Here is a 57671-nt window from a genome sequence, read left to right on the forward strand (position 1 = left end):
CTCCTTGCCAAGACCTTTCCAACTCACATGTTCAATCTTGCCAACCGGTTCGTCATCCTCTTTTAAAAAATCGTTTTCCTCACAATCTTTGGCAGAAGAAGTGAGGAAATTTTTGTGGGCTTCCGTCTAAACAGACATACGAACAACCAGGAGGCGCCGCATGCGATCAGACAATCAATCGATAGTTGAACCTTATCTGCGACAACACGCGAATCGGTTACATCCGAAGACATGGCTTGGGAGAGTGCTTGTCGTGATCCTGCTCATAGTCATGCATATGTCACCCGCCTTGGTTCAAGCAGTCCTCGCCGAGACAGGGCCAACGCAGATAGTCAATTTCGACATTCCCTCTCAACCGGTCGGGTCGGCGTTGAATGCCTTTGCCGATGCGACCGGTTGGCAGATTAGTTTGCCGACGGAACTCGCCGCCGGGCTGACGTCGCCGGGAGTCATTGGCAGTTACACCCCGGAAGTGGCGTTGCAAACGTTGCTCTCAGGAACAGGATTGACCTATCAACTTGCAGATACCAACGCTGTCATCCTGGTTCAGCAATCATCAACGGGAGCTGTCCCCTCAGCCCTCCCATCGCAACGTCCGGTGGTCTCGAGGGAATCCCCACCTTCAAGCAGTAAGGCCACACCCAAAACGGTGAAGGTGCCTGAGATCGTGGTGAAAGAGGTGCGAGAGCGGGACGACGCAAAAACCTATGTGGCCGAAGAGTCCCATACGGCCACCCGAACGGATACGCCGATTCGTGATGTGCCGCAGTCGATCCAGGTCATCACCAGGAAGGTGATTGAAGAACAGCGAACCTACCGCCTGCAAAACACGCTGGAAAATATTTCAGGCATCAATGCGACGGAGTCCACAGCCTCCCTCTACGATTCACTCATCATTCGAGGATTCGCTGCCACCGACCGGTCCTATTATCGCAATGGCTTGCTCGACCCCTTCGCTCAGTTTATGGCGTCGGACACATATAATATCCGGCGAATCGAAGTACTGAAAGGGCCGGCATCGGTGCTGTACGGACAGGGAGATCCAGGCGGCATCATTAATCTCGTAACCAACAAAGCTTTACCGAATGCGGAGTATTCCGCCAGCACCACGTTGGGGAATTATAACTTTTATCGATCTGATCTCAACGCCACGGGTCCGCTCAATAAGAATAAGACACTGCTCTATCGTCTGAATGTGGCGGGCCAAAAAGCGAATAGCTTCATTGATTATGCCAACCGCGATCTTGTGGCAGTCGCTCCAAGCCTGACCTGGCTTATAGGTTCACGGACCTCCTTCACGGTCGATTTCGATTACATGCGGCGTTGGACCAACGACCCCTACGGACTTCCGGCCCAGGGCACCTACCTCCCGAATCCTAACGGCCCCATATCTCGAAAGACCTCGACGACTCTCGGCAGCTTCAGCACGTTTAACCGTAGCTCCTACCGGGTTGGTTACGATCTCTCCCATCAGTTCAATGACAAATGGTCCGTTCGCAATGCGTACAGATATTCGATCGTGGAAGATGACAAAGACAACTTGTACGCCGGTTTTGATTCTTTGGACCCTGACCAACGAACCATCCAAAGATTTCAGGTGCTGCAGCCGGTGGTGGCCCGCCGGCATGCCCACTCGATGGTGACGAATGTGGTGGGACATCTGCAGTTCCTGAATATGGAGCATACCCTATTGACCGGCGTCGAACTCAGGCAGGAAAAAACCGATCAGTTCACCTTTGCCTTCGGGGAGGCGCCACCGTTGGATCTCTATAACCCCGACTATTCCCTGCGCCCGAACCCGTTTGACGGACCCAGGATCAGCAATGTGGGTGACACAAAAAGCGTCGGGGTCTATATGCAAGACCAGGTGACCATTCTCCCGAATTTAAAATTCCTGGGTGGCGTGCGATACGACTATGTCGACCAGTACCAAAAGTTTACCTTTGCAGGAGACTCCACAAAGGATTCCTTGGATAACGATGCCTGGAGTCCTCGGTTAGGGTTAGTGTATCAACCGATCGAACCAGTGTCCCTCTATACCTCCTGGACGAAAGGTTTTCAGCCAAGCTCAGCCTCGTCGGTTAATCCTGATGGTGAATCTTTCAAGCCGGAACGGTCCACCCAATATGAAGTGGGGATCAAAGCCTTCCTGTTGGATAATCGTATTTCCGCCACGCTCGCCTGGTTCCACCTGACTCGAAAGAATCTGCTGACCCCTGATTCTAATCCTGCGCAGGCAGCCCAAGGGTTCATGGTACAAACGGGCGAGCAACGCAGTCAGGGAGTTGAATTTGATGTCACTGCCCAACTGACGGCTGGCTGGAACGTGATCGCCGGCTATGCCTATACCGATGCCGAGGTGACAAAAGACAACGATCCGACATTAGAACATAAGCGTCTGGCCAATGTGCCGTACAATAAATTTACTCTTTGGTCCACGTACCATTTTCAGGAAGGGGTCCTCAAAGGATTCGGAGTTGGCGGCGGCATTTTCGCATACACCGATCGCAATGCCACAATTTTTGAAAATATGCCCACCATGCCCGGCTATGTCAGGGCCGACGCCGCCTTGTACTACAATCGTGAACTGCCACCGGGAAACTGGTTGGGAGCGAAGGGAGTGAATGCAGCGCTTAACTTCCGCAACCTGCTCGATCAGCGATACGTCGCCACGTCATATAACGGTTCATCAAGTTTCTTCTTCGGCGAGCCGCTTACAGTGCTGGGAACCTTGGGAATACGATTCTAGGAGTGCCAGACAAGGAGAGAACGAAAACACCCAGTCAGTTGGAGAAGTTGCCAACCGGATCACGGCTTTCCTCAAGAGAAAGTCCATTACGAAGGAGTCACATATGAAAATCGCATTCCTCATGGTGGTGCTTGCGCTCACTGCCTGCGCCGAAGGCCGGTGGGTGCATCCGACCAAGACCTCGGTGGAAGAAACCCGGGAAGATTGGGATACTTGCAAGGCCGAAGTGCTGTCGGGAAAGGAGCATGGGAAAAGTTCGTTAGCGGGCGGCATCAACCTGAGTGGATGCATGCAATCAAAAGGGTATCGCTACGAAGTTCCACCGCCGCCTAATTCCAGCGTGGATATTCCCACGAACCACTGACGCTCTCCTTTTCACTCCGACTGGAATAAAATGTTGGAATTTGTACTATTTTGAGAGGAGCTTCAATTTTTGGTCTTTGATTCTCCCTCCAAGTACCCTCCTCATGTTTAACTTGATCATCGGATTTTTGAGTGAACCTTAGGGCTAGGCCCTTTCCCCTCTTGTGCGTTTTCCCTCCATTTGATAGACAAGACTCCTGTTTGTGTGGCCCTAAAAAATTCCCATCTGATCGATTTGAACCCGCCAAGATGACGGAACTATAAAATCACAAAAAACGACCGACACCATGAAGGCCATAACCTGGTTCATTAAAAACCCTGTCGCAGCTAACGTTCTTATGGGGCTTATTGTCCTTTCCGGGCTCGTCGGCCTTTTCACGGTAGAGAAAGAAGTGTTCCCCCGTTTCAGTCAGCAGACGATCGATATCCACGCATTCTATCCGGGAGGCAGTCCTGAAGAGATCGAACAACGGATTTGCATCCCTATAGAGGAGGCCATCCATAATTTACCGGGGATCACCCGCCTGAAAACCACAGCCGGACAAACTGACCGAAAGGAAGCCGTCTGTGCGATTCACGTACAAGCCGCTGAAAACCGGGACCTCCAAACACTCATTGGAGCCATCCAGACCCGGATCCGGAATATTCCACACCTCCCGAATGGGATGGATCGCATTGAGGTGAAAGAAGGGCGTGCTGACGATGACGACGGAGTGATCTGGGTGGCTCTCTACGGCCAAACCGATATGATTTCGTTAGTCCGTCTCGGAGAGGAAATCAAGGCAGCGCTCTCACGTATCCCAGGAGTGGAGGAAGCTGAAAATTACGGATACATTCCTTACGAGTTAGCCATCGAAATTCCTTCGGAACAGCTCCGTCGATCCAAATTGACGCTCAGCGAGATTGCCGATGCCGTGCGGCAAAGCTCCCTCAATCTTCCAGGAGGCCTTCTCAAGTCCCAAGCTGGCGATGTCATATTGCAAACCCAGGGCCAAGCCATCGATGAGGCCACATTTGGTAGTCGAGTTCTGCTCCCCAGCTCAAATGGCAACATGGTTCACCTTCAGGATATCGCCACCATCCGGGACGGATTGGCTGAGCAAAACTTTTCATGGCACCACAACGGTTTTCCCTCGCAGGGTTGGGCTATCTATGCGAAGCAGGACGAAGTCGCGGTCGCTCGACGCGTTAAAGCCTATGTGGCAGAGATGGCCCCACGCCTCCCGGAAGGCCTGAAGCTCATTTACTGGTACGACGATTCTCAAGCGTTCGACGAGCGAGTCATGACGTTGCTGGAAAACGGGATTCTCGGTTTTATCCTCATCTTCCTCCTCTTGACCCTTTTCCTGAATCGACATCTCGCGATTTGGGTGGCCGCCGGGCTGGCCACGGCGTTGCTGGGAGCCTTAGCGGGCATGTGGGTGCTGGGCGTTTCCCTCAACATGCTCAGCCTATTCGGATTTGTGCTCGCATTGGGTATTTTGGTGGACGATACCATCATTGTGAGTGAGAGCATCAACCGTCATCAGAATGCCGCGACACAGCAGCTCACTGGGACCGAATCCTCAAGACTTCTGATAAAAATTATGCGATCCGCGACCATTGACGGGGTCAGGGAAGTGGCCGGACCGGTCACCCTGGCCGTGGTGACGACGGGGATCGCCTTCCTCCCAGGCCTGTTCCTTTCTGGATGGGCTGAAGCGCTGCTAGGCCCTATTTGCATGGTCATGGTGTTGGCATTAGGATTTTCCCTTGTCGAGGCCCTGTGCATTCTGCCTGCTCATCTGACCACACCCGTTCCCGTATCAACCCGATGGATGACCACCCTTCGACAACGAGTGACTCGCGGGCTGGAGGCTTTCGTCCATTGTGCCTATTTGCCGTTGTTGGATCGGTCATGTCGCCAACCCTATTTGATTATGGCGTTCTGCGCTTCAGCAATCATGATCACCGCCGCTCTGGTTTCAGGAGGCCATGTCCGTCTTGCCATTCAAGCCGATGTGCCAAAAGATACCATTACCCTCTATCTCAGCGTTCCTCCTGATGCGCCATTTGCGACCGTACAGAAATTGTCCGCCCAGATTGAAGATGCCTACAAGCAATTACGCCATTCACTTGAAACCCGCCAACCACCTGAAGAGCCCAGCCCCGTCTCCGGGATTGAGAGCATGATCTTTGACAATTGGTCTGGATTCTGGGTCGAGTTGGCTCCAGGCGCTCGACAGCGATTTTCAGTCGAAACCATCGCGCGGGAGTGGCGAACCCATATTGGCGATATCGGCAAGGCCAAACTCGACTTTCTGTACAGACAGGGAGACAATTATTACGACCTGGAGTGGGCAGTCCGCGCGACCGACTCCGAAACCATGACTGCTGCGCTGGGCACACTCACCGAACACCTTTCCAGCCTTCCTGGGGTGTTTGATGTAACGCATTCACAAATCAAGGGTAAACCACAGCTGAGCCTGCAACTCCGACCGGAGGCCGAGCGACTCGGGCTGCGTCTTGAGGACGTGGCCACGCAAGTGCGTCAGGCCTATCTGGGGGAGGAAGTGCAACGGTTCCAGCGTCTACGTGAACAAGTTAAAGTCGTGGTACGTTTGCCCCTGAATGAACGACGTGAATTCGATGATTTTCGGCAGTTACCGATCCTGTTGCCCACGGGTGACCAGGCCCCCCTGGAAGTCCTGGCGACATGGCATTGGCTTCCTCAAGCGGAAAGCATTACACGACAGGATCGACAACAGTTGGTCTGGGTCAGAGCTCGGCTCAATCCGGACCTTGCCGATGCCAATGCCATCTATTCGACGATGCAAACAGGGTTTTTCGAAAACCTCAGGCAGCGTTTTCCGGGATTGAGTATCACTGTCGGACATACCCGACAAGAACAGATCGCAGCCTTCGAAACACTCGGACGCAATGCTCTATTTGCGGTAGGAATCATCTATGCACTCTTAGCCGTCGCATTTCGTTCGTATCGCTACCCTCTCCTCATTCTTCTTGCCATTCCCATGGCCTGGGTAGGAGGTGTGCTCGCTCATCTCGTCCTGGGATTTCCCCTTTCCATGGAATCGTTAGTAGGAATGATTGGCGCCAGTGGGGTAGTCATCAATGATAGTTTGGTCTTGCTCAATTACGTACAACGACGCAAGCGGGAAGAGGCAACCCTTAATCAGCAAAGTCTTATTCGCCAGGCCTGCGAAGTTCGCTTTCGCCCGATTGTACTGACGTTTCTGACGACGTTGGTAGGCCTCGTGCCCATGTTGTTTGAGACGAGTGCTCAAGCTCAGTTCCTTGTTCCCATGGCCGTCGCATTAGCCGCAGGACTTTTTGGAGGGTTGGTCGCCACGTTATTGCTCATTCCGGCCACGACTCTGATTTTGGAGCATTCCCAATCTCGAACCCACCCAACCACCCTGTCACGTCATGGTGGCGCACCCGAATATTCTTGAATTTGCGCAAACGATGCCATCCCGTGGGGGATTGGGCCCACTCAAACGTCTCCTAGGTAGGAAGACACAGAGGAAGGGATCGAAATCCCCACGCGGTCATTCTTACTCGCCATTAGGTAAAAAGACTCACTTGATCGAACATAAACAGTACGACTGGCTCATCGCACACAATGGTGAACAGAATGCCGTCAGTTTTCCCGAAGTATGCGTTTACAAATTCTGATTCGGAACCCCACAACAACGCATTCCAAGCTCTTGTGGGGTCTATAGCGCATAAGATGCGCCAAGGACATTGATTCGCCGATATAGCCTCATGTCTGAAACAGGCAAACCTCTCATCATATCGGTCGGAGTCTGTCTCATCCTTCTGTCGGGATGTCTATCCACCCCGGAACGTGATGGCGAAGTCATCATGAGCCAGGTACCCGAGCAATGGTCCAAGATTACGGACAGAACCGTCGAACGTGTCACGGATAGTTGGGTGGACACGTTTCACCTCCCGATACTGACGGCTATGGTCCGCGAGGCGTTGGAATTTAATCATGACCTCAAGGCCGCAGCGGCTCGTGTAGAGATTGCACGAGCCAATGTGCGAATCGCTGGCGCTCCCCGTCTTCCTCAGGTCAATTTTTCCCCGGACTTTCGCCACGGCCGTTTCGGGACATTCGATAGCGATGTCGCCAACGAGAATTACAGTTTCCTGGAAGTAGTCTTTAACCTTTCCTGGGAACTGGATATTTGGGGACGAATTCGTGCCTCGCAGGAGGCGGCTGCATTGGACGCCATGGCCGTGGAAACGGACTTGCAGGGAGCCGCATTATCGCTCGCGGCACGAACAGCACAATCCTGGTTTGAATTGCTGGAAGCAGGCCTTCAGGAAAAGGTCGCCTCACAATCAGTCGCCGATCGACGTATGCTTGTGGAGTTGGTCCGAGGGCGGTTTACCCGCGGGCTCACACCAGGATTGGATCTGGGGTTGGCGCTGACAGACCTCGCCAACGCTGAGGCTCAACTGGCCGACACACAGAACCAGGTCCAGCTGACCGCCCGCCGGTTGGAAGTGTTGCTTGGTCGTTATCCCGCCGGCGAATTGAATGCCCAATTGCCATTACCGGCATTACCTTCAACACTTTCAGCGGGGGTTCCGTCTGAATTGCTCAATCGCCGACCCGACATTGCCGCAGCCATGGAACGCCTGCGTGCAGAAGACCAGCGGTTCATCAGCGCCAACCTCGCGCTATTGCCGCGCATCACCTTAACGGGGACCGGCGGCACCAGGAGTAATTCACTGAAAGAACTGACGCAGCCCGGGTCCCTTGCCTGGAATGTCGGAGCCGGCTTGCTCCAACCCATTTTTGCCGGAGACCAACTCTACGGTGAGATCGCACGTAACCGCGCGGCCGTCACCGAAGCCATGGAGAATTTTCAACAAACCGCTCTGGAGGCATTCCGTGAAGTAGAACAGGCACTGGCAGCCGAAGAACAATTATCGGCACAGGAACAAGCTTTGTCAGAGGCGGTGAAGCATGCCCAAGCCAATCAACAGATGGCGGTCTATGCCTACCGTCATGGATTTACGACCATTCTCACGTTACTCGACAGCTTCCGGGGAACCTTAATGGCTCAAAGTGCTCATTTGACCGTCAAACGGCGCCTGCTGAACAACCGCATTGATATATATCTGGCACTTGGAGGCGCCATATGACGAGAATACTGCTGCCCATCGGCGTGCTATCGATGGGATTACTCACTGCTTTCCTCCTTCTGACCAATCGCTCCCAGCCGGAGGCGGAAAGTCTCCAGCCGGAGCCGCCACGTGTTGAGGTCATTGAGGTCCAACCTCAAAGCGTGCGTGTGACCGTGACCTCGCAAGGAGTGGCGATGCCACGCACAGAGATTGATCTGGTCACAGAGGTCGCCGGCAAGGTGATTCACGTCCATCCCGCCTTCGCCGCCGGCGGATCTTTTTATCGCGGAGACGTCCTCGTAGCGGTGGATCCCCGGGATTATCAATTCGCGCGGATTGAAGCCCAAAGCCGACTCGCGGAAGCCCAACGGCTTTTGGCCCAGGAGGAGGCGCAAGTCGAACAAGCACTCAAAGAATGGCAGGTGCTTGGTAAGGGTGAAGCAACCGCGTTGGCGTTGCGCACACCACAACTACGGGAAATACGTGCAAAAGTGGCTGCAGCCAAAGCGGATGGGGCAAAGGCCAAACTTCAGCAGATCCGCTGCGTGCTACGCGCACCGTTCGATGGACGAATTCGGGCTAAGCATGTAGACATGGGCCAATACATCGTTCCAGGAGAAAAAGTCGCCCGCCTTTATGCCACTGACAGCCTGGAAGTGCGTCTCCCCGTATCCATGGAACAATTAGCATTTATAGACATCCCATGGATTTCGGAAAAGAACGGATCAACCCATACGGCACCTTCCGTAACCCTGCACACCACCATAGGCGGAATCATGGGTCGTTGGGTTGGATACATCATCCGAACCGAAGGCGCATTAGAACCAAGCTCCGGGCAGCTTTCCCTTGTCGCACGCGTCTCGCAACCGAAGTCCGATCAACACCATGGGCGACCGTTATTACCGGGAACATTCCTACAGGCGGAGATCGAAGGCCGGGAATATCACCAGGTCTTTGTCCTACCACCCGCCGTCCTCAACACCAGGACAGAGCAAGTCCTGATCGTGGATGACACTAACCGGCTCAAGCTTCAACAGTTGGATGTATTGAAATCTGAAACCGATCGTCTTGTCGTCCGCGGAGGGTTGCAGGCCGGGGACCAGGTCGTCGTGTCCGGTATAGACGTTCCGATAGAAGGCATGCAGGTCACAATCGCCACCCCTTCGCCAAGTGTTGCACCCATCCCCTGAACATCCCAGATACAGAGGACGGCTTTCCTCCATATTACTTCAGGCATGAAGTCGTGTGGCATTACGTTCAAGATAGTGAACGTTTATCGAAGAAAAAAATTCAAGCAATCAAAACCTAACCCGTATAAAACTTGCTATCTGGCAGGGAAAGGCCTGAAATTATTCCATGTTGACACAAATCCCATCAATTGAGGATTCACATTGCAAACCGATCTAAAAAATATGCTCATGGCATCTGTTAACGATCAAGGTGTACTTTCGAAAGAGTCATCGCAGGACCTCGTTCCATGGTGGAGCTTTACAAAAACCTTGATAGCTGCCTGTGCCCTTCGCCTTGTTGAGCAAGGCCACGTCAATTTAGACAACTCGCTGGAGGGGAAACCCTATACACTTCGGCAACTGTTACAACATCGAGCCGGTATCGCAAATTATGGAGGCCTCAGGGTTTACCATGAGGCTGTCTCCAGGGGAGAAGAGCCATGGACCACCGAGGAGCTGCTAGCGCGCATGAATGTGGAGAACCTACTTTTCAATCCCGGTCAAAGATTTATGTACTCGAATATTGGGTACTTCTATGTTTGCCGGCTCATGGAAAGGATTACCGGCGAACCACTTTCCCGATGTCTCCATCGGTTGGTTTTTGGTCCTCTAAACTTAGGCTCTGCACGAGTCGTTGAAACCCGTGAGGACATGGAACTTTCGGCCTTTGAGACAGACCATGGCTACCATCCCGGATGGGTGTACCATGGTCTAATTATGGGTTCTGTTGCCGAAGCCGCACTTGGCTTATATGGATTATTGAATGGAAAATTACTTCGGACCCACTCACTCAACGAGATGCTTCAATGTTATCCGGTCGGAGCTGAAATCCCCGGGCGCCCATGGAAAACGACGGGCTATGGTCTTGGTGTCGCGATTGGTCAGATAGAGATGGAAGGCATGGCACTATCTACACGGGCAATCGGGCATTCCGCTGCCGGTTCAGGCAGTGTCGGTGCCGTCTATCATTTTCCCGATACTTCTTCGAAAAGGACGGTAGCGGTTTTTGGCCCTTTCAAAGATGAAGGGATCACTGAGGCAGCCGCATTACAAATTGCAATGGGAATTTAGCAATCCGTCAGCAAGATGGACCGAAGAGCCTGTTTACATTTCGAGTCCTAAAAAAAATATGTGGCTGTCTAGATTACAAGAAGTATTTCAGGATGGCTTAATGCGAAGGAGTCGGTAAAGTCCTCGGAAACAGACCGGGATGATCGAAGTCATCGATAACAAACTGTCTGGAGACAGATAAGAGATTGGAAATTGAAAGGACTTCTATGAAAGGTGGCATCTCCGACCTCATAAAAAACTGCTCCTGGCGTCCCCTTAGCTTGCTTTGCTTGGGGTTCTTTGGATGAGCTTGGCGCATTCTACGTATTAAAACTTAGCAATGCGTAAGGTTTTGACAAATTCGTTCGTCCTCCTATTCGTAGGTGTTTTTCCATTTTGCTTTCACGTCAGGAGCCCAAAAGGCCATATCTTTGCTTTCCAAAGCTCGTCGAACGAAATCATCTAACACCTGGATCACAACTTCTTCCCGGGTTGCCGCTGCAGTGTTTGGGGGATATGCGCTGGCGTATGCCTGCACGGCGTGGTTGTCCATGGTCCTACCTTTGGCCAAATCCGAAGCTGTGCTGACTGCCAGCATGATGTCCTTCCTGATCTATACGGGAGCCATTCTCTGCGCGTTTGCGACCGCCACTCCGATGCGGGCATGGGTCGTCCTCTTGATTCCCACCCTGCTCTTGGGGGGCATGACGTTGCTGATGACGTAAGGCGGGCTGTCAAGTCGAGACAACCTATCGGAGAAGTCACTTATCCATGAAAGAAAGCTTTACACAGTGCATGGATTGGCTCCATACGTGGGCAGGCCTGCTCTTCGGCTGGCTGTTGTTTGCAATCTTTTTCACCGGCACGCTGACGGTGTTCGATCAAGAAATCACCTATTGGATGCAACCGGAACTGCATCATGTCATCCCTTCCCCGCTTAATGTGGATGCCGCCGTGCGAACCCTGGAACAGTTTGCCCCGCAGGCCGAACGCTGGTCAATTGAGCTGCCCAGCGAACGCACACCGGTCTCCACCATTCGATGGAGTCAGGACGGTACGTCCGTGTCCAGGATGATCAATGCCAAGACAGGACAGCCCATCACTGTTCGTAACACTCATGGAGGAGAATTTTTCTATCGATTTCACTATCAACTCTTATTGGACCAGGCCGGCACTTGGATCGTGGGCGCCGCGGCCATGGCCATGTTGGCCGCCTTGGTGACCGGCATCATAATTCATCATCGCATTTTTAAGGACTTTTTTACCTTCCGCCCAGGCGCCTCGCCTCATCGGTCCTGGCTGGATGCGCACAATATCACAAGCGTCCTGGCCCTTCCGTTTCATATCATGATTACCTTTAGCGGCCTGGTAATCTTTTGGTCGATCTACATGCCGGCAGGATTACAGGTTCATTATGATGGCGAGATGGATGGCTTCTGGGCAGAGGCTGAATCCTTCATTGAACCGGAGAGAGCGAATCAGTCGGCTCCGCTGGTTTCATTGAGAGACCTGGAACGCGAGGCCCGGCCCTATTGGCAGGGAGGTCAAACCAGGTCGATCGTGGTAAGTCATCCTGGCGATCGTCACGCCCTGGTACATGTTAATCGTCAGTCGAACGATCGCTTGAGCTTATATAGCGACCGCGTGAGTTTCGATGGGGCAAGCGGTGCACTTCGGACCGTCTGGATCAATTCCAAACCTGCGTATATGACTCAGTCGGTCCTCTCCGGATTGCACTTTGTGCAATTCGGCGGTGCCACGATTCGGTGGCTGTACTTCGGCATGGGATTGGCGGCAAGCGCCATGATTGCCACAGGGTTGGTCCTGTGGGTCGTGAAGCGGCAGGGGCGTCACGCTACAACCGACGCAGTGGGATATCGGCTCGTGGAAGGAGTGAACGTGGCGGCGATAGCGGGATTATTGGTGGCCACGGCGACGTTCTTTTGGGCCAATCGTCTGTTGCCTGCCGACCTTCCTGCACGTGAACTCCGGGAGTTGCAGATATTTTTCATTGCCTGGAGTCTCTGCCTGGGGCATGCCTTAATCAAAAAACTTTTCCAACTCAGGCCATCTTTGCGAATATGGAAAACACAACTGTCCGTCGCGGCCATATTTTTCATACTGCTTCCGGTCGTGAATGTTATCACCACGGAACACCATCTGTTCATGACAGTGCCCCAAGGACAGTGGGAGGTGGCCGCGGTGGACCTCACGGCCTTGATAGGCGGATTAGGATTGGGCTGGACCGCTAGGGGTCTTGACCAATCTGCACGCACATCATCCCGTCCCAAGCCCTCCCACCCAGTCGCTTCGGGTGGATGAACGCAAACGAGCCGATCCTGACATGGATATCCTCGTATTCCTACTCTCTTATGCCGGGTTATTCACCTTGTGCCTGGCCATGCCGAAGCATTTTCAGGTCATGCTGGGCAAGCCATTTCTTCCTTCAAGCCCGTCCATGTTAATACTAAAAATCGTAGGATGGCTCATCCTGGGACTATCCTTTGCTATGGCTGTCGACACTGCGGGATGGTCATTCGGCCCGGTCCGATGGGTAGGTTATCTTGCCATCGGTGGACTCACGCTGATCTTTGGGCTTCCATTTGCTCCCCGGCTCGTCCTGCTATTGGGTATTTTGACCTGCTGCGGCGGACCCCTCGCGGTCTTGGTTTTTTTGTTAGATTAACGGAAAGGTCTTCCCAGTCACTCCGAAATAATCAGCATAGCCAATGCCTTGAAGGGAACCCTCCGACCGGAGGATAAACTTGGAAAATATCTGATAAAAATCCCGGCTATATCCATTTACCAGGCATGTTGAGAATGACCACAGCCACAAGGGAATCACGCGCCCTCGATCAGGGTTAGTTGTTTGCTTTCTGACCCTGAACCTCCGCCCGTAAATTGCGCACAGAGACCTCGTTCGTCGTCGAATCGCGAATGAGGATCCGTGCGCGCCTCGCGGCAGTCTTCATGGCCAGATTTCCTTCCCTCGCGTCCTTGGCCAAACGCAGAATTTGATTATAGAGTTTTCCGGATTGTCCATGAGATTCCACGCTGAAGGCCTCCAATTCCTGTTGAATCTTGCTCCATTCATCCCTGACCTCCGCCCAAAACTCCCTGGTTTCGTTCCAATAGTCTTCGGCAACCTGAATTTTAAACGCATCCGACGACGTATAGGTGTTCACACCCATCTCTCTAGCCAGAATTTTCGGGTCGGTCCGTAGGATGATTTTCGAACTGTCTTGTTCATGTACCCACCCGTTCGGAGTTAACGCCTGACGATTCACGGAAATCAGAACATCATAATCGTCCCGCTTGGTCCGTTCACGCCGTGGAAGGGGGCGCCAGGTCGGAGGGGACGTCCATGCGGACTCCCCGTGGCGGTGTGTCCATGCCGCAACTGCGGCATACCTGGGGCTATCATCAACCTGGTACACGAGCTGGGCCCAGTTCCCTCGGCGTTCGGCCTCATCCAGCTGGCGGATTTGCCAGATATTACGGCCGACATACTCAAACTGTTGTGTCGGTTCATAGATCCAATCCTGCCGCCAATGCTTGATGGGCATTTGGTCTTCCCAAATCCCATCAACGACGAGAATGTGTTGAAGGCTAATGAATTCACCGTTGTCGCGGATCACGCGAACGATTTCATAGCCATCGACCTCATACGGCTTTTTGAGCTGATATCCCTCGACAAACGAAACCGTCTCTCTGAAATCGAACGTCACACGGTAATTACCCGCCATCGCAAGGATGGCTTCGCGATCGCGCCGAAATTTGTCATCTTTCTCCGTCGCTCCCGGGCCCGGAGTATCTGCCAGAGCAATAGCGCCCCAACAACACAACACGAGGAAGACGGTCATCAGAAACGTTCCGGACACCTGTCCCGATCTGGCTGTGAACAGGATAAATCTTGCATTCATTGGCCCTTCCTCCACTACTTTATTCCAGAAGGTTCTTCCAAAGAGGACCTCGTCCGGCATGAACGATCCGAAGGTAGATTTCTTCCGTTGAGAAGGAAAAGAACAAGGCATACACTCCCACCATCTTTCCTGCAAATTACAACCGGGTCGACAATTCCCAAGTTCAGAAAATGAGCATCAGGCGAGATTGTTACGACCCAAATTGTCGGGCCACTACAACACCGAACGGACAGCACCTTGTGATCCATTTTCCATTAAATTGGGAAAGATCTACTGCGACCATATTCCCGCCGGTCAAGGGGCAGAGACCATCTAATGCGGTAGGAACACTAACGCATCAATGCACCGATTCCCAAACTTTCAGACAATTCCAGGACAATGAGGTTCAGGCACTTTCATCGTCGCAACTTCTCCACGCAATTCGAATTCCTTTTCATCCTCTCAAGGCCACAAGGATTGTTTGGCATCAATGCAGGTCGAATCCATGAACCCGTCCTCACAGAAGCGTCGGAGTGTGGTTATGTAGGTCCTTGCACCCAATCTGTCATGCAGATCCTTTCGACGTAGGTCGAAATCTAATAATCAGTTTTAGGCCTTTCCGTAAATTAGCCCACGGAGTCTGGCAATTCCAGTACTTATTCACACGAAAGGATCGGACACCCTTTGTACGAAATCGTAAAACCCTGCTCAAACATCAGGTGCCAAATCAGGTCGGCCCTCCTCCATGCAGACCACTGCGTAAGTTATGTCATACCGCCGTCCATTTCTCAGGATCCCACGTTTTCTGAAATTTGAGCGTCGAAAAATCTTATCTAATTTCCAAATTCTCAGAAAAACTCAAATTTGAGAGAGCCAATCACGGTTAAAGGCGCACCCGTGTAGACGATTTCCCTAAAATTCTGACTGCCGGTCATGTACCGTTGATCCAGAAGATTCGTAAAGTTCACCGCAGCCAGCAAATTAGTTCCTTGGGAAAAATTCGGCTTACGGTAATACAATGCCGCATCCATTCTGACAAAGCCCTTCATCTTGAACGGCGCCTGGCAATTGGCCGGATCCTCACATTCGAAGACACCATTCCGTTCGCCTTGCGCATACATACCGATTCCGGCCCCGAAGCCCTTCACCACGCCTTCTTGGAAAAAGTAGGTTGTCCATATGCTGCCTTGGTTATAAGGGACGTTGGAGACTCGACTCCCCTCACGAAACATGACATCTTTGCGGACACGCGTATCGGTATACGCATAGTTGGCAATAATCTCCCACCCAGGCAATATCGTCCCGGCCACATCGAGTTCGAACCCTCTGCTGCGCTGTTTGCCGGTTGCCTTGGAAAACGCGAATCCGTTGGCCGGATCGGCCGTCAACACATTCGTTTTGTCGATTTGAAACACCGCCATGGTGGTCCGCAATTTGTTGTCAAACAACTGAAATTTGAAACCACCTTCCCATGCTTTTCCACGCTCGGGATTAAAAAGTTTTCCGTCGATGCCTCTTGATCCGACTGCTTGGGGTACGAAGGACTCCGTGTAATTGGCGTAGATGGCCATGGGCTTCCACGGCTGGTACGTTATCCCCACCGACGGGCTGAATCTGTGTTTGGTCTGTTTATCCTTGTTCGTGTCGGGATCAAAATCATTTGGGCGGTTGGTGAGTTTCTGTTCAAAGATATCGAACCGACCGCCTCCATGGATATGGAGGTTGTCCAAGAGGCTGATTTGATCCCCGAAATAGGCACCGAAAACGTAGTTGGTTTGCCTGGTATCGCTGATTTCAGTAAGGGGAATGTCTACGAACTGCTTGTCAGATGTATCGAAGATATTAATGTAGCTGAATCCTCCCGGTGTGGTTGTATCGCCACCGAAATCTGTGGAGGTTTTTGCCCTGGAGTGCTCTCGGCCCAGTTCGATGCCAAGAAGGGTCTTATGCTTAATTGAACCGGTTGAGAATTTGCCGTGGACTTCGTTTTGCATATAGTTACTTGAAACGTTCGTCGGAATCTTAAATCGCGCCAGATCGAGAATTCCATCACTTTCAGGACCGACCAAAAACCAGGACTCCAGGGAGTCGTAACGGCTTTTGGTCCAGGACCCTCTGAACGCAGTGCGCCAGGTGAACATATCATTGAATTCGTGCAGAACTGTCGCGGTGACCTTTCCACTATTCGTCTCATCTTTCCTTGTGGGATCGCCGAGGAAACTCTTGATAGAAATCGGCGCGACTCCGTCACCGATGGCCACCAACCCTCGATCGATAGGCGCTTTATTATAGAGATATTCACCCTCAAGCCGGAACGATGTCCGTGGGCCGATGTCCCAGCCGAACGTCGGTGCGAGAAATGCGCGTTTTGACTTGACTCCCTCCCGATAACTCTCGGCCGATTCGAACATGCCATTGAACCGATAGGACAACGTCTTGCTCTGGTTCAGCGGCCCTCCAAGTTCTACCGTCGGACGATAGAGTTCGTAACTACCGCCAATCATCTCGCCGGAATAGTAGGCGTTCTTCAAAGGGGCTTTCGTAATTTGATTGATCACACCGCCCGGATCGGACCGCCCGTAGAGATAGGACGGGGGCCCCTTCACCACTTCAATGCTCTCAAGGTTAATGATGTCGCGTTGAGCTCGTGAACTAAATGTGCTGTCGTCCCGGAAGCCGTTCTTGAATATATTCAGATCGGATGCAAAACCCCGTATCGTGAAGGTGCCGCCCTGACCGCCTTGTGTACTGGATTGATAGGTACCACTCGCATTTCGAAGCGCCTCGTTCATACGAATGACCTTCTGGTCTTCGATCACCTCCTTCGTCACCGTTTCAACCGACCGGGGCATCTCCTGAACAGGAACAGGAATTCTCGAGGCACTTGACACATCTTCGGTGGTGTACGGACGATCACGAACATCCTTCACCACCACCTCCGGCACCTTCACTGTCATGGGCTGGGATGTTTGACCATTCACGCTTTGGGAGGATTGTTGTACGGAAGTATCCGCCAGAGGCACAGGGGGCAAGACTGCAGAATTCCCCCCTTTGCTAATCCTCACGATCTGAGGACCAGTTATGCGATATTCGAGACCTGTCCCTGACAGTAAATGCTTCAGGGCGGATTCCGGTTCATGCGCACCCGACAGGGCCTTGCTCTGCAGACCTTCGGCGATTTCCGTGCTATAGAATAATTGCCATGAACTTTGTTCCGCAAAGGCTGTCAGTGCGGTATTCAGAGCTTGCGAAGGAATGTCGAACCGAACTGACTCTTGCGCGGATACAGCGTTCGTCAAATTTCCCAAGAGTGGGAGGATCACCAAGGTCAGTCCCATCAACCATCCTGACACTCGCTTTCGCCTGAACTCCCTTGCTTTGTGTCTTTGTGCTCCTACACTGGTTTTTGACATCGTTTCACTTCCTTCCTAAATCATCATGTGAATGAGGTATGGTATATATAAAGCAAAAAATGATGGGCCATGCCGCTAACTCTTCAGGTTGCTGGCCAAGCGCGGCTCATGAGGAAAGCATCGATTTTCTTTAGGAAATTCGATTTCAAAGTGAGCACTTACGACAAAGAAGGTCAGCCACCCTTGAACATGCCTACTTCACAAGACGGTTCAGCAGAAAAAACCCAGACAGACAAAATGCAAAAATTTCGCAGGAGCGATCCCTCCCCGCAAAAGGCGAACAAATGTCTTTTTTCCGCAGGAAGGTTTGTTGAGTGAAAGGGGTTAGGACAAGTAAGGAATTTTACTGGAGGACAATTAATCGATCAGTGAGATGCAGCGAGGCAATAGGCAATGTCCGCTCAATCGTGGTCACAGCGGAATCTAAACTATCAAGATCGAATACACCGCTGACCAAATGTTCTCGAAGGGTGTCGTTGAGAATAACGATGTGTCCAGACCGGTAACGATTGATCTCTTCCACCACCTCAGTCAAGGGGGCAGCCTCAAAAATAAGTCTTCCACGCTGCCAGGCTGTGGCTATGCCTAAATCTACGTCTTTCACTTCACTCAATCCGGAGTTGGTTCCAAATTGAATACTTTGACCGGATTTCAGACGTGCGGAGGAGCTGGGCCTTTCATGCCCTGGCGGAACCGTCACATCGACGACACCTTCTACCACCGTCACAAGGACAGAGCGATCCAACTTATAGACGAAGAATTCAGTCCCAACCGCGCGAATCGTTCCTTGGTCGGCTTGCACAATAAATGGCCGTGAGAGATCCTTGGCGACGCGGAACGCTGCTTCCCCTTGCAGCAGATCCACACGCCGCACCTTCTGGGAATAGGCAATATTCAACGCAGTATGTGTGTTTAATTGGACAATACTGCCGTCTATAAATTCCCATGTGGCTTGCTCTCCCGTTCCGGTGGAATAATCCGCCCTCCAGTCAATCAGGAAATCGGATTGAAAAGTATAGGAAAGAGCCAATACCGCAATAGCGGCGACGATCACTTTCCAAACCCACCAGTCTTGCCTGTAAAAATATGCTGATGGGAAAAGAGGGTGCCGAATTGTCCGCTGAGTCTGTCCGCGGACTTCCCCGGATCTGTCCGGAATGATTAGTGAGTCTCGCAATCCTTCCATACCATTCCAAATTCGGAACGCCTTCTCCATGGCTCGCTGATGCGCCACACTTTTCCGGCACCACGAATTCGCCGCACGACGGTCGGCTTCAGTCGTCTCCCCCGATGTGAGGCGGACCATCCACGTCACAGCTTCGGCTTCCAGACGCTCTTGTTCGCTGTCCGGGCAATCAGCGTCCGACATCTGACAGTTCCCTCCTCCCAACCTGTTGAATATTGTGCATCGGATAATACCCTGTGCCGTTCAAGAAATTCACTATAAGAACGATTCAATCGACAAAAACCGGATGGTCCACACATGAATGACTCCATCTTACTTTTTTTGTTTTCCCACACAGGGAGATTGAATGAAGGGGAGGAGGACTGCGCCAGATCCAATCAGACCCTACAGTTTATTAGAAAAATTATGCGGGTGGCCCGATAAATACCAGGGACACGAGGGAATTCAGTAGCCCCTGATGTTAAAAGGGAGAGGTTCTGAAAAAACGGCTAGAGCTTTTGGGAGGATTCCGCTGCCTCGTTCAGTCGGCGACGGCATTGATTGAGTGCACGGGCGATATTTTTTTCGACAGTACTCATACAGATATTCAACCGATTCGCGATTTCACGATGCGCAAAACCTTCATATCGATTCAACAAAAAAATTTCCCGACACAACGGCGACAATTCCTGAATAGCTTGAAGGACAATCCTCAATTCTTCTTTTGCTACCAGAACCGATTCCGGCGTGGATGAGGTATCCGCTTTCTCAAGCAGGAGAGGCTCCTCTTCGGAGGATGCCATTTTCCATCGTATTTGCGTTCGGAGATGATCCGTCGCCAAATTGGCAGCAATCCGAAAAAGGTAGGATCGAATGTTACGAATCGACTGAAGATCTGATAATTGAGATAAGCGAAGGAAGGTTTCCTGGGTTAGATCCGCAGCAGTCGCCTCACAAGAGACACGACTGATGAGAAAACGCTTCACCTCTTGCCTATGCTGATCAAACATTTGAGCCACCTGTAATTGCATCATATCCATGATCTTCCTATTTATGGCAGAAAGTCCTTCAATCTGGTGCACTTTTTCAACCCCAAAACCACTGTCACCCCTTGGTAGCGCTGATCCACAAATTTTCGCAATCCCATAAAATGAAATCCGTTACACGTGGAATCTTCTTGTTTTATCCATTAAAAAAGCCCAATGTGCAGTTGCATCATTGGGCTTTGGTCTCTCGGATCTCTAGCCTCTCATTCGAACCAGCGCCGCTGGTGTTGTATGTCATTTAAATTTTTCAATAGAAAGAAGTAGCCATCGCGATCCGAAGAATGGTCCTGTAAACCTAAAAATTGATATTGATTGTTATTATTAATATAAACTAAGCCTGTTCGTCAATCCCTCTGAAACCATGAAAACAGGGTTACCTCAGTTCATATGAATTTTCGTCAAACTAAAATTCCCCACTACTCTCCTCCCTAACCAGGACCTGGCTTTAGTTGCTTCCGGTTAATTCATCTTAAGGATTTCGATTATTTTCATTCCGCTTTTGTTAAAAAATGCCGAAGAGGCAATCTTCATGTGGCCACGGGGCATGCTGTCCTTCGTTACCACACCGCCATACAGTCGACCTGGATTACCCTTTTGCAGCGCAACTGTGATTAGGAACTTTTCACTTTTTTGAAAGGCAGGAAAGTCTGAGTATCAATTTTTCAACCACGCCCTGGACTTTTTTGAGGATCGACAAAAGAGCCGCCTAGGTAGATACCGATATACCATTTCTAAGTTGAGCTGAAATCCTCAAAATTTCAACACACTTGGCGGCCGGGTTGGGACAGTATCGCTCCGCTCTGGGGAAGTCTCTGTGGGAAAAAGCTATCACCCCCTCCTCACGCCTCCTTTGAAATTTTTGAAAGAAGAGACTACAGTAGATCGGTTCCGGTAAAACGCGTTTCGATCTGGGAGCTGCTGGTGTTTCCTTCACTAAGGATTGAACGCACCTAACCTTTCTGGAATAGGTTTTCCATCATGAAACGCATCCTCCTTGTAGATGATCATGAAATGGCCAGGAAAGCCATGAAGCTTTTTCTTGAGCACCATGGGTATGCCTGTGATGAAGCCGAGCATGGAGCCGCCGCTCTGGTCAGGTTGGATCAAGGACCGAGTGTGGATCTCATCGTTTCCGATAACTTCATGCCCATCATGACAGGGATGGACTTTCTCCTCCACACAAAAGCCAATCCTCAGTTCAGCTCCATCCCTTTTATTCTGTATTCGGGAAACATCACCGACGAAATGTCCCAACGGGCAAATGAGGCAGGAGCCCTAGCCGTGCTGAGCAAACCATACAATTTTTTAAATTTTGTAACGTTGGTCAATAAAACGCTCGAAACACCGTAAATCATCAATGGGGCACTCCCGATGTCCATCATCTCCAAAAGATTGCGATAGCTCACATTGGACCTAATGTACTAGGTAGCCTAGAGAAGCTTTCCTTTCGCACCTGCAACGACTTTGCGGAAGGATCAGTGAAGCATGCTCTGAGACATGGTCAGACACCCGCCTTCACGAACCACGCAGGCAATCACACCAGAGGACAGGTCATGGGGCCACCACTTGAAAGAGATTGCTGTAGTCGTCTGTCCAGATAATTTCTTCGAGAGATCGCCAGGGTACGATCCGGATGTTGACGAAGAAGTCATCCAAAAATGCCTGGTTGTTCGTGACCAGAACCCAATCACTATAGCTATTCCCTTTCCCATGATCAGCCATGTCCTTGATCCACAGGGCCTGCTTACCTGACTCTCGGGCCAGGGCCCGGACTACGGGGCTGAAGTCAAAGTGAAGGTTTGTGATATGGAGGGCGAGGATCCCGTCAGGTCGTAGATGCTCCCAGTACAGAGCAAACGCCTCTCTCGTGAGGAGATGCACAGGAATGCCGTCGCCACTGAAGGCATCTACCGCTAAGATGTCGAACTGCTGTCGATGCTTGTTCCCCAATTCTCGCTCGAGAGAAATTCGTCCATCTCCAAGGACAACCTGCTGGGCTCCCTGGGCGTTTTTGAGATACGTGAAGTACTCCCTGGCCATTCGATCCACGTCAGGATTGATTTCATAAAATCGATAGATATCACCAGGCCGGGAATACACTGCGGTGGTGCCAACCCCCAACCCGATATTCCCGACGCGCAACCCCCCTTGCCCTTTCCTGTCCTCGAGTGTGTTCAACCCCAGTTGTCGGGGATGACGGTTGATGGCCAAGCTGATTCCACTGAACGGCCCGTAATAGGCAGTCGGGTACAAGTGCCGACGGGGAGTTAGGAATTGCCTGCCATGGTTGATGCGACCATGATAGAGGAAACGGCTGGCGGACTCCGTCCCTCTGTCCGTCTCCTTCACTCGCAGAACACCATAAAAATTACGCGTTGTCAGGATGGTGCTCGCTTGCTCCTCCTGAATATGCATGGCCAGAAAACCTGCAAGCGTGGCAATTCCCCCAACCAAAAAAACCCTTTCTGACCAGAGAATGCGTGGTGATCTGAGCGGATCCCTCGTCCGAAACAGGCAGATTGCCAGGAGCATCATCGTGGCCACCAGCCCAAAATGAAATTCCCAGTATCCTTTAAAGAGAACAGGTGCGACCAGGTTGACAAACACCCCCCCCAAGGCTCCTCCCAACGCGACCATGAGATAAAAGGATGTGAGAAATCTGGCGGGAGGCCTCAAGCGAACCAGTTCGCCATGGCACACCATGCAGCAGGCAAAGAGGACGGCCGAATAGATGAAAATTTGGATATAGACAATGACCTCCGTCTCCGCATATTCCTGGTGCAGCAGGTAGACGACTGCGGAGAGCAATACCAGCAACACGGGCACCCAGATCCGTCGGTCGTACCATCGCGGGTGATCAAAACACAGAATGAAGGAGATAAGGTAGAGACCCAGCGGGAGAACCCAAAGAAACGGGATGACCGCAATATCCCGACAAATCTGATTCGTGGTTGCTAGGAGGACCACTGATCCGCAAGCTGCTAGGGAGAGGATCAGGAAACTCTCCGGCAGACGCGCCTTTTTGTCTTTTCGATACTCAGGATTTTCGGAGGATTCGCTTCTCAGGGGGAATCGAAACAGCGGTAAGGCCCCCCAGGTACACATGACCGCGTACAGTCCGTACCCGGCCGACCAGAAGAGGGTCTGCATTCGCAACCCCAGTTGCGGCTCGATAAAAAACGGATAGGAGACCAATCCCAAGAGAGAGCCCAGATTGGATAAGGCGAAAAGCCGATAGGGTGCCACAGTGGGATGGACTCGGTTGAACCAATGTTGCAGGAGAGGGCCAGAAGCCGAGATGAGGAGAAACGGCACCCCAATCGTCACCATGAGGAGAAGAATAATCGCCAGCATGGGGTCCTGTGTCACATCCGGCTTCCATACATCATCTGGGGTGATAGGGAGAAAGACCAGGGAACATACCACCAGACCGAGGTGAACCAGCGCCTGATGCCGAGGGGAGAGGTGGCTTGCGAGAAGATGGGCATAGCCATACCCACCCAGAAGAAAGACCTGGAAGAAGAGCATGCACGTGGTCCAGACCGCCGGGGTGCCACCAAACCAGGGAAGAATATAGCGGGCGATGATGGGCTCTACTTGAAACAGCAGAAAGGCACTCAGAAAGATCGCAAAGGCGTACGGGAGGACAGACACCGGTGGAATTTTTGGTGGGAAGGAAGTCATGACCCTAATTTGACAGACTGTGGCGATGTGACATTGTTCGCAGGCGCAGCCGTTTTTGCAAGGTCATTGGCGGGATTATGACTACCCTGGCTCTAACTGGTATGTATCAACTCTTCATTCAGTTCAGATCCATGCACTCGGTCCGTCCTTTAACGCGTTGAGAATCAATCCGATGTGCCCTGAGTCGGAAAACAATAACACGACTGCGTGCTCCGCCAAGCCCTGTCGTGTATAACAAATGGCAAGATGTTAGGCTATATATCCGCTCTGGACGCTGCATTCTCCACAGGTCCAATTAATGCCCATTTGACTTATATTGACCATACCTTGCAACTGCTGAATTTTTACAAAAAAAGGGAGAGGTCTCATTGACCTCTCCCTTTTCTGAAACGTATTGGTGTTCTGGTTAGAACCGGCTACGACGTTTATCTCCGCCAAAATCTCCACCGCCGCCACCATACCCTCCACCACCCGTGCGTGGAGCTTGGGGTTTAGCTTCGTTGACCGTCAAAGTGCGGCCACCAAACTCGGTAGAGTTCAGGGCTGAAATCGCGGCTTGCGCTTCCTCTCCCGAAGACATTTCGACAAATCCGAACCCGCGCGATTGGCCGGTGAACTTGTCGCTGATGACATTGGCTGACTCGACGGTGCCGTGTGCCGAAAACAAGTCGGTTAATTCTGCTTGAGTCGCGGAATACGGCAAACCACCTACATACAATTTTGAACCCATGGGGGTCCTCCTTTTGAAAAATGATATTGTCTTAGGCTCGAGAAAGGGTAAAACCTGGAGAAGGAGTAGGCCGCGGACGCTGCATTCATGCGACAGTGGACAGACACTTTCGAGTTATCTCTCGGGCAAAACAACACCGGTTACGGGCTTTGGTAATTTGATTGCTCATCGCCAAGCCCTAGGCGTTAAGTTCATTCAAACTAGCACAAGAGAAGGGAAGAAGATAGCCAATTCCAGTAGAAGGGAACGGAAAATTTTGACTGAAATATGGACCTGGCTCTGAGCAATTGAGGCAAGAAGGTCTTTTTCTTCAGCATTTTCAGCATTCTACGAGAAAGCCAACCCTTCCTGGCACAAAAGTGCAGTGGGGAAACACGTCAGAAATACCGTGTCCAAACCGGAATTTCCCATCGGCTTCCATGCTATTTTTCCCAGGATTTCCGGAACGGTCAGGCTGTTCCCGGCCCGATGGACGGATTTGGCCTCAGCTACCTGGCTTAGATACTGATTTGTCGTTGCGAAGAGAGGGGGATAAGGGTGGCTTCCCATGATGGAATGAAGTCACAGATACCGCATTCACATTGGAAACCTGGGGGAAATCTACTCCTAGACACCTTGGAGTTCCTGCTCATAACAATTCCAAATACGAAGGGCATAATACAGGGGAGCGTGATCATTGAAACAATCAATGGGTATGGCCCCAAAGTCTCCATTGGCCCATTGGTTCATCAACTGGCGAAGGAGTTGAACCTGCCCTCCCACACCATGTTGTAGCCTTTCCAACATGGAGGGGTTATCGAAAAGCATGCCAGCTTCATCGATGTATTTGAGGAGACCGACATGTTCATAGCGACCCCACTTCATCAGGTTCATCGCACTTGGACCCCAGAGTGGTATCCGAGCAACCACATCGTTATTGTTCACAAACCGATATCCACCCACATAGAAATCTCTGGCAAAACCCTCATCCCCTACCAGCGGAGATCCAAAGGTATAGAGCCCTTGCACATTCCCATAGCGGTCAGCAGCTAATGTTGCCAGAGCCGCGCCAAGGCTATGGCCGGTAAACCAAAATGTTCGAGTCGGCTTTTCCTCTTTCAATCCATCTAAATATGACTTGAGGGGTTCCCACACTTCGTCCAACGCCATTTTAAAGCCTTCATGCACAGACCCACCTTGACCAGATACGACTAAACGGAATTTCCCGTCCGTCCACAGATCTTTTACTACCTGACGCCAAATCTCACCAGGAAGTTTCCCTGCCACCGGCTTCGGCACCTGCGTGCCGCGAAAGGCCACTATCACAACATCCTGATTGTGAGCCACATAGCATTGGGTACTTCCACCACGGCTAAAGGGCTGATTGCCTTCCACGTTTAAGCCCACCTTTGAGTATTGAGGAATCGCAAATTCATTCTCGGCATATGCCAACAAGGCCGCCTCGGCCAACCACCAGGCATTCACCAGTTGAAACCTTCGAGCCTTAAACCGGAACGGATGCTGGCTGGCCTCGGCAAAATATTCATGATTGAAATTTGGAGGTAACACCACCTCTACAGTTGGATCAGGAATAATCTTTGGCATATATTTGAATTCCTTATGGACTGAACCTACATGGGATTAAAAACAGAACCATAGAATGATTCAGATGCCATTTACTTTTCCAAGGAAGGCATGAGGCATTGCTGGGGAAACTGTGCCAAAATGATCAAAAAAAATCTAGGGATGAAGCGGATAGGAACCTCGGATAGGAGAGATCGATCACAACGAGAAATTTTTATTAAACAAATGGCAAAGAACGCGGGAGATCACGGAAGAATTTAGTAACTTAACATTCTGTGGATCGAACGCAATCCTCCTCTCGCTTTGGAGAACGTCCACCAGAAATAGATTTGAGATCAGGATCGCCCTCAGGTCTCCACACTATTTTAACAGGCTATTATGAAGTTTTCTTTCATCCCCTGAACACTTCCTTCACGGAATAGCCTGAACCCTGAGATACCATTTTTCTTCCCAAGGGAAAATCAAATGTGCCAGTGGCTGAAATCTGGTCCCCTTCACTATTCTCGGTGACAAATTGAAATGTTCCGGTAATATTACTATTTCCTAAATCAGTACGTTCAGGAGCAAAATTTTCTAAAGTGATGGTTCCCACGGTATTGGTTTGGTAGGAAATGGATTCTCCTTTTTCCACCATTTCGACCTGCACATCAAAGTTTTCACCCACATTCAAAGGATTGGGCGTCACCAGGTCATAATCGCCAGGCTCTGCCTTATCAGGGATTCGGAAGATAAAAAGAAATTCTCTTTCCTCCGTCCCATCTGAATTAAGGTTCGCCACCAAAAAGTAACCGGGACGACTCCCGGTTACTGGATCTCGCTCTTTCGGGGGAAGGTACGTAGCGACACCAGCCCCGGATACTTCTCCATCAACAGAGCCGGATACGCTTGCAGTAAATCCCGACTGATTAGCCTTAGGCTCTTCGGAAGCGGTGTCAGTGGTTGCATTAGAACACCCACCGATGACAAGTAGTAGTAAAATTAAAATTGCTGCTCTTCCAACCACTTGCTCCATTACTGCCATCTGTTCCTCCCATATAAGTGGTCTCCCCTTCCCATCATTTAACCACATGAAAAAACGGTTTCCGTTTTTTAATAAAGATTCCATTCCTTCCATAAAGCGTGAGGGTGGGGATGAGTAATTCATTTACTGTGTTCGATTCAGTACCGTCATGAATTCTTCCTTGAGGGCCGGGTCATTTTGAATTGATTGAAAAATAGCATTGTAGTCCGAAATGGTCAGGCCATGATCCGTGACAGCCTGGCTCATCTTTTCGTTAGCCTCTTGTTGGAGAGATTCCGTTTTGCTTGGGTCATCTGCTTGCATAATTCGCTCTTTGTATGTCGAATGAATCTGGGAGATTTCCTTGTAAGCCCCAGCAAAAGGTTGGAGATTCGGCTCAATCAATTCTTTCTGCGCAGGTTGAGATTCAACTCCCTGTGACTGGGAATTAACATTTTGCGCATTCGCGACAGAAAGAAATCCCAATCCAAGGACACTCGGGACCACTAGCAGCACACCCAATTTCTGTAACCTCATTGCTATGGATTTCATACCATTTCTCCCTTTTTAAATTAAAATTAATATTCCTCAGCAAGCTGAGACCAAGGAAACCTACATGTTTTTTTCCGAAACGGCCACGGTGCAAACTCAAGCAATAAGTCCAGAAAATTTGAATCTCCTTTAGGATCGACATGGATAGAATCGGGCCAACGTAATCTTTTTCATGACGGTATTTTTCATCCCTATTTTACTTGTCACGCAAAAGCCAGGCCAAAATGTCCGCACAAGGCACAGAAGTACCAACCTACAGGGCATAACATAAGGCATAAGCGCAGAATCCGGCCCTAGGACTTCCTTTTCGCATATCCTGCTTTTTCCAGACATAGCGTAGGGAAGACCCTACGTATACGAACCATATGCCTACACTCTATTGAGAATAAACGAGGAAGACCTACATTTGAGATTGTATGTAATGGCATGAAGAGTCAATATCTTATCCATTGACTTCGTCTTTTTGCTTTTGTAGAGGGAGCACCTTTAATTTGATTCTTTAATTGGCAAGGGGAAATCCAAGGAAGAGTCTATACAGGTCAAAGGGAATACTAAGACCGGGGGACCATGCTCGATGCCTTGTTGCAAAAAATCACGTCTACAAGCGCCGGAATATTAAAAGGCAAGATTAAGCTGACAATTGCGAAAAACCATGAAGATGATGTTGGGTAGAATTCTACAATTTGGTATTTGCGGGAAAGCGGAAAGCCCAACTTCAATTAAAGAGATGGGGGGAGAGCGCTATTCTCGAAAACAAAAGATGCCATCCGAGGACTAGGCGATAATTTCATAACAAGGCTTGAAATTCTGTTGATCAATTTTCATCCGGTGTTGGTTAATGAAGGATTGCAGGAGTTCATCCATGAGTTTCATAATCGTTGAATCCCCGTGAATTTTAAATGGCCCATTTTTTTCAATGGCATTGAGCACTTGTGGCTTCACATGGCCGGCAACAATTCCTGAAAATGCCCGACGCAAATTCGCAGCCAACATATGAATCGGTTGGTCGGCATGGAGATTCAATTTCGCCATCGACTCATGTGTCGGCTCAAATGGTTTTTGAAATTCATGGTCGATGGTCAGGTGCCAGTTGAAATAGAAGGCGTCATGTGTCCGTTTTCGAAATTCCCGTACACGTTGTATGCCTGTCGTTATTTCATAGGCTCCACGCTGAGGATCATCAATGATGACTTGATACCGTTGCGCCGCATGAAGTCCGAGTGTCTGCTTGATAAAGGTATCAATGGTTTCAAAATAGCTGGCACTGCCTTGGGGGCCCGTAAAAATAAGCGGGAAGGGCACCTCATTATTGTCAGGATGTAGTAGAACACCGAGGAGATAGAGAATTTCCTCCAAAGTCCCCGCACCGCCGGGAAACACGACAAACCCATGGCCAACACGAACAAACGCTTCAAGACGTTTTTCAATATCCGGCATAATCACCAATTCATTTACAATGGGATTCGGAGCTTCAGCCGTAATGATACCCGGCTCCGTGACGCCCAAATATCGACCATTTTTAATACGTTGTTTCGCGTGAGCGATCGTTGCTCCTTTCATCGGTCCCTTCATAGCCCCTGGACCACAACCCGTGCAAATATCCATGGAACGTAAACCGAGTTGATGCCCGACTTCTTTCGTGTAGCGATATTCGACCTCGCTGATTGAATGGCCTCCCCAGCACACCACCAAATGTGGATCCTCCACCGAATGAATGATTTCCGCATTTCGTAGGATATGGAAAATCGCGTTGGTGATCCCATTGGAGGTGGTTAAATCGAATTTTTTATTGTGGTGTATTTCGTTATGGACATAAATAATGTCTCGTAGCACCGAAAAGAGATGCTCTTTAATTCCTTGAATAATTTCCCCATCCACAAACGCGCTGGCAGGGGCATTGATGAGTTCAAGCTTCACTCCGCGATCCCTTTGCTCCAAGGCAATGTCGAAGTCTGCATAGCGGGCAAAAAATGCTTTCGTGTCGTCCGTATCATTCCCACTCGTTAGAACCGCCAGGGCACTGCTTCTGAACAGTTCATGCAAGCCGCCCTCACTGGTTTCCCTGAGCTTCTCAACTTCGTGCTGCGACAGCATATGCATAGCCGTATCGGGGGTGATGCTCACACTCACGCCCTGCCCTGAGGATGTTCGCTTCGACGTTATGTACTCTCGATTGTTTTCCATTCTTACGCCCTAGCTCCTAGTCAAATGAGAGCCCTTTGTGTGTGAACGGGGCCAAATACTGGCCCCCAGGAGGAGGTCAATTTATCACACCGACCTGTTCAGGCTCTATGGTCGGTGTCAGAACACGCCCTAATGCACAAATGGAATGGGAACACATCCGGCAAAATATACGGTGCTACGATTACGTAAAGAAGCTGGTTCTGCCCTTGAGGCACGGGCTCATGGCCTGGAAATTCTGGACCGAACTTTACGGCCCAACCTAACGCCAAGGATTTCGCCGGAGCCGCGTCCAGAGTTGAAAAAAGTCAGGATAGTGCTGGCAGGATTCTAAGTTCAATTGGAAAACCAGAACAAATAATTTTCACTCCTTTATGGGGTGATGACCTCTCATTACAGACTCGTGAAAAGCTTGGAAATTTCCGCAAAACAAATTCCACCAGCATGAAGACTATTATTCAGGAAAGTCCACTTAGGAATCACGCAAACAGGCTAATCGTTGACGATCATCTTCATATTGTGGAAGACGATAGGTCAGATCGATTTGCACCACACGCTCCAGACAGCGAAGTGCTGAGATGGTATCTTTTCGCTCCAGATAGACGTCAGCCAATAGACGCAAGGCCCCTGCCTCTCCCGTGGTATTTCCTAGCTTGATGAAATGTTCAGTCGCATTATTGAGACAGGCCTCGGCCCGTTCAAGGTGGCCCAGGTGAAGAAAGGTTTTCCCAAGTTGCCCATAGGTAGTAGCCAAGCCGTCTTCATTCCCCACTTTGCGATGGTAGTCTAAAGCCCTGTGAAAGGCTTGAATGGCAGGTTCGGACTGATGTAAATGCAATTCCTGCAGGGCCAGATTGCTATATAAAATACCCAACGCCCGGTCATGGCCTAAAGGGGTTAAATAGTCAATAGCTTCCAAATAAAATGCGTGCGCCGTTTCCGGCTCTCCCCTGTCGGCTTTAAGGCTTCCTAAATTCACCAGTGTTTCCCCGATAGCATGCGCTTCTTGCAAGGTTCGTTGAATTTCCAGAACTTCTCGATAACAGGCCTCGGCTTGCTCATAGCGTTCTAACAAGGCGCTGACATTTCCCAGATTACCCAATGCATCTGACAAGGCCTTGGGAGATCCCAATTGCCTTGCCTCCTCGGTAGCCTGTTCATAGCACTCATGCGCTTTTGAAAGATTCCCACGATGCAGAAAAATTTCGCCGAGATGCGAAGCAGCGCTGGCCATGATGTTAAAGAAAATCCCGTGACAATTGTTCAGTTCTCAGACAAAATTCGGTAAAACATCCATCCGACAACGACTCACTTTGCTTGCTCCTGCCGTAAGCCTATACCCGGAGCCACACCTTGGCAAGAATGCACTTTTTCTCTGACAAAGAGCTGGAAGGTATCACCGGATCGAGGAGTAGCAACATTCTATGGCCTGAATACCATCTTGATCATGAAAATCCCAGATGTAAGCTTTTGGGAGAAGGGCAGTTGCGACATTCAGCCTGAAAGGTGTCCCATCCCCTTTGAGTCTTTATAGAGCCCATTCAGCCTCATAAAACAACAGCCGAGTCCAGATGTCTGGACTCGGCTGTTGAAGGACATTCTAATGGGAAAGGTGTGGCCTTCCCCTACATTCATTTAAACCAACCGGCTTAGAGAGGGAAAAGCCGACAGGATAATTCCTTGGGAAGTGTACAGTTACTTTTTAACCCCCAAGATCGCATCTTTTGCCGCTTTGGCCACTCGGAATTTCACTACCCGCTTGGCTGGGATTTTAATCGCGGCTCCAGTTTGGGGATTTCTGCCCATTCTGGCTTTTCGGTGCGCAAGTACGAGCTTGCCAACACCAGGTACTACAAACGCATTTTTGGCTTCTTTATAAGCCAAAGCCGCAAAATCATCAAGAATTTGCGTCGCAATTTTCTTGGTGACATCCGCTTTTTTAGCCAGGTGATCGGCAATCTGGGACTTTGTCATGGCCTTTCCCATACACATTTCCTCCTCAATTGAATTGTTTAGTAAGAGACACCATTTGTTGATTCTAAAATTCCAAGGAAGGATTGCCTTGTCTGTCATTTTGGAGAAAGAGTTTAACGCAGGAACACCTTTCCCCTCTGTCACAACGGCGCCAGAGTCTACCGAATGGCTCAAAAACTGTCAACAAAAAACAAGCCCAGTGCGGGGAATATTCTTTTACCATAATTTTTCAAATGATTCTTCTGCCTTGCTGCCTCGGCTTTTACCACGGTAAAGTAGCGAGAATACACATTTTACCTATTTTAGTCATACGTGCAATTGGCACAACACTCACGAGGCATTGATCATGGCAAAAGAGTTACCTGTTCTCCCCTCCCCCAAACAATCAGAAACTCCCGAAAAGGAAGAACTGACGTATTCACGGGTGTTTTGCACGCGGGAAGATAGCCCACCCCTGAAGTTGCTTTTAGACTTTCTCAAATCCAAGAATCAGGTTCCGCTGATTCCCAAAATGGATCCGGCCGCCCTTGAGGATTGGGATTGGGTTCATATATCCCTCGGTTATAGCCGTGAGAGGAAACCCATTCAATTATTTTGCGTGCGCAACCGTGGCACCTATCAGGACGTGTTTGAAGGAGAAAAAACCTCTTTTTTCAATCGTATAACTGTCTTTGATGATGTCGAAGCTGAAATTGCCCGAGAATGTATTTCAACAGCTCGCTTCATCGCCACCACCCAAATGGTGAAAAAAGATATGACTGATGAGGGCTATGATTTTAACGGCTGGATTCTGGAATTTTTTCAGGAAAACTGCAATGGCATTGTGCAAATCGACGGACAGGGGTTTTATTCCCCGAAGGGCGATCTCATCGTGGATATGGAAGAAGTCGCTGAAACAGGCGATGATATTGCCCCTACACCCAAAACAGATACACAACCATTGTCCTAATAATCATTGTACTTCAATTCTGTGCTGGAGTAGCGCTTGATCCGAGGGCCAAGTCCACGCAGCCCGAAAATGTACGTTGCCTCATACCCGGAAGTCCATTCCGATAGGCCCATCCATCTTTCAACACCTCCAGGAGGGCTCCATTTTCAAAGCGTGACGGGTCCTCAACCACATCCTCCCGGCACACCAGAATGTCAGCGCGTTTCCCCTCTACGAGTCTTCCCGTATCAGTTTGTCCAAGTTGATCTGCCGCCAACCCCGTTGCTCCAAACCATGCCGCCAGAGGCGGTATGCCCTCTGCAATCAATGCCACCAATTCCATGTAATTCCGGCCATGCATATCGGGCAATACCGGATCAGTGCCAGCCAACAGTTTGAGCCCGCTGGCTTGCGCAGATTTGACTGCCTGGGCATGGCTCTCGGCCACCTGTCGAACTTTGCTGCGGATGAAGTCATTAAATCCCTCTGACTGAACCAATCTCTGTCCCACCCAGGCAGTCGGAGTCACCACACACCCTTTCGCATACGCGAGTTCGGCAAGATCCTCATTCATAAATGAAATATGTTGGATATCGTTCACTCCAGCTTGAATAGCCAACTTGATGCCATTATAACTATGGGCATGGGCCGCCACATACATCCCACGCCCAGCCGCTTCATCACAAATCGCTTCCACTTCCTCAAGAGTAAAATCTCGATGTTCTAAATGGTCGGAAGGAGAGACCACACCCGGACTGGCACAAATTTTCACAAGATCACCCCCGCAGGCGGCAATCTCCCTGACCCGCTTTCGACATTCCCACGGTCCATCGACGATACTGGACGGACGACCGGGACCAGCGGGCCACAGACGGGAAAGCGCCCCACAGCAACGATCCGGCCCTCGAAAATCCGCATGCCCTCCGGTGGTGGAGAGCATACAAATAGCCAACTTGAGACGTGGACCCAACATCACCCCCTGATCCACAAGCCGCTTCAGGACAGAGGTGGCTCCACCCACATCCCGCAAAGTCGTCACGCCTCCCTGAACTAATGTGCGATATAAGATACGTTCAGCCCAAAACGGAGCCTCCGGGGAATTCATTCGGTCCAGTTCAGCATTTCCCACTCCCCAAAGGGTCACATGCCCATGACAGTCGATAAGTCCAGGGGTGACGGTAAAGGACGCGCAGTCGATCCGCTGAACATTAGATCCTTGCGGACGAGTAGGGTTATGTGGAGAAACCGTCTTGATGGTTCCCTCATCAATCCACACATCTACCCGTTCGTGAATAGACTCAGTTGTTGCGGATGTCCCATCATAGAGTTTGTGAATATTTGAGAGAACAATCATGATATTCCTCTCTTCAAGATATAAATGTTCTGACTCCCCCCGATTTCTCTACCGTATATACGTCCAAATCCGCAACATAAGCGATAAGGCTCATTTCTGTAAAAATCTTCCCGACAAGCATGGAATGTTTACCGTCCTCCCTCTGAGCACAACTCAACCTGACCGCGTTCATTTTTTAACATCTGGTAATTAACCACATTGACAGTATTAGTCGGCATGTAAATTTTGCGGAATCATCATAAACATGATAATCTTCGAAGATACTGCCTCATCTCCTTTCTCTATTCATGAAAGACGCATTTGTCAGCTATGTTTTCTTCCGAGTACCGCTCGAAGTATTTCACCATTGATTCCGGACAAAAACCCGTTATTTTCTCAACAGGGTTAACGCAACAACCTTCCCAACTGCTTGAGGGTTATCCTTCAACATCAAAGAGGTATAGTCAGGCATGACCACGTTCGCCCACCGCCATATCGGATCCAGTGAGAGCCAAATCCAGGAAATGTTAGGAGCACTGGGGCTGTCTTCCCTCGATGCCCTTGTGCAAGCCACGGTTCCGCAGGACATTCGCCTAACCCAGTCCTTGAATTTGCCAAGGGCACAATCTGAGGAAGAGGTACTTTCAGAACTCCGCCACCTGAGCGCACGGAATCAGATCTATCGATCTTTTCTCGGCATGGGCTATTACGATTGTCTGACCCCTCCGGTGATTGGACGGAACATTCTGGAAAACCCCGCATGGTATACCCAATACACGCCCTATCAAGCGGAAATTGCCCAGGGACGATTGGAGGCGTTGCTCAATTTCCAAACAATGGTCGCCGATCTAACCGCACTTCCTCTGGCGAATGCTTCCCTCTTAGACGAAGCCACGGCGGCGGCGGAAGCCATGAGTATGTGTCGTGCGCTCAGCACCCTGCATGGACAGACTTTTTTCGTCGCGGATGATTGTCATCCGCAAATCATTAGCGTCTTGCAGACTCGAGCCCGGCCATTGAATATCTCAATTACCGTGGGAAATCCAGACACATTAAATTTTTCAAACGATGAGACCTTCGGAATTCTCCTCTCCTATCCATCCACTGACGGTACGCTCCGCTCTTATGAAGCCTTGGTCAACCAGGCACATGAATCCGGTGCACTCGTCGTGGTCAGTACCGATCTCCTTGCCCTGACCCTCTTGGTGCCCCCGGGTGAATGGGGAGCGGATATTGCGGTGGGGTCGTCGCAACGATTTGGAGTTCCGCTTGGCTATGGCGGTCCCCACGCGGCATTTCTGGCAACAAAAGAGGCCTTTAAACGACACATCCCAGGCCGGATGGTGGGAGTCTCCAAGGACGCCCACGGTCAAAAGGCGTATCGCCTGGCCCTCCAAACCCGAGAACAACATATCCGGCGCGATCGAGCGACGAGTAATATTTGTACCGCTCAGGTGCTGCTGGCCAATATTGCCGGCATGTATGCGGTCTACCATGGCCCGGAAGGATTAAAGAGCATTGCTAACAAAGTTCATCACCTCACTACGCTCACAGCCGAAGGTCTTCGTCGCTTGGGATGTCAACTCCACTCCAATGATTTCTTTGATACCCTACGGGTTCGGTGTCCTCACCTGAGCCAGGCAAAAATAATCAAAAATGGTCAGCAGAAATTCATCAATCTTCGGCAATATGCCGACGGGTCCTTTGGCATCGCGTTGGATGAAGCGACCACCATCACAGATGTGAGTCAGCTACTGACCCTCTTTACCGACAAGGAGTCACTTCCCTTCTCCTTATCCGATCTGGCGGATCAGCTCGGTTCATCCATCCCAACGACCTTTAAGCGACAGTCTCCCTTTCTCACCCATCCTGTTTTTCATGATTATCATTCCGAGCACGAATTGCTCAGATATATGTATCGACTACAATCCAAAGACCTCTCACTCGTCCATTCCATGATTCCATTGGGATCATGCACGATGAAACTCAATGCGACGGCGGAGATGGTTCCTGTGACATGGCCGGAATTCAGTCGGCTACACCCTTTTGCCCCCAGCGATCAGGCGCAAGGGTATCAGTCGCTGTTTCAGCAATTGGAAACATGGCTCGCCGAGATCACCGGGTTTGAGGCTGTTTCACTTCAACCCAACGCCGGTTCTCAAGGGGAATATGCCGGATTGATGGTCATTCGGGCCTATCAAGAGGAGCGGGGGCAAGAACAACGGAATATTTGTCTCATTCCGGTATCGGCTCACGGGACCAACCCTGCGAGTGCCGTTATCGCCGGATTGAAGGTCGTTCCTGTCGCCTGTGATAACCATGGAAACATCGACCTTCATGATTTGGAAGCAAAGTCTGCCCAATACCATGACACCTTGGCCTGCTTAATGGTGACATACCCATCGACCCATGGCGTGTTTGAAGAAAGCATTCGCAAGATCTGTGAAATTGTCCATGCTCATGAAGGTCAGGTGTATTTGGATGGCGCTAATATGAACGCCATGGTCGGCCTGGTCCGCCCGGGGGCGATTGGCGCCGATGTGTGCCATCTCAATCTGCATAAAACTTTTTGCATTCCACACGGTGGAGGAGGTCCAGGGATGGGCCCCATTGCCGTGGCACCTCACTTGGCCCCCTTTCTACCAGGTCATCCCTTGGGGCAAGTGGGAGGATCAAAAGGCATCGGGCCCATCGCCGCTGCTCCATATGGCAGCCCGAATATTCTTCCTATCTCGTGGGTCTTCATCAAACTCATGGGCAGTGAGGGACTGACAAAAGCCACGCAAGTGGCCATCTTAAATGCCAACTATATGGCCAGCCGATTGATTAAATATTATCCTGTGCTTTTTACCGGGAAAAACGGCATGGCGGCTCACGAATTTATCTTAGACCTGCGACCTTTCAAAAAATCCGCAGAGGTAGAAGTCGAAGATGTGGCCAAACGGCTCATGGACTTTGGATTCCATGCTCCCACGATTTCGTGGCCGGTCCCCGGAACCCTGATGATCGAGCCGACTGAAAGTGAATCCAAGGCGGAGTTAGACCGGTATTGCGATGCGCTCATCCTGATCCGCCAGGAAATTGCCGAAATTGAAGCAGGTCGCCTTCCTCGGGACAATAATCCTTTAAAGCATGCGCCTCATACTATTGAAACCATCGCTCAATCCGACTGGCCGCACCCCTATACCCGTGAAACCGCGGCATTTCCAGCCCCCTGGTTACGGCAGCATAAATTTTGGCCATCCGTATCCAGAATCGATAACGTCTATGGAGATAGAAATTTGGTCTGTACCTGTCCACCCATGGAATCCTATCCTTCCTAATTCACTGGTTTGCCATACGAGAACTCCATTCATTCTCTCTCCTTAATCACTACCCAGGCCTAGTCATTTTGAAGACCACAGGCGGCCCCCACAATCTGCTGATCGGGATGCTGCTTGGGATTCTCACTGGTATCCTTTTGGGAGGATTTGTTCCTTCCTTTGGACTGGGCATCCAATTCCTGGGTGATCTATTTCTTCAGGCGTTATTTGCTCTTGTCGTGCCATTGGTAGTGAGTTCCATGATTGTGGGAATCGCCAGTTTGGGTGATGTTCGACAATTGGGACCTCTCGGGATTCGAACCGTGCTGTTCTTCATGACCACCACGGGCCTGGCCGTCTTGGTCGGATTGATCCTGGTGATTGTTCTTCATCCCGGGGTGCCACTCGAGCAACTACCCAACGGAACCGCCCCGGCTCCGCCATCGGAAGTTTCCTTACAGATGAACGACCAACCGACCTCCCTGGTCGAGCTGTTCAAAACTATTCTGACCAGCTTAGTGCCAAAAAACCTGTTTGCCGCTATGGCGGAAACGCAAATTTTACCGTTGATTGTCTTCGCATTAATTTTTGGTGGCGTCCTTACCACCATCGGAGAAAAAGGCATCCTGGTCATTCGCTTATTCGAAGGAATAAACGATGCCATGATGGCCATCGTCCATCTACTGATGTGGGTGGCACCGGTGGGAATCGGAGCCTTGATTGCGGGGCGATTGGGAGAGGCAGGTGGATTTTCAGGTTTTTGGCCCCAGCTCTCCAGCCTGGGCACCTATGTCGCTACGGTACTTATCGCCCTCGGCATTCATGGGTTCTTAATCCTTCCCTTGGCATTACGAATATTGGGAAAGCAATCGGTTCCTTCCTATGCGAAAGCGATGACCACGCCGCTCATGACCGCCTTCTCGACCAGTTCGAGTTCGGCCACTCTCCCTTTGACGATGGAAAGTCTGATCGAAGAAGCCGGGGTGTCCCGACGTGTGGTAAGTTTTGTGGTCCCACTGGGCGCCACGATCAACATGAATGGGACCGCCCTCTATGAAGCGGTCGCAGCCATGTTTATCGCACAGACCTATGGCATCGAGTTGGGATTGGGTGAAACGCTTATCGTCCTGATCACCGCGACACTCTCCGCCATTGGCGCAGCTGGAATCCCGGAAGCGGGTCTGGTCACCATGGTCATCGTCCTGAAAGCCGTGGATCTGCCCATTGAAGGGATTTCACTGATTTTGGTGGTGGACTGGTTTCTGGATCGCTGCCGAACCGCCGTGAATGTCTGGGGAGATGCCGTCGGGGCCGCAGTTGTTGATCGCTGGGAATCTGGCACTAAACCATAATTTCTTCTCTTCCCCCCAAGCCTTTTTTTCAATTCTGCAACTACCAAAGAGCAATGCTCACCTCTATAGATAATGGTAAATTTTGCTCCATTTTTCCCGGTTGACGCATGCCGGGTTTCGGCCCATAGCTGTTAAGCTAAGCCAAAGATGTTCCTTGTTCCTCCGCTTGCCTTGCGCTTTTTTTGTGCTATATTACCGATAGCATTATAGAGCTATCGGGTTTAATGAGAAACTAAGAGGAGGCACCGATGACGCGAGAAGAGCAGACCCTGCAACGGATTCAACGGCAGCTGGCCACCTTGGGCCCGGTTTTGCCGGGGAGCCTGAGTGAGCAGTGGAATGTGTGCGGGACACCGGGCTGCCGGTGCAAAGCTCCCTCCAATCCCAAGAAGCATGGGCCCTACTATCAGCTCAGTTTTACTGTGGCGGGCAAGAGCTCCACGCTCTTCGTCCAGAAGGAGGACCTGGGCGAGGTACGGCGGCGACTCAAGCGCTATCAGCGCTTTAAGGTGTTAACCACGGCCTGGGTCCAGGCGTGTCTCGGCCTGGCTCGCAGCCAGGGCTTCAGGGGGGCGTCAGCATGAGGGGGCTGCCGAAGTTGTTTGCGGGGTTAAAAAAAACGAGATCACTCGACTGGCCAAACACACGGGATTTCAGCAACGCCACGGGCGGCTCACGCCCTATGACTTTCTCGTCCTGCTGACGCTGGGCCAACTGGGGATGATGCATCCGTCCTTGGAGGGGATGGTCGCGGCGCTCTCCTCGCGCATCAGTCGCGAAGCCTTACATCAACGCTTTACGGCCTCAGCGGCCGTCTTTCTCCGCCACTGTCTGCACACCGTGCTTCGACACAAACTGCAGCCGGTGCCGATCCGCACGAACCTGCTCCAGCCGTTTGCTCGCGTCCTGCTCGTGGATAGCTCGAGTTGGGATGTCAGCGAGCAACTGGGCGCGATCTTCCCCGGCTCGGGGGGCAACGCCTCCACCGCCAATTGCAAGCTTCAAACGGCGTATGACTATAAGCAGGGCGAACTGACCTTTCTGGCGGACACCGCCGGTACCGTGCCGGATAATCGCTACACCGACCACCTGCCCGCTCTGGTCAACACGACCGACCTGGTGCTCTTCGATCAGGGCTACTTCAAGCTGGCGACCGTCAACGCCATGATGAGGAAAGGCGCCTTCTTTCTGACGCGCTTGTTCCTCGACACCACGGTGCACGATGGCCAGACGGGCGAGCCGCTTGACCTCGGCCAGGTCTTACGGGCCGCCCCGGGGACGACGGAGGAACGCCTGGTGTGCCTGGGGCAGGGCAAGAATCAAACGCGCGCCTGTCGGCTGGTCTGCCTGCGCGTGACCGCCCAGGTGGCCCAGGCCCGACGCCGGCGGTTCAAGGCCCACGCCCGCCGACAAGGCCGGACCGGCAGTCCACGGCATGTGGCCATGTGCGACTGGACGCTCTTGATCACCAATGTGCCGGAGCCCTGGGTGCCCTTGGACATGGTCCGGGCCTTGTATACGCTCCGGTGGCAGATCGAGTTGCTGTTCAAACAATTTAAATCCATTCTGCGTGTGCATCAGTCGGCCACCGGCAATGTTCATCGCTTGCGATGCGAGCTTTACGGCAAATTGATTGCCGCGGTGTGGGTGCAGCGGCTGCATGCGGTCGCCAACACCGCCCGGTGGAATACCTCACGCCAAGAGATCAGCCTGGCGAAGCTCTACAAGCGGCTCCAGGAACGCGCGTTTCTCCTCGCGCAATTCGTCATGTGGTCGGAGGCCCACGCCATGGGCTATCTGTCCCAAGAGCTTGAGTCGCTGCTCAGGCACTGTCGAAAACATCGACAGCGCTCACGGATGAGCACGCTGGACATGCTCGAAGTGGGCTTCGATCCGAAACTCTACAGAGGGCAAGGGCAAGGCTTAGCTTAACACCTATGGGTTTCGGCCCGGCAGCCGATTCACTTTTTTGTTTTGGCAAAAGGACCCAAAACCATTGACGCCCAGTCAGGCCAAATCAGATGGGACGGACGCCAGAGGGAGAGCGGACCAACTCGCTGCGCTCAAACAAGGCCCGCAAGATGAGCAAGAGCGTCCGCCCCTAAGGCCTGACTGAAGGCGTCAAACTTTTGGAAGAGGGAGTAAACTAAGGATGTATGACCCGGATGCGTCGGCCTGATGAGCAAGAGCAAAGAAAGGGCTTCGCTTGAAGAGCACGTGAGAACTAAAACCGCAGTAAACGGCCTATCGGGACTCAAGGCATAAGTTATGATATACCCTCATTATTTTACCTCCAATTCAACCATAGAGAATGCTATCTGCGATTTGACATAGAGGAATCTAAAGAAAATGGACAATGCTCCCTGCTGGTGTGGTTCAGGAAAAACTTTCCAGGAATGCCACATCGATAGAATTCAAGATTTCCCCCTTCCGCCTGGGAAAATCAATGACGTCCTGAGGAAAATTTATACCAAAAAAGTTTGCCTCCACCCGGAAGCATCAAAAGAACAATGTACTAAGATTATTCAAGCTCATACTATTCAAAGACGTGGAGCAATAGAGAGGATTACCTCATCCGATAATCACGTTCTCAGTTTTTATCCGCCAGAGAAAGATCAACACAATAAATTAAAATTACATCGTGTTGGTTGGAAAAAAGCCTCAACCTTTCGAGGTTTTTGTAGCCATCACGACAACTCCCTTTTCTCAAATCTTGAAGATGAGGGATTTATTGGTACAGATAAGCAGTGCTTTCTTGTCGGGTATAGAGCTCTTTGCCATGCACTCTACCAAAAAATCACAGTAAAGGATTCAGTGCCCTTTCTGAAAAGTTCTTTGGATAAGGGAAGAATTCTTTATGAGCAATTCTTTATACAGGATCTTATAGCAACAAGTAATGAAGGCTTAAGTAAAGGCCTTGAAGACTTGACGCCAATCAAGCAGGAATATGACAAGGCCATTATGGAAAACTCTTACAATTCGATCCATCAGGTTGTCATTGACTTTAAGGGAACCCTGGCATTCACAAGCACAGGAGTGATCCATGTGGAATTTGATGTTAATGGCAAATTATTACAGGACCTTTTGTCGGCCCCTGTTCCAGCCCAAACATTTTCAATTAGTATTGTATCTACGGAACAAGGAGGAGTATTTATTGCAACCTGGCCAAGGCGCTTTTCCAAATGTAAGGATTTCTTTAGAGCACTTCTCGCTATCGACAAACAGAACATTCCAAGTATTCTTCTTGAATTTATTTTTGCCTATGTTGAAAATACTTTTTTTTCAGAAACTTGGTGGAATTCCCTAACGCATTTTCAGAGGGATCACTTGAACGAACTGGCTGGGCTATTGGTTCCATATGGCAAACTACAAGCATGGACAGGGAATAGGTACCTGGATTGGGAAATCACGGAAATAAATTCAACTTTTTCTTCCAACTCTGAAAATCAATCAACCTGACCTAATCCCTTCCCAATATACCAAGAGCTAAACTATCCAAAATTTGTATATAGAAATAGCCTAATTCCTGACAGAAACACTTGGAGACAAGTGTTGGATTGATCTATTAACATTTTTTATTTCGGTCAGCCGTTGAGAGGAATCACTTACGGCTCCCCGCCACGCCCATTCAACATTGTCCGTCTCCCCCCTCACCCTTCCCTCTCCCCCAAATGGGCGAGGGGCAAAAGAAAGTTGGTCTGTGGCAAGACCAAGTCGTACAGCTGACATTGGAGTCAAGACGCGCGTAGCTTAAATGTTCCGAACCCCTTCAACTGCATCCATTCTCCCCAATATCCGACGCCTGCCGTTCCGGCCCTCGGGTCGGACGCTCTAATCAACTGGCGGGCCTTGTTTGAGCGTAGCGAGTTGGTCCGCTCTTCAATCCTGCGTCCGACCCTCCAATATGGCCGGACGGGGCGTCACTGGTTTTGGCCACTTTTGCCGAAACAAAAGTGGCTCGGCTGCCGGGACGAAACCCGGCATCACCAATAATCGAATGGACATTATGGTTGTGAAAACACAAGAGGGATTCCCGATGAAAACCGTCGGGAATGACAACGTAGGGAATATGGGTTTGGGCGCTTTAGCCGGAGCTAGGACTTCGCCTTTTGGAACGCCACAAGTAAATCAGCCTCGGTTGCCCGACCTAAGAACACCCCCAAAGACCTAGAGTCCCTTGCGATCTTCTCGCGGAATAGCCAACTTGGCATCAAGAAAATCCTGGTGACTGAGGTCCATGCCCTTGGCAATAATTCGAATTTCCTCAATTTCCTCAAACGAGGTCTGTTCGGCCGCATTGGCCACTTCAAATAAACAATGGAGAAACTCTTTCCGTTCAATTCTCGTCGTTAACTCCTTAAAACGTTTCACCAATCGGACACTATCCAGCCCTCGAAAAATCCGGTGATGACTGATTTCCGCCACCAGTTGGGCCTGTTCGTCTGTTAATGCCCAGTGACGTTTGAGTACGGCACCCATGACCGTGGTTTCTACTGAATCCACCACATGATCAACCCCGGCCACTCGTGCCATCAATCCCGCCGCAAGACACAGCTTGCGAATCTCAGCATCAGGAAGATCAAAGGTAATGCCCCGGTCTCGTAATTCCATCGTGACCTGGAAATATATGGTGTTCTTAATGAAATCTTCCAATCGACTTTCACGATCATGCTCTTCGGTATAGTGCTGCCCCCGCAGATTCAGGATTTGACGAAATGGTCGTCGAAGATGTTCTAAAAACCCACTACTGCCCTTCTCAAGATCAGCCCTAAGCTGTTGGACCACTTCTGTTTGTTGATCCCCTCCTGATGGATCAGAGGACACGAGCTTCCCAAGTGTCGCCAAAGCCAGGGCTTTATCCTCTGCCGATCCCATACGTCCTAGGACACGATTCAGGAGACGTTGTCGTTCTTCCTCGCTCACTGGAGAAACCATATACAGTTCCAATTCCATCCATTCCTCTCCGGAAATATCCGGCAATTGAAACAACAGTTCTTTTAACCCGTTCACTTCGGTGGGTGACAGTGTCCCGTCAGCCCATGCGGCACCGATCAACAGTTTGCCAAGTTCAAGAATAAAGCTTTTATCGACCATTCCTGTCCTTCCTTTCAGCATGACGTGGCATACCTGTAATTCCCAGGCTTGCCTGCCTTGTCAATAACATTCAAAATGATGCGGAAAATTCTAGGGGCAGTATACCGAAGGTGGAATGTCTAAAAAACCCGGCAAGGCAGAAACAAGCGGCATGCCCCGAAACTGTAACCGGCATGAAAATACTTATGAAACATCCGTAAATCCATCGAAATTCAGAACGGCCCTCAACACATCCTTCCAAGTCACTATCCCCAGAACCTCTCCATTCTTGGTGGTGACCGGGAGGCAAGAGACCCCTCGACCTAACATCAGTTGAGCCGCTTCCTGCAAAGAACAGGATGAACAAACCGTCACCGGATGATGCGACATAATTTGATGAGCACGTTTATTGAGAGTCGCTCGATCCCGAGTGGTTTCCGACATCGTGCCGACAAACGGGCTGACGGCTTTCAACATATCCCGGTCGGAAATGATTCCCACTAGCTGTTGGTTATCAACGACCAGTAGATGATGAAATCGGACTTTCTTGAAAATATCTCGAACCACCTCAAGTGAATCATCCATTTCAATGGTGACGACTCTGGTCGCCATAATTCTACCGATCACCTGGGCTCTCGTCTCTGACTCCACCTTAGGAGGTCCTCATGTTATATGATGACTGAAGTCATTCCTTTCCACATACCTTTCCCGTCATCTGCTGTGACCGTCAACCCTCCTATTCGGCATCCTGGAATTAAAAGTTTACAGGGGTTTGGTCATACTTCATTCTATCAACAGTACCAGGAGAAGGGCCGGCAGTCATGTGGAAAGCTCTTCTATCTGCAGGATTCCACAGAGCAGTAACGGTAAAATCACGGTCCAGGACTGTTAACTTGCCACCCACATTTCAGCAATCCAACTACACATCTCCTTCACCTCAGGTAGAGGAACATTCGTCTTTCGGATTTTCCCACCACTGTCCGTGGGGTACCATGTTTCAGATTCTTTGGATCTTTGGAAACATCGCTAATCGGAATTGAACAAAAATTTCATGCCGATGAATGGGGCAGGGTACTCAGCAGTTCTTTCACAAGACTCACCAGATCTTCCAGGAGAAAGGGTTTGGGGAGTGTACGGGTGGCACCAAACTCAGCCGCCTCTACCAAAAATCCCAAATCACGGTCCCCACCTCCCGACATGGCAATAATTAAGGGAGGAGATGGTGTTCCAGCAAGGACGCGTATCACTTCTAGACCGTCCATTTCAGGCATGAGTACATCCGTAATAACCAGATCAACGGGACTCTCATGATAGAGCTTCAATCCCAATCGGCCATCGGAAGCGGTCCGAACATCATAGCCTTCCATCACCAATCGAACACACAGGGTTGAACATAATTCGGGGTCATCATCCAAGAGTAAAATTCTCCCTTTCAAATATCCACCTCCCTATCGTCTAGGTACCGTTTCCTTCCAACACACAACATTGCTTATTTTCTTTTGAGGGTTTTGTCCAATTGCAGGGACAAAAACTTTATGCCCCCGTTTTACAGAGGACGCCTATGAGGACCTATGTTTTGTCGGCTCGGGACACCACCAACCCCAGAAGCTCCTGGAAATCGTACGGTTTTTCCAGAAGCGCAAAAGCCCCTGCTTGCTTGGCTTCTTTTTCTATTTCCTTTGTCATATTACCACTCACGAGTATGACTCGAATATCCTTCCCTTTCACACGATAGGACAGAGCTTTGAGAAATTCGAGCCCATTGATAACGGGCATATGAAAATCTGATAAGACGAGGTCCACATTGAGTCCTTCATCCAAAAGAACCAGGGCCTCCCGGCCATCCTCGGCTTCCTTACAGGTAAACCCGTGATGCTCCAAATACAGGCGCAAAGCCTGCCTGTAGGGTCGGTCGTCATCGATTAACAGAATTGGTTTATTCATATGGTATACCCAAGAAATGGCCACATAGGTGTTTAGGATAGACCTCGGGCCTGCGACCTCGCTTTTTGTTTCCAGATTCATTACGCGCTATCTGATAGGAAGGCCATGAACCGATTAGTCCCTGTTCGGCTCAACCTCCGATATAAGCAAAAGTACTGCCAAGCTCTCTGTGAAGCGTTTTCAAAAAATCCTTTGAAGTAGTACATTGAAATTAAAAGTGAAATCTTCTTAGGGCTCTCTCAAATGTTTCATTAAGAGCGAGGATTATCCTGATTCAGATATCTAAAGAGATAAGGGACGTATCCCTTTGGTTGTGCAGGAAACTATTTATACCTGTGTTCTCCTAAGGAAATATTTATCCTGCTTCCTAAAACTCCCATGTTTTTCTCAAGCAAGAAGAAAGCGTCTCTAGTGATAGGAAGGGTGTACAGGTCCTTTGCTTAGAGAAACCCAAATGGGTTCTTATTTCGAACACGCCTCTCATTTATCATTTGATACCTCATGAGAAACTTGCTAAAAGAAATCACCAAGTTTTTTCATCCAATCCTAACTTTGATGGTACCTGAAGCAGGAAAACCGATTTTTCCCAATTGCATCCAACCGATATTTCTTTGCTGAGGATCCTGTTTTTCTCCTGGAGGATTTTTTTGAGTCGGGAAGAATGGAGGGTTGCTCAAGATGCGATGGCCCAATGCAAGTGAACTTCTTTCACAGATATCCGACCGATGGCCCAAGCCTTTCGCAATTGCGGAAAATCGTCGGAAATCGGACATTGGCCATTCTGATGCTACCCACTTCATCTAACGGATTGGAATGTCGCGCAATGTCGTCTTCGTTGAATCCTTTAAAGCATAAAATTCGGCATATCAATTTCAATTTTGGATCATGACTAGGTAAGGAGATGGAACTAAAAATAATCTCTAGGCATGACAAGGATGAACCTTAACCCCAATACGATTTAACCTGTCCCCCATCGGAACCATGATGGGAAACCATTACAATTTCATTCTTGTTGGAAAATAAAAATCATCCCCATATTGTCCTTATTAGGGCTGCTGAATGAGGTTGAGGAATGTGGCGAATTTTACTTTTCATCCAATCATGACCTGAAAATCAAAGCTGGGGATATGCTTATCCTTCCCTCTAACTCAATGAATCGACATGAAGTCAAAGAAGTCACAAAAGGAGAGGGATGCACTTTACTAGACTGAGCATTGTAAATGTTGACTGATTAAGCAGATGACCACCCTCATGATTTATATCGCCTCAACAACTCGGTTCAGATGACCCAATCCACGCTCCTCTTTGGCGCAACCTCCATTCTTGGGTTCAACCTGGCCAGATTATTTCCGGGAACCATTTTGCCGTTTATCTCGCCCGGTAATACGTCGGAATCAGTCAGGGAATGGCCGGTCCTCCAGTTGGAAAATTCTGATTGGGTGGAACGCACCTTTGCCCAGTATCAGTCGAACGTCCTTTTGTATTGCCATGCGGTGTGTGATGTGCCGAAATGTGAAGCCGCCCCCGATTGGGCTCATGAGATCAACGTCCAACATCTCCGCCGGGTGGTGGAGAAGCTACCAGACCATATCCGATTGGTGTATGTGTCCTCGGATCATGTCTTTGGTGGGGATGGGGAGTATGATGAACATTCGCTCCCGTGCCCTATTAGCGTATACGGCCACACGCGTGTCAACGCAGAAAAGCTGGTCTTGGGACGACATCAGTCGCTGGTGATTCGCACAGGCCTGGCGATTGGCCCTTCACCGAACGGGCGAACCGGTCATCTGGATTGGCTTCGTTACCGCACTCAACAAAACCTTCCTATTACCATTGTTGAAGATGAATCTCGCTCCGTGGTCTGGGTGACGGACCTAGCCAGACGCGTCATGAAATTCGCACAGAGCAATGAGACAGGCATCCGACATATCTCTGCCACCCGGGCTGTTTCGAGAGTCGAATTAGCCAATCACCTGATGTCGATTTTGGGTGAACCTCCCGCTTTCAGGTGCGAAAGCCGGCATCAACGGCCCGCCCCACATTTGGGCCGTGTGGAATTAACCAGTGCATATGCAGATAGCCTTTCTTGGCCATTGGCAAGCGTCCTGGATGGATGAGCAATCCCCCCCAACCCAAGTAGTCCTTTTAGTTTTCTCACAAATTGAGCCCTTCGAACTCCTACCGCTCGTGCCTGATTTTTAACATTCAGCAAAGCACAGATACCTGGTTTTTCAAAAGTTGAACTGCGGGATTAAACAGCGTTCTGGAGATTTCTTACTCTTGTGAGGCAGGTGTAACCAACGTGAGGAATTCGCACTTCTCCCATCAATCTGGAATCGGTTAGCCCGCTTGAGAATGGGAGGCTAGAAATACGAGCTGCAAACCAATGATGGTTTTGGCATCACGAATGGTGCCGTCCTGAATGCCGGCCATCGCCTTTTTGAGCGGCCATTCCACCACTTCCAACACTTCATCCTCATCCAAATGTTGACGGCCAGGCTTCAGATCCGTTCCGCGATAGATATGGATGACTTCGTCCGTAAATCCTGGAGCGGTCCAAATACTGGTAAGCAACTCCAACTGACCGGCCTGATACCCAATCTCTTCCTCCAGCTCTCGTGCAGCGCAGAGGCGGGGGTCTTCCTGAGGATGAAGTTTGCCTGCTGGGATTTCATAAATGAATCCCCCAGCCGCATGACGGAATTGCCGAATGAGGATGACGGTACCGTCACCTTTAATCGGCACGACGGCCGAGGCGCCAGGATGGCGGATGATTTCCAATTGGGTGGACTGCCCATTGGGCAAAATCACGGTTTCGCGATTGAGTATTAAGACTTTTCCGGCGTAGATGTGTTCCGTCGACAAAGAGTTTCCCGTTTCACTCATTATGAGGTTTTAGGTTTTTGGACGTTTGTAAAACGGGAGTGTGACAATCTTGGCTTGTACCCGTTTTCCACGAATGTCGATTTCGAGCAACATTCCTTCTTTGCACAGCGCAGGGGGCACATATCCTAAGCCAATCCCTTTTTGTAAAATTGGTGAAAAATTTCCACTGGTGACCCTGCCCACCGACTGCCCATTGCTGAAAATAGCCATGTCGTGGCGGGGAATGCCGCGTTCCACCATTTCGAATGCAGCAAGCTGACGGGTGAGGCCAACCTTTTTTTGCTTGCCTAACGCGAGGTGTCCTTGAAACTCACCTTTATCCCAGGCCACCACCCATTCGGCATTGGCCTCCAGTGGCGAGGTGTTCTCATCCATATCGTTACCATACAGCAAGTAGCCCACGTCCAACCGCAAAAGATCTCGCGCCCCTAATCCTGCGGGTTTGGCTTCGAATTCTGCGCCGGCCTTCAGTAATCGATCCCACGCGAGGGACGCTTGCGCCGCCGGCACATACCACTCATATCCAAGCTCTCCGGTATATCCCGTCCGACTCAGCAAACCGGAAAACTCCATTCCCTCCAGGGCCAAACACCTACGGGGCTTCAGGCCGTCGATTTGTGCCCCCAGGAGTTTTTGCATGATAGCTTTTGATGCGGGACCTTGGATCGCAATTTGGGCCAGTTCTTCCGATCGATCACGAACAATTGCTCCAGGAAATTTTTCCGGCTGGTGCTTTATGAACCACTGGAGTACCTTCTCCCGATTGGAAGCGTTGACACAAACCAAAAAGGTGAATGACCCGGTTTTATAGACAAACACATCATCGAGAATGCCCCCTGAAGATTGGCAAACCATGCCATATTGCGCCTGCCCTATCTGGAGACGGCTCACGTCATTGGTACTGATCCATTGCAGAAAGGCTTCGGCCTGATCTCCTGATATCTCGATGCGTCCCATGTGACTGACATCAAAGAAACCGGCCGCTTTCCTGACAGCGTGGTACTCCTCAAGGACACCGGTATATTGGAGTGGCATGAGCCATCCGGCGAAATCCACCAGCTTGGCATTGAGCGCCCGATGGGCGTGAGCGAGCGGGGTTTCGTCCATCAACGCAGATCGAGCAGTTCGACTTCAAAAATGAGGGTTGCATTGGGGGGAACAGCTGATCCAGCTCCTCTGGAACCGTATCCCAACTGAGGCGGAATGACTAATTTGCGGATACCACCGATTTTCATACCTTCGACCCCTTCATCCCAACCCTTAATCACGCGGCCGGCTCCTAAACGAAATGAAAAGGGTTCGTTCCGATCTTTCGAACTATCGAATTTTGTTCCGTCCGTAAGCGTCCCCGTGTAATGGACTATTGCGGTTTCTCCCGCATGGGCTTCGCGCCCGGAGCCAGGAGCGAGATCGACGTACTGTAATCCAGACGTCGTGGTCACCATCGTTTCTTCCGCGGCTTTTCCGGACAGGGGATTCAAAACAAATATGATGAGGAGAATGATCCAAGACCCTATAATGAATACGGGTAATCGAAGACCTGATTGTAACGTCATACCGTTTTTCATGAACCTCTCTCTTTGCTAGTGTTGAACGTATCCGATGTCATGTCCATTTTTGAGGGGCGAGACACTTCTTCATAAAACAGCGCCAGACTGGCCGTATAGCCATGCAAAAAATTCTTCCCGCTCACGGGGCCAATTTCTCCACCTGCAAAAAACCCCGCTATGGGAATGGCCCCCATCTGGTGTTGCAGAGTGACCACGTCATGGTGGGGAGTTTCGAAAAATCGCCGCCCACGCCCATTACAACTAAATAACAACGCGCCCTTAGGCGGACTGTCCGGATGAGTCACCCGTTCCTTGGATAGGAGTAAATGGAAGTCTTCACTCGCTGCATGAGCATCCCGAACATGGAACTGAATCGTCTGGCCCTCCTGGACAAAATCCGCGATAGCGAGACTCCCGGATTGTCGATCGGCTCCTAACAGGCCGCGAATCAAAAAGTCCCCCTGACCAAATTCCGGTCGATGTTCATCCATGGCAATGCCCACTTGCAGTCCGTGTGCTGCTTGTTGTTGTTCGTGTTCATCCAATGATTTTAAAGTGGATTCCAACCGTTCCAATGGGGGGATTCCTCCCAACTCCTGAATGACATTCTGATCGACCTTGGTCACAACGTAACGTTCCCCAATAGGTTGACACCCTTGGGACACCACTGTCCGGATTTCTACTCCACCCTGAACAGCCACTCCGACCACCCCCGATCCAATAATGTCCCGATTAAAGACCAGGCGGCTTTCCCCGACATCCATGACCCCACTGGCAATACCTCCAATCGCGGACGAGCCAGGGGCCTGTTCTTCCAACAGGGACAATAATTCATCAATGGGGGTAGAAAACGGGTCGGCAAAGAGGAAAAACGTGTACGGATGGGGAGTGGATTCTAATCCAACCGGCCAGCCCTCTAGTGAAGCCACCTCACCCTCTATCTTCGGCGTTAACATGAATGGGACCACTCGCATGTCGGTACTTCTAAGACCCCAGAGCACCAGACCTGGATGTTCTTCTATCTCTTGATCGGCCCCAATTATCCCTTGCCCCATACACCCCACCAATGTCTGAGGACGAAGGTTCTCATGGATGATTTCGACCATGCGCTGGATGTCTGAGGAAAAGTGGGGGGAAAAAAAGACAAATGCGAGATGACACCCTGCTTCGCCTAACGCCTCATGCACTGATGCTGCCACCGCATGAGCGGCCAATTCAGGATGAGATTCTTGGGAAAGGGCAACATGACACTGCATCGTAATTAAATCGGATTTGAGTCTAGCAATCCCCGCCAAACGATGTCCATGCGGAAAGGTTGGTGAATTTCGCCCTCATTTCAGGCAGTTCCCATAAGACCATAGAAAATCCACTCTAGAGGTTGGTCGCTTACCGAGTTGGGGGGCGATAAACATTTAAAATCGAACGGAGTCGGTCAATCGAGATCGCCTCAAACCTTCGTCCATCTCTCCCGGTAACCGTTGTAGCTTGCAATAAGGCATTGAGAATGGCTTCCTCCGTGGCCTCCACGGTGGCTTGAAACAAGGGGTTTATATGTGTATCAGCAAGATGGGCCATAAAAAATGTCCGTTCTTCCGGATAATGAGGAATGACATTACCGGTGGAAAACGCCAAAACAAAATCTCCACTGCCATGATGGGAGATTGACCCGGTTCGTGCCAATCCTATGGTAGCCCGGCGCGAGAGCCTGGACAGTTGACGTGCATCGAGGGGAGCATCCGTCGCAATGATGATTATGATGGATCCGCTGTCCTGTCGTTTTTGCGGGAAATCTGCTGGGATTTCGCCAGGAGTCGCCATGGTCGATTCTTGCGAGTTTTGTTGGGAAACGGTTGCCAGGTCCGTATCATAGACTTGGCCCACAGGTACTCCCGAGATCATGAATTCATGCCGACGACCATGGTTGGCATTCACCAACACCCCGACACGATATCCTCCTTCTTCGGAAGGAAGTATTCGAGAGGCGGTACCAATCCCTCCTTTAAATTGATAGGACACCATCCCCGTCCCTGCCCCGACCGACCCCTCTGGAACAGGACCTATCGAGGCAGTCTCCAGGGCGCGGACCACATCTTCCGGAGACACATGCCTTCCCTGGCTATCATTCAGTCGACTATCGTCGCATTCAGCCACAACAGGAGTGAGGGTATCATCGGATATCCCAATACCGGGATAACGTTGCATCATCCAGCTCATGACACCATCTGCCACACGAGGGACATTCAACGTATTCGTTAATGCAATGGGATATTCCAAAAACCCTGATTCCGTCACCCACGCTAACCCCGTCATTTCCCCTGTCCCATTTAACACAAACGCTCCAGCTGGAACTTTGTGATGCCAGACATCTTCACGCGGGATAATAACAGTCACACCAGTCCGAACAGGGCCTTGACCTACCTGCAAGGCTCCATTGCCTTCATAGATGGTGACATGCCCCACCTTGACCCCTTGGACGTCCGTGATGGCATTCATTTCGCCAGGAGAATACCGGCCGATGGTAATCCCAAGATCTCTCACATGTGGACGGGGTTCTAACTCCATCAGGGCGGCCGAAGGGTTGGCCAATACCGCAGGGGGGAACCATGCCCAGCTCAGCCCTACTATGCAAAAAAGGCAGGTCTTTACGCCCTGACGCCATCTGAACAAACGCATATTGCCAGTCCTACCTGTTCTCAAGCCCAATTGCCCATAACAATGAAAATGCATTTATACGATTGATTGGGGAAATGACGGAGAAGTCCAGGAAAATTCTTTCTCATACATATGGTAGGCAGTTTCTTGAAATCCAAGTTTGGCATAGGTTTGGTGGGCTTGAATATTTTTCTCTTCCACATAAAGACGATATCCGCAAATGGGCTCACGGTTCAAATGGGCTTGGCCTTCCACGTATTCATAAAGTTGCCGAAAAATATGCTGTTGGCGCTGGTCTGGATGCACATACACACTTTGAAGCCACCAAAAATTCCCGTTTCGCCAATCGCTCCACTCAAAGGTAATCAATATCTGTCCAACTACAATGAGTCGGCCACTTTGAAAAGACTTTTCTGCAACCGCATACCATCCCTTACCAGCATCTTTAAGAAGTGCCTTTACACCAGACTCAAGAACCTGCACATCCAACGTTCGATCTTCAGTTTCTTTGGCTAAAGCCATATTGAAATTTACAATAGTATTCAGGTCAGACATCGTTGCTCGCCTGATAAAGACTGGGGATGGTTTATTCACTTCTGCTGACAGGTTAAGTATCCTTCTTCGCAAAGTTTGCTGCTGATAACCATCCCGGTTGGGGACGATAGAGTCCGGCAGAAAACTCCATTTTCATGGCCTCTTCCGGGCGCAACTGAATTCGATTTACGCTTCCTTCTGGGACAAAGGCCAGATAGCCGGTAAAGGGATGGATTGCTGTCGGAACAAAGACCATCATGAGAGGTCCTTCGGGAGCAACTTGCAGCTTATGTGGGGGTAATCCCATGTCAAAACCTAAAGCCCAAAGCCCGTCACGAGGAAACGGAAATGCGACGACCTTGCTTTGACCAAACCGATCACGGAACTTGATGACATCCGCCATACTTTTTAGGGTATAGTAAATACTACGCACGAATGGAATCCGCTCTAAAGAATTTTCTAGTTTTCGATGAATCCGCTGGCCAAGTAAATGGGTCGTTCCCATGCCCACCCAGAGGACCAGAAGACAAAAAAAGGTAATCCCTGACCCGGGAATCCTCACTCCATATAAGGCCCACACAATGTCTACCGTCATATGTTCTAAGGCTTCGAGTAGCGTATAGAGGATTAATAACGTTCCCCATGCCGGAATAATTAGAAATAAGCCGGTAAGGAAATTCCGCTTGAAGGTATGGTCAGAAAGTCCATTCATACAATGAAAATAGGGCGGTCATTGAAATTGAGAGCAGTCTAGCAAAAACCTACCCACTCCGCAGCACCAGCGGCGCGACTGCGGATTGCTCACGATTCCGAATTTCCTGAGAATTTCTTGCTACAAACGAAGGTGGGTGCTACTGTTCTAATGAAAAAAGTGAATCAATTTATTGGTACGTATTGAAAGGAGCCATAGAGTGCGACCTGAAAACACATCCACAGGAAAAGGCGAGATTGCTGCTGACCTATTGGCCATTCTCTGTTGTCCAGAGACCAAGCAAGAGGTGTGTCTATTGGACCAAACGATTGTGGAACGACTGAATAAACGGATTTCAAAAGGAGAATTAAAGACTAAGGGAGGGCGACCCGTCACTGAACAAATCGATGGAGGACTCCTTCGAACAGATAGAACAGTAGCCTACCCTATCCGCGATCAAATTCCCATTATGCTTATTGAAGAAGGCATCATCTTAGAGAAATCTGATCTTTCATCCATCTAAGGCCAAGGCCCCACAAATTCTGCAAAAAAGCCGTAATTGTTTTTGTGGAATGGACTTTTTATGAACCTTGAGTGCTCCGACCGCCTTTTCTAACCCACCATAGCGATCGACCAATCTGGACTACAACATAGATAAACACACCAAAAAAAATCCCATAGTATCCATACGATTCAATCGGCCAATTCTGTCCTCCATGCAAGAGAAAGCCCAAGGCCACATGAGCTCCTAACCCTAAACAGAGGGCTAAGATAATCCATTCACGGACCATTGTTTTTCGAGACAACCCCATGCTAGTTCCGAGTACAAAGAGCAGTTTGGACCATCCCACTAATGGCCCAACTGGTAGGTAGGCAATTACACAGGGCTTTTCGTTGATTCGATTTCCGTGGCAGTGATCAAGCTGATCAGGTAATCAGTTACAAAAATTAGCGCTTCTTCTCTCCCATCAGCACGGCGCCCCTTTTCCCTGCGTTGTATGGAGAGTTCGTGTTCCAGATCTGACTTGACGTCCCCTAAAAGCTTCTGAAGAGAGGCCGTAGTCAGATTCATATCCACATCCTCTAATTCTTGACATCGGTCCAGGACCCAATTGAGCCCTTCTACCCGACCAAAATACCTTTCTTGTTCAGCTGCGTCGATTCGGGCCATGGTTGAGGCAAATGCTTGCCCTTCATAAATGAGATTGTAAAAACTCGCCACGGCACGATGTAAAATTGAATTCATTATCCGTTCCTCACAAAAAAATTGTTGTACTTTCTCTTCGATTATATACTGCTATTCATAATCCTTCTAGGATTTTTTCATTTTAATTGTGCAATGAGGATACTTTTTATTGTTCCCGGTATCTCTCAAGTAAATAATAGAGGATGAAATTCGGCCATAAACCCATAATATAAGGGAGCAAATTGTTTCAGGCTGTTGGGACTATTTTCTTTGAGACGTTTAAAGAAGAAAACCTGGTGGGTCGGCTCCATTTTCTCCAAAAGTTTCCCCAATTCCGGCATTGAAAATTTGCCTTGCGGAACACTTAGGACATAGTGAACCAGACGTTCCACAAATTGATGCATAATATACTCACTGTCCAAATATTGTTTCGGAATTTCCCCATTTTTAATGATTTCACCAAAAGAAACAGCTTGGGCAGAAAAGGGGAGATCTTCTATGGTTTTTGAAAGTTTCGTCACGTTTTTAAGAACCCTTCACTGAAGTGAACGGCAAAGAAATCAACATTTTCATGTGGTTAATATATAATTGTATCAGGGGTCCCCAGTATATCAAAACCTTTTTGCCAACTTTCTTACCACAATATTTGCAAAATTTCCCTGTACGTCAAAAATGTTTGCACATTCGTCCTGACCCACTCTAACCACCAAATCCTGTCCGAGTCTATTTCTAGGAAATAGGCGCCAAACAGCCAAAAATTAAAAATATTCATGTCATTCCTCTGACTGACCTCTATACTTCCTTAAAATTTCAATTAAAACAGAATAAAAAATGGGAAAATATTCTACAATTACATGAAAATCCTGATCAAAAGTCTTTATCTCTATACTGCTCTCGTTGAAAGTGAGACCACCTTTAAGACATCACCCAGATCTTAAAGAAGGAAAGCCATGGGCCACTAGGAACCAATTGAACGCTGAACAGCAAATTGACGAGCCGCTCTCGTCTTACTCGTACTGAAAAGGGAAGAATCGGTGGCGGAACCCGCCCGGCCACATGGCCTGACGGTCAGGGACGTAAAAGGCTGGCAGGACCAGTTTATTCGTGCGGCGGAAAATGGCTTGCGGCGTCGGCCCAAGGACGAGGAGGTGCTGAAAGAAGAGCAGATCAAAACACTGAAATATAAGATTGGGGAGTTCGTGTTCGAGAATGACGTGTGACGGAAGACCTTACAACCGTACCCTTAGGGCGGGAGATGGCAGACGCGTGGGAGCCGCGATTCCGGACATCTCGCAACGAACCGCCTGTTGTCTTCTCCAGGTCAGACGATCGGCGATGCATCGGCTGACCAACGGGTTAATCTTTCAGATCTGGCGGTTTCGACAGGCATGTCGAGCCTCCGGTTTGGCTCAAGAGTTTATTACTCCATACACCCCGCAAAAGAATGGGCTCATTGAACGGTTTTTTCAAAGTCTCAAAGAAAAGAGGGCGTCTGGCAACATCGTTTTGGCAGATTTAAGGAAGCGCGTCATAAGATCAACGGCTGGATAGCGATGGAACCGGTGCGACCTCATCAAGCTTTGCAGTACCTGAGTCCTCAGCAATATCGGCACCAACAAGACTTACAGTTGGCGTGATTTCGCGGGAGCATTACATCTTTTCAACCTACGGCTAAAAAATAAAACCCTTCAATGGGAATCGAGCATTGAACCCGGCACTATTAATACAAGTTTATTATAAATAATAGGAAGAAGGTTGATGGGGAATTCAGAATCAATTAATTCTTTCAGAATCTACAGGCATTTCCCTTTTTTAATGTAATGCTCTTTGGAAAAAAAGAAATTTCGAACCTGGTAGTTTTTAAAGTACGAACCTTATCTTTGACATTATAATATTCAATTTATTCCTCATACATACCTAAAATTTAACCCACTTTAATCCAAACCAGGTATCTCGACTGAAACTATGTCAATTTCAAACCAATTCTGCTAGTCCGCAACTTACATAGTCTTCCAAAAATTAAAGTGATCAGTTTCCCCCATAAAAAAAGCAGGGGGCGACAGATGTCGCCCCCTGCTCTTCGGTCTCCCCTCTGGGCTTCCGCTTACAGCCAGTTCACCCGCTCCGCCGGGCGGATGTAAATCGGCTCTTCCACTTGCTGCCGCACTGCTTCCTTGCCCGATTTGTTGAACCCCAACACCGTGTCGTTGTACATCTCAAACTTCCGTCCATGGATTTGGGTTTCAAACACTTTCGGTCCCGGAATCACGTCATACCGGAAGATGATCTGTTGGCTCGCCCGCCACAACTGCAGCACCGCCAACAACTCCCGGCTCGGCACCAGATACTTCTCTATCGCATTATCCACTCCAGGCCCGAACATCTGCCGGATGTAGCCTCGCGGCGCCTGTCGCGGGGGGATATAAAACCCATTGGGCTCCGTGCCCCATTGCGGATACAACGGCAACGCCACTTGTTCCACCCGGATGGCGTAATACAA

The 57671-nt window shown here is 50.1% G+C and carries 50 protein-coding genes (2 of these 50 running past the window's edge); 22 read left to right on the forward strand and 28 right to left on the reverse strand.

Annotation, left to right across the window (positions count from 1 at the left end; genetic code table 11):
- The 10 genes from ACWHYD_RS19265 to ACWHYD_RS19310 form a co-directional block, all read left to right on the forward strand.
- Window positions 1–66, forward strand: partial view of a FecR family protein gene (locus ACWHYD_RS19265; RefSeq protein ID WP_447963630.1) — the 3' end only. The gene continues 930 nt to the left of window position 1, outside the view; only the last 66 of its 996 coding nucleotides appear in the window; its start codon lies beyond the left edge, outside the window; it ends in the stop codon at window positions 64–66.
- Between the two features lie 94 nt (window positions 67–160).
- A complete protein-coding gene (locus ACWHYD_RS19270; RefSeq protein ID WP_447963631.1) occupies window positions 161–2749 on the forward strand; it encodes a TonB-dependent siderophore receptor in 2589 nt (862 codons plus the stop codon).
- A 103-nt stretch (window positions 2750–2852) separates the two neighbouring features.
- A complete protein-coding gene (locus ACWHYD_RS19275) occupies window positions 2853–3113 on the forward strand; it encodes a hypothetical protein (RefSeq protein ID WP_447963632.1) in 261 nt (86 codons plus the stop codon).
- A gap of 286 nt (window positions 3114–3399) precedes the next feature.
- A complete protein-coding gene (locus ACWHYD_RS19280; protein ID WP_447963633.1) occupies window positions 3400–6564 on the forward strand; it encodes an efflux RND transporter permease subunit in 3165 nt (1054 codons plus the stop codon).
- 313 nt (window positions 6565–6877) lie between these two features.
- Window positions 6878–8269: a TolC family protein gene (locus ACWHYD_RS19285; protein ID WP_447963634.1), complete on the forward strand. Its 1392-nt coding sequence runs from the start codon at window positions 6878–6880 to the stop codon at window positions 8267–8269.
- Window positions 8266–9441 carry an efflux RND transporter periplasmic adaptor subunit gene (locus tag ACWHYD_RS19290; RefSeq protein ID WP_447963635.1) on the forward strand — a complete coding sequence of 392 codons (1176 nt, stop codon included), beginning with the start codon at window positions 8266–8268 and terminating at the stop codon, window positions 9439–9441. Before ACWHYD_RS19285 ends, ACWHYD_RS19290 begins: the two co-directional genes overlap by 4 nt.
- A gap of 228 nt (window positions 9442–9669) precedes the next feature.
- The gene (locus tag ACWHYD_RS19295; RefSeq protein WP_447963636.1) at window positions 9670–10551 is read left to right on the forward strand and encodes a serine hydrolase domain-containing protein; all 882 of its coding nucleotides are present in this window, start codon (window positions 9670–9672) and stop codon (window positions 10549–10551) included.
- A 410-nt stretch (window positions 10552–10961) separates the two neighbouring features.
- A complete protein-coding gene (locus tag ACWHYD_RS19300) occupies window positions 10962–11255 on the forward strand; it encodes a DUF3649 domain-containing protein (protein ID WP_447963637.1) in 294 nt (97 codons plus the stop codon).
- Window positions 11256–11301: 46 nt separating this feature from the next.
- The gene (locus ACWHYD_RS19305) at window positions 11302–12852 is read left to right on the forward strand and encodes a PepSY domain-containing protein (RefSeq protein WP_447963638.1); all 1551 of its coding nucleotides are present in this window, start codon (window positions 11302–11304) and stop codon (window positions 12850–12852) included.
- A gap of 22 nt (window positions 12853–12874) precedes the next feature.
- Complete coding sequence (locus ACWHYD_RS19310; RefSeq protein ID WP_447963639.1) at window positions 12875–13216, forward strand: DUF3325 domain-containing protein; 342 nt, start codon at window positions 12875–12877, stop codon at window positions 13214–13216.
- Between the two features lie 175 nt (window positions 13217–13391).
- Here the strand turns inward: ACWHYD_RS19310 and ACWHYD_RS19315 are convergent, their stop codons facing one another.
- The 4 genes from ACWHYD_RS19315 to ACWHYD_RS19330 all read right to left on the reverse strand — a co-directional run bounded on the left by ACWHYD_RS19315 (window position 13392) and on the right by ACWHYD_RS19330 (window position 20050).
- A complete protein-coding gene (locus ACWHYD_RS19315) occupies window positions 13392–14453 on the reverse strand; it encodes a DUF6607 family protein (protein ID WP_447963640.1) in 1062 nt (353 codons plus the stop codon).
- Between the two features lie 827 nt (window positions 14454–15280).
- Window positions 15281–17845, reverse strand: a complete 2565-nt coding sequence (locus ACWHYD_RS19320) for a TonB-dependent siderophore receptor (protein WP_447963641.1) — start codon at window positions 17843–17845, stop codon at window positions 15281–15283.
- Window positions 17846–18188: 343 nt separating this feature from the next.
- Window positions 18189–19214 carry a FecR family protein gene (locus ACWHYD_RS19325; protein ID WP_447963642.1) on the reverse strand — a complete coding sequence of 342 codons (1026 nt, stop codon included), beginning with the start codon at window positions 19212–19214 and terminating at the stop codon, window positions 18189–18191.
- Window positions 19215–19519: 305 nt separating this feature from the next.
- Window positions 19520–20050, reverse strand: a complete 531-nt coding sequence (locus ACWHYD_RS19330) for an RNA polymerase sigma factor (protein ID WP_447963643.1) — start codon at window positions 20048–20050, stop codon at window positions 19520–19522.
- 984 nt (window positions 20051–21034) lie between these two features.
- Between ACWHYD_RS19330 and ACWHYD_RS19335 the strand changes: the two genes are divergently transcribed.
- Window positions 21035–21406, forward strand: coding sequence for a response regulator (locus ACWHYD_RS19335; protein ID WP_447963644.1), 372 nt, complete (start codon window positions 21035–21037; stop codon window positions 21404–21406).
- Between the two features lie 201 nt (window positions 21407–21607).
- Here ACWHYD_RS19335 and ACWHYD_RS19340 read toward each other — a convergent pair whose 3' ends face one another.
- From ACWHYD_RS19340 to ACWHYD_RS19375, 8 genes are all read right to left on the reverse strand, one after another.
- On the reverse strand, window positions 21608–23740 hold the full coding sequence (locus ACWHYD_RS19340) for a spermidine synthase (RefSeq protein ID WP_447963645.1): 2133 nt from the start codon (window positions 23738–23740) through the stop codon (window positions 21608–21610).
- A gap of 406 nt (window positions 23741–24146) precedes the next feature.
- Window positions 24147–24470: an RNA recognition motif domain-containing protein gene (locus ACWHYD_RS19345; RefSeq protein WP_312645020.1), complete on the reverse strand. Its 324-nt coding sequence runs from the start codon at window positions 24468–24470 to the stop codon at window positions 24147–24149.
- Between the two features lie 606 nt (window positions 24471–25076).
- A complete protein-coding gene (locus tag ACWHYD_RS19350; RefSeq protein WP_447963646.1) occupies window positions 25077–26054 on the reverse strand; it encodes a lipase family protein in 978 nt (325 codons plus the stop codon).
- Between the two features lie 370 nt (window positions 26055–26424).
- Window positions 26425–27138 carry a hypothetical protein gene (locus ACWHYD_RS19355; protein ID WP_447963647.1) on the reverse strand — a complete coding sequence of 238 codons (714 nt, stop codon included), beginning with the start codon at window positions 27136–27138 and terminating at the stop codon, window positions 26425–26427.
- A gap of 39 nt (window positions 27139–27177) precedes the next feature.
- A complete protein-coding gene (locus ACWHYD_RS19360) occupies window positions 27178–27585 on the reverse strand; it encodes a DUF4168 domain-containing protein (RefSeq protein WP_447963648.1) in 408 nt (135 codons plus the stop codon).
- A gap of 774 nt (window positions 27586–28359) precedes the next feature.
- Window positions 28360–29769 (reverse strand): nucleotide 5'-monophosphate nucleosidase PpnN, encoded by a 1410-nt coding sequence (ppnN, locus tag ACWHYD_RS19365; protein ID WP_447963649.1) that lies wholly within the window; start codon window positions 29767–29769, stop codon window positions 28360–28362.
- A 469-nt stretch (window positions 29770–30238) separates the two neighbouring features.
- Window positions 30239–31000, reverse strand: a complete 762-nt coding sequence (locus tag ACWHYD_RS19370) for a tetratricopeptide repeat protein (protein ID WP_447963650.1) — start codon at window positions 30998–31000, stop codon at window positions 30239–30241.
- Between the two features lie 461 nt (window positions 31001–31461).
- Window positions 31462–31752 carry an HU family DNA-binding protein gene (locus tag ACWHYD_RS19375; protein ID WP_342349094.1) on the reverse strand — a complete coding sequence of 97 codons (291 nt, stop codon included), beginning with the start codon at window positions 31750–31752 and terminating at the stop codon, window positions 31462–31464.
- A gap of 334 nt (window positions 31753–32086) precedes the next feature.
- On the opposite strand from ACWHYD_RS19375, the gene ACWHYD_RS19380 reads away from it, so the two are divergent.
- On the forward strand, window positions 32087–32689 hold the full coding sequence (locus ACWHYD_RS19380; RefSeq protein ID WP_447963651.1) for a hypothetical protein: 603 nt from the start codon (window positions 32087–32089) through the stop codon (window positions 32687–32689).
- 13 nt (window positions 32690–32702) lie between these two features.
- Here the strand turns inward: ACWHYD_RS19380 and ACWHYD_RS19385 are convergent, their stop codons facing one another.
- Window positions 32703–34022 (reverse strand): amidohydrolase family protein, encoded by a 1320-nt coding sequence (locus ACWHYD_RS19385; RefSeq protein WP_447963652.1) that lies wholly within the window; start codon window positions 34020–34022, stop codon window positions 32703–32705.
- Window positions 34023–34471: 449 nt separating this feature from the next.
- On the opposite strand from ACWHYD_RS19385, the gene gcvP reads away from it, so the two are divergent.
- From gcvP to ACWHYD_RS19410, 5 genes are all read left to right on the forward strand, one after another.
- A complete protein-coding gene (gene gcvP, locus ACWHYD_RS19390) occupies window positions 34472–37324 on the forward strand; it encodes an aminomethyl-transferring glycine dehydrogenase (protein WP_447963653.1) in 2853 nt (950 codons plus the stop codon).
- A gap of 68 nt (window positions 37325–37392) precedes the next feature.
- A complete protein-coding gene (locus ACWHYD_RS19395) occupies window positions 37393–38655 on the forward strand; it encodes a dicarboxylate/amino acid:cation symporter (protein WP_447963654.1) in 1263 nt (420 codons plus the stop codon).
- 248 nt (window positions 38656–38903) lie between these two features.
- Window positions 38904–39239 (forward strand): DUF6788 family protein, encoded by a 336-nt coding sequence (locus tag ACWHYD_RS19400; protein ID WP_447963655.1) that lies wholly within the window; start codon window positions 38904–38906, stop codon window positions 39237–39239.
- A gap of 40 nt (window positions 39240–39279) precedes the next feature.
- Window positions 39280–40587 (forward strand): IS4 family transposase, encoded by a 1308-nt coding sequence (locus ACWHYD_RS19405; protein ID WP_447965821.1) that lies wholly within the window; start codon window positions 39280–39282, stop codon window positions 40585–40587.
- Window positions 40588–41004: 417 nt separating this feature from the next.
- Window positions 41005–42114, forward strand: a complete 1110-nt coding sequence (locus ACWHYD_RS19410) for an SEC-C domain-containing protein (protein WP_447963656.1) — start codon at window positions 41005–41007, stop codon at window positions 42112–42114.
- 708 nt (window positions 42115–42822) lie between these two features.
- Here ACWHYD_RS19410 and ACWHYD_RS19415 read toward each other — a convergent pair.
- Window positions 42823–43749, reverse strand: coding sequence for a tellurite resistance TerB family protein (locus ACWHYD_RS19415; RefSeq protein ID WP_447963657.1), 927 nt, complete (start codon window positions 43747–43749; stop codon window positions 42823–42825).
- A gap of 183 nt (window positions 43750–43932) precedes the next feature.
- A complete protein-coding gene (locus tag ACWHYD_RS19420; RefSeq protein WP_447965898.1) occupies window positions 43933–44340 on the reverse strand; it encodes a CBS domain-containing protein in 408 nt (135 codons plus the stop codon).
- Window positions 44341–44400: 60 nt separating this feature from the next.
- On the opposite strand from ACWHYD_RS19420, the gene ACWHYD_RS19425 reads away from it, so the two are divergent.
- Window positions 44401–44592 (forward strand): hypothetical protein, encoded by a 192-nt coding sequence (locus ACWHYD_RS19425; RefSeq protein WP_447963658.1) that lies wholly within the window; start codon window positions 44401–44403, stop codon window positions 44590–44592.
- A gap of 185 nt (window positions 44593–44777) precedes the next feature.
- On the opposite strand, the gene ACWHYD_RS19430 is transcribed toward ACWHYD_RS19425, so the two are convergent.
- Together ACWHYD_RS19430 and ACWHYD_RS19435 are read right to left on the reverse strand one after the other, a co-directional pair.
- Entirely contained in the window at window positions 44778–45164 is a 387-nt protein-coding gene (locus ACWHYD_RS19430) for a response regulator (protein ID WP_447963659.1), read from the reverse strand.
- A gap of 133 nt (window positions 45165–45297) precedes the next feature.
- Window positions 45298–45672: a response regulator gene (locus ACWHYD_RS19435; protein WP_447963660.1), complete on the reverse strand. Its 375-nt coding sequence runs from the start codon at window positions 45670–45672 to the stop codon at window positions 45298–45300.
- Window positions 45673–46955: 1283 nt separating this feature from the next.
- Here ACWHYD_RS19435 and ACWHYD_RS19440 point away from each other — a divergent pair.
- Window positions 46956–47789: an SDR family oxidoreductase gene (locus ACWHYD_RS19440; RefSeq protein ID WP_447963661.1), complete on the forward strand. Its 834-nt coding sequence runs from the start codon at window positions 46956–46958 to the stop codon at window positions 47787–47789.
- A gap of 223 nt (window positions 47790–48012) precedes the next feature.
- Here ACWHYD_RS19440 and ACWHYD_RS19445 read toward each other — a convergent pair whose 3' ends face one another.
- The 7 genes from ACWHYD_RS19445 to ACWHYD_RS19475 form a co-directional block, all read right to left on the reverse strand.
- A complete protein-coding gene (locus ACWHYD_RS19445) occupies window positions 48013–48537 on the reverse strand; it encodes an NUDIX hydrolase (RefSeq protein ID WP_447963662.1) in 525 nt (174 codons plus the stop codon).
- A 30-nt stretch (window positions 48538–48567) separates the two neighbouring features.
- Entirely contained in the window at window positions 48568–49665 is a 1098-nt protein-coding gene (gcvT, locus tag ACWHYD_RS19450) for a glycine cleavage system aminomethyltransferase GcvT (protein ID WP_447963663.1), read from the reverse strand.
- Window positions 49665–50003, reverse strand: coding sequence for an FKBP-type peptidyl-prolyl cis-trans isomerase (locus ACWHYD_RS19455; protein ID WP_447965899.1), 339 nt, complete (start codon window positions 50001–50003; stop codon window positions 49665–49667). Before ACWHYD_RS19455 ends, gcvT begins: the two co-directional genes overlap by 1 nt.
- 119 nt (window positions 50004–50122) lie before the next feature.
- Window positions 50123–51364: an FIST signal transduction protein gene (locus ACWHYD_RS19460; protein ID WP_447963664.1), complete on the reverse strand. Its 1242-nt coding sequence runs from the start codon at window positions 51362–51364 to the stop codon at window positions 50123–50125.
- 130 nt (window positions 51365–51494) lie between these two features.
- On the reverse strand, window positions 51495–52781 hold the full coding sequence (locus ACWHYD_RS19465) for a DmpA family aminopeptidase (protein WP_447963665.1): 1287 nt from the start codon (window positions 52779–52781) through the stop codon (window positions 51495–51497).
- A 54-nt stretch (window positions 52782–52835) separates the two neighbouring features.
- Complete coding sequence (locus tag ACWHYD_RS19470; protein WP_447963666.1) at window positions 52836–53315, reverse strand: GNAT family N-acetyltransferase; 480 nt, start codon at window positions 53313–53315, stop codon at window positions 52836–52838.
- A 52-nt stretch (window positions 53316–53367) separates the two neighbouring features.
- Entirely contained in the window at window positions 53368–54006 is a 639-nt protein-coding gene (locus ACWHYD_RS19475; protein ID WP_447963667.1) for a DUF502 domain-containing protein, read from the reverse strand.
- 199 nt (window positions 54007–54205) lie between these two features.
- On the opposite strand from ACWHYD_RS19475, the gene ACWHYD_RS19480 reads away from it, so the two are divergent.
- The gene (locus tag ACWHYD_RS19480) at window positions 54206–54508 is read left to right on the forward strand and encodes a Trm112 family protein (RefSeq protein WP_447963668.1); all 303 of its coding nucleotides are present in this window, start codon (window positions 54206–54208) and stop codon (window positions 54506–54508) included.
- A 58-nt stretch (window positions 54509–54566) separates the two neighbouring features.
- Here the strand turns inward: ACWHYD_RS19480 and ACWHYD_RS19485 are convergent, their stop codons facing one another.
- The 3 genes from ACWHYD_RS19485 to ACWHYD_RS19495 all read right to left on the reverse strand — a co-directional run bounded on the left by ACWHYD_RS19485 (window position 54567) and on the right by ACWHYD_RS19495 (window position 55692).
- On the reverse strand, window positions 54567–54797 hold the full coding sequence (locus tag ACWHYD_RS19485) for a hypothetical protein (protein ID WP_447963669.1): 231 nt from the start codon (window positions 54795–54797) through the stop codon (window positions 54567–54569).
- A 65-nt stretch (window positions 54798–54862) separates the two neighbouring features.
- Window positions 54863–55231, reverse strand: coding sequence for a hypothetical protein (locus ACWHYD_RS19490; RefSeq protein ID WP_442430090.1), 369 nt, complete (start codon window positions 55229–55231; stop codon window positions 54863–54865).
- A 125-nt stretch (window positions 55232–55356) separates the two neighbouring features.
- Entirely contained in the window at window positions 55357–55692 is a 336-nt protein-coding gene (locus ACWHYD_RS19495; RefSeq protein WP_447963670.1) for a hypothetical protein, read from the reverse strand.
- Between the two features lie 513 nt (window positions 55693–56205).
- Between ACWHYD_RS19495 and ACWHYD_RS19500 the strand changes: the two genes are divergently transcribed.
- Complete coding sequence (locus ACWHYD_RS19500) at window positions 56206–56391, forward strand: hypothetical protein (RefSeq protein WP_447963671.1); 186 nt, start codon at window positions 56206–56208, stop codon at window positions 56389–56391.
- A 46-nt stretch (window positions 56392–56437) separates the two neighbouring features.
- Window positions 56438–56722, forward strand: coding sequence for an integrase core domain-containing protein (locus tag ACWHYD_RS19505; RefSeq protein WP_447963672.1), 285 nt, complete (start codon window positions 56438–56440; stop codon window positions 56720–56722).
- A gap of 553 nt (window positions 56723–57275) precedes the next feature.
- On the opposite strand, the gene ACWHYD_RS19510 is transcribed toward ACWHYD_RS19505, so the two are convergent.
- Window positions 57276–57671 carry the 3' portion of a 4Fe-4S dicluster domain-containing protein gene (locus ACWHYD_RS19510; protein ID WP_447963673.1) on the reverse strand. It continues 894 nt past the right edge of the window, so the window shows 396 of its 1290 coding nt (coding positions 895–1290); its start codon lies beyond the right edge, outside the window — the gene reads right to left on this strand; its stop codon occupies window positions 57276–57278.

The sequence above is a fragment of the Nitrospira sp. Ecomares 2.1 genome (assembly GCF_965152585.1).

Coding starts and splice junctions, on each gene's coding strand:
- ACWHYD_RS19420 (WP_447965898.1), bottom strand. CDS start 44,340: ATGGCGACCAGAGTCGTCACCATTGAAATGGATGATTCACTTGAGGTG.
- ACWHYD_RS19435 (WP_447963660.1), bottom strand. CDS start 45,672: ATGAATAAACCAATTCTGTTAATCGATGACGACCGACCCTACAGGCAG.
- ACWHYD_RS19275 (WP_447963632.1), top strand. CDS start 2,853: ATGAAAATCGCATTCCTCATGGTGGTGCTTGCGCTCACTGCCTGCGCC.
- ACWHYD_RS19270 (WP_447963631.1), top strand. CDS start 161: ATGCGATCAGACAATCAATCGATAGTTGAACCTTATCTGCGACAACAC.
- gcvP (WP_447963653.1), top strand. CDS start 34,472: ATGACCACGTTCGCCCACCGCCATATCGGATCCAGTGAGAGCCAAATC.
- ACWHYD_RS19410 (WP_447963656.1), top strand. CDS start 41,005: ATGGACAATGCTCCCTGCTGGTGTGGTTCAGGAAAAACTTTCCAGGAA.
- ACWHYD_RS19280 (WP_447963633.1), top strand. CDS start 3,400: ATGAAGGCCATAACCTGGTTCATTAAAAACCCTGTCGCAGCTAACGTT.
- ACWHYD_RS19315 (WP_447963640.1), bottom strand. CDS start 14,453: ATGAATGCAAGATTTATCCTGTTCACAGCCAGATCGGGACAGGTGTCC.
- ACWHYD_RS19335 (WP_447963644.1), top strand. CDS start 21,035: ATGAAACGCATCCTCCTTGTAGATGATCATGAAATGGCCAGGAAAGCC.
- ACWHYD_RS19485 (WP_447963669.1), bottom strand. CDS start 54,797: ATGGGGTTGTCTCGAAAAACAATGGTCCGTGAATGGATTATCTTAGCC.
- ACWHYD_RS19465 (WP_447963665.1), bottom strand. CDS start 52,781: ATGCGTTTGTTCAGATGGCGTCAGGGCGTAAAGACCTGCCTTTTTTGC.
- ACWHYD_RS19340 (WP_447963645.1), bottom strand. CDS start 23,740: ATGACTTCCTTCCCACCAAAAATTCCACCGGTGTCTGTCCTCCCGTAC.
- ACWHYD_RS19425 (WP_447963658.1), top strand. CDS start 44,401: ATGATGACTGAAGTCATTCCTTTCCACATACCTTTCCCGTCATCTGCT.
- ACWHYD_RS19285 (WP_447963634.1), top strand. CDS start 6,878: ATGTCTGAAACAGGCAAACCTCTCATCATATCGGTCGGAGTCTGTCTC.
- ACWHYD_RS19295 (WP_447963636.1), top strand. CDS start 9,670: ATGGCATCTGTTAACGATCAAGGTGTACTTTCGAAAGAGTCATCGCAG.
- gcvT (WP_447963663.1), bottom strand. CDS start 49,665: ATGGACGAAACCCCGCTCGCTCACGCCCATCGGGCGCTCAATGCCAAG.
- ACWHYD_RS19310 (WP_447963639.1), top strand. CDS start 12,875: ATGGATATCCTCGTATTCCTACTCTCTTATGCCGGGTTATTCACCTTG.
- ACWHYD_RS19385 (WP_447963652.1), bottom strand. CDS start 34,022: ATGATTGTTCTCTCAAATATTCACAAACTCTATGATGGGACATCCGCA.
- ACWHYD_RS19325 (WP_447963642.1), bottom strand. CDS start 19,214: ATGTCGGACGCTGATTGCCCGGACAGCGAACAAGAGCGTCTGGAAGCC.
- ACWHYD_RS19355 (WP_447963647.1), bottom strand. CDS start 27,138: ATGGAATCTTTATTAAAAAACGGAAACCGTTTTTTCATGTGGTTAAAT.
- ACWHYD_RS19415 (WP_447963657.1), bottom strand. CDS start 43,749: ATGGTCGATAAAAGCTTTATTCTTGAACTTGGCAAACTGTTGATCGGT.
- ACWHYD_RS19470 (WP_447963666.1), bottom strand. CDS start 53,315: ATGTCTGACCTGAATACTATTGTAAATTTCAATATGGCTTTAGCCAAA.
- ACWHYD_RS19320 (WP_447963641.1), bottom strand. CDS start 17,845: ATGTCAAAAACCAGTGTAGGAGCACAAAGACACAAAGCAAGGGAGTTC.
- ACWHYD_RS19360 (WP_447963648.1), bottom strand. CDS start 27,585: ATGAAATCCATAGCAATGAGGTTACAGAAATTGGGTGTGCTGCTAGTG.
- ACWHYD_RS19490 (WP_442430090.1), bottom strand. CDS start 55,231: ATGAATTCAATTTTACATCGTGCCGTGGCGAGTTTTTACAATCTCATT.
- ACWHYD_RS19475 (WP_447963667.1), bottom strand. CDS start 54,006: ATGAATGGACTTTCTGACCATACCTTCAAGCGGAATTTCCTTACCGGC.
- ACWHYD_RS19330 (WP_447963643.1), bottom strand. CDS start 20,050: ATGGATATGATGCAATTACAGGTGGCTCAAATGTTTGATCAGCATAGG.
- ACWHYD_RS19290 (WP_447963635.1), top strand. CDS start 8,266: ATGACGAGAATACTGCTGCCCATCGGCGTGCTATCGATGGGATTACTC.
- ACWHYD_RS19305 (WP_447963638.1), top strand. CDS start 11,302: ATGAAAGAAAGCTTTACACAGTGCATGGATTGGCTCCATACGTGGGCA.
- ACWHYD_RS19370 (WP_447963650.1), bottom strand. CDS start 31,000: ATGGCCAGCGCTGCTTCGCATCTCGGCGAAATTTTTCTGCATCGTGGG.
- ACWHYD_RS19400 (WP_447963655.1), top strand. CDS start 38,904: ATGACGCGAGAAGAGCAGACCCTGCAACGGATTCAACGGCAGCTGGCC.
- ACWHYD_RS19460 (WP_447963664.1), bottom strand. CDS start 51,364: ATGCAGTGTCATGTTGCCCTTTCCCAAGAATCTCATCCTGAATTGGCC.
- ACWHYD_RS19380 (WP_447963651.1), top strand. CDS start 32,087: ATGGCAAAAGAGTTACCTGTTCTCCCCTCCCCCAAACAATCAGAAACT.
- ACWHYD_RS19440 (WP_447963661.1), top strand. CDS start 46,956: ATGACCCAATCCACGCTCCTCTTTGGCGCAACCTCCATTCTTGGGTTC.
- ACWHYD_RS19375 (WP_342349094.1), bottom strand. CDS start 31,752: ATGGGAAAGGCCATGACAAAGTCCCAGATTGCCGATCACCTGGCTAAA.
- ACWHYD_RS19350 (WP_447963646.1), bottom strand. CDS start 26,054: ATGCCAAAGATTATTCCTGATCCAACTGTAGAGGTGGTGTTACCTCCA.
- ACWHYD_RS19345 (WP_312645020.1), bottom strand. CDS start 24,470: ATGGGTTCAAAATTGTATGTAGGTGGTTTGCCGTATTCCGCGACTCAA.
- ppnN (WP_447963649.1), bottom strand. CDS start 29,769: ATGGAAAACAATCGAGAGTACATAACGTCGAAGCGAACATCCTCAGGG.
- ACWHYD_RS19455 (WP_447965899.1), bottom strand. CDS start 50,003: ATGGTGACCACGACGTCTGGATTACAGTACGTCGATCTCGCTCCTGGC.